We start from the raw sequence: 57671 nt of genomic DNA, 5'->3' as shown, positions 1-57671 counted from the left end.
GTAGGGCGGGAGCCGGAGGCCGCCCGAACGGCGTCGTCCCCATCGAGGGGCGGCGCCGTTCGCGACGCCGCGCCGTGGTCGCGGTGGGGCTCCTCCGCACGCCCTCGGCGGGCTCGCCGGGCCTCCGCGGGCGGGCGCGGGACGAGTTGTCAGGTCCCACTCGGCTGGTCCGCTGCGAAGAGGGGGGTGTAAAGTAGGTTGTAAGCCATCTCCCTCCCCATTTGAAGGACATCCCCATGAAACGATCCCGCATCACCACCGGTCTACTCGGCGCCGTGCTGAGTGCCGGTCTGCTCATCGCTCCCGTGGCGGCCGCGGACGATAGCTCGTCGAACTCGAACTCGGGGTCGATGAGCCAGGACGGGCCGTCCTCCACCGCCTCCCAGACGCCGACGCCCACGCCGACCCCCACGTCCGACGCGCCGACCACCGGCGCTCCCACGTCCCCGGCGGGGGACGGCGGGACCGGGAGCGGGACGCCCGGCGATAAGTCGGACGTCGGGCAGCCCGGAGCCGGCTCCGAGTCTCAGAAGACGACTCCCCCGACCACTCCCGGCCAGACGTCCTCCTCCGCTCCCGCGACCGAGGGCTCGGATGCGGGGACGGCGAGCACCTCTCCAAGCGCGGCCCCGACCATCGCGGGCGATGAGGGCATGACCGCCGACAACGTGCAGTACACCGACGAGGCCTCGGTCATCTCCATCCACCGCAGCGGCTGCGTCCTGACCTTCGAGGTTCGGATCAACACCGCGGGCTCCTACACCATCGCCGTCTGGGACGACGGCAAGCAGGTCGGCACCGTGGATGTCAGCGGTGAGGCCGGCGAGGTCGTCACCGGGACCTACACGATGGGTGCGAACGTCGGCACCGAGGCGTGGGGCTACGACTTCGTCCTGAAGGCCGGCGAGGCCATCGTTCAGATGATCGACTGGAACTTCGAGGGCTCGGAGGAGGTCATGACCCAGTGCGCCGCTGAGGCGGTCTCCGAGGCTCCTGCCGCCGTCACGGTCACCTCCAAGCCCGCTCCCGGACTGGCCAGGACCGGTCCTGCCGTCGGCGCGGGCGTGCTGATCGCCCTGTCCCTGGTGGGCGGGGGCGTCGCGCTGCGTCGTGCTCGCCGCAGCGCCTGATTCCGAGCAGTCGCTCGCCGCGTCGAGCATCCAGGCGTTATCGCCGCCGTGGCGCCGCGGCCCCGATGGGGCTGCGGCGCCATCGTGCTCAGTCGGGCGCGGCGCGCGAGGTGTCGCGCACGTCTCGGAACCCGAGCAGCGTCGACCATTGTGCGCCTCACGGGCCGGCGGCATAATCACCTCCGGCCTCCGGTTCACCCGCATCGCATTCGCGTGCGGGACCCGGCGCCCTCTGAATGCTAGGAGACACCATGAAGCAGGGGATTCACCCCGACTACGTGCCCACCACGGTCACGTGCACGTGCGGCAACACCTTCGAGACTCGCTCGACCGCCACCTCCGGTGAGATTCGTGTCGATGTCTGCTCGGCCTGCCACCCGTTCTACACGGGCAAGCAGAAGATCCTCGACACCGGTGGCCGCGTGGCCCGGTTCGAGGCTCGCTACGGCAAGCGCAAGAGGTAACCGGCTTGCACGACGCCGACGGGTGCTCCCCGCGAGCCCCGTCGGCGTCGTCGCGTCTCGCCGAGATCGGTCCGATTCCGCGCCGAGATCGGTTCCAAGCCCCGAACCGTTCCCCCCCCCGAAGGCTCCGAGGACACCATGAGCGAGGACTTCTCCGCCGTCGAGCCGTTGCTCGCCGAGTACGCCGACCTGGAGCGGGACATGGCCGACCCGGCCGTCGCCTCCGATCCCGGCGCCATGCGCCGCCTGGGGCGCCGCTACGCCGAGCTCGGACGGGTCGTGGCCGCTCACCGCGCCTGGCGGGCCGCCTCGGAGGACCTCGCCGATGCCCGCGAGCTGGTCGCCGAGGATGCCGATTTCGCCGCTGAGCTGCCGGGGCTCGCCGAGGCCGAGGCCTCGGCCGCCGGCCGTCTTCGGGAGGTCCTGGTGCCCCGCGATCCCGACGACGCCCGTGACGTCATTATCGAGGTCAAGGCCGGCGAGGGCGGTGAGGAGTCGGCTCTGTTCGCCTCCGACCTGGCCCGCATGTACACCCGCTACGCCGAGCGCATGGGGTGGGCCGTCGAGGTTCTGGGCGCCGTCGACTCCGAGCTCGGCGGCTACAAGGACGTGCGCCTGGCCGTCAAGGCCCGCGGATCCGCGGAGCCCCAGGACGGGGTGTGGGCGCACCTGAAGTACGAGGGCGGGGTTCACCGCGTCCAGCGCGTGCCCGTCACGGAGAGCCAGGGCCGCATCCACACCTCGGCCGTGGGCGTGCTCGTCATGCCCGAGGCCGACGACCCCGGGGAGCTCGAGATCGATGCCGCCGACCTGCGCATCGACGTCTTCCGCTCCTCCGGGCCGGGCGGGCAGTCCGTCAACACCACGGACTCCGCCGTGCGCATCACCCATCTGCCCACCGGCATCGTCGTGTCCATGCAGAACGAGAAATCCCAGCTGCAGAACAAGGAGGCGGCCATGCGCGTGCTGCGCGCACGCCTGCTCGCCGAGCGCGCCGCCGCCGCGGCCGCCGAGGAGGCGGACGCCCGCCGCTCGCAGGTGCGCACCGTCGATCGCTCCGAACGGATTCGCACCTACAACTTTCCCGAGAGCCGTATCGCCGATCACCGCACCGGGTACAAGGCCTACAACCTGGAGGCCGTGCTCGACGGCGACCTCGGGCCCGTCATCGCCTCGGCCGTCGCCATGGACGAGGCCGAGCGCCTGGCTGCGATCGGCCAGTCGTGACCCCCCCGCGTCGAGATCGGTCGGGTTCCGCGTCGAGATCGGTCCGGGCGACGCGCGCCGCATGAGCGCTCTCGACCGCTACGCGCTGCGTCGCGAGGTGCGGAATGCCGCGGCGCGTCTCGGGGCCGCTGGTGTCGCCTCGCCCGAGACCGACGCCCGGCTGCTCGCCGAGCACGTTCTCGGCCGTCCCATGCTCCTGGCCGATGGTGCCGGCTCCGACTTCCTGCCCGCCTACCTCCCTCTCGTCGCGCGCCGCGCCGCGCGCGAACCGCTGCAGCGCATTCTGGGCGTCATGTGGTTCCGCGGCCTGGAGCTGGTGAGTCGATCCGGCGTCTTCATCGTGCGTCCCGAGACCGAGGTGGTGGCGGGGGTCGCGATCGACGCCGCCAGGCGGAGGGCCGACGACGGCGCGATCCCACTCGCCGTCGATCTGTGCACGGGCTCGGGCGCCATCGCCGCCGCTTTGGCCGCAGAGGTCCCCGATGCGCGGGTGGTCGCCGTCGAGATCGATGACGCGACTGCCGCCGCGGCCCGTGAGAACTGCGAGAGGCTGGTCCCCGGACGCGTCGAGGTGATCCGCGCCGACGCCACCGATCCGCTGGTCCTCCACGGTCTCAACGGGCAGGTCGATGTCGTCGTCTCCAATCCTCCCTACGTTCCGGCAGGCGCCGTGGAGGACGCCGAGACGGCCCGGCACGAGCCCGCCGTGGCCCTCTACGGCGGGGGACCCGACGGGCTGGACATCCCCGTCGACGTCCTCGTGCGCTCGGTCGCCCTGCTGCGCACCGGCGGCGTGCTCGTCATGGAGCACGGCCACGAGCAGGGGGCGCTGCTACGCGCGGCCGCGCTCGGGGCCGGGTACAAGCAGGCCGAGACCGGCCAGGACCTCACCGGCCGCGACCGCTACCTGCGCGCCGTGCGATAAGACCCTGCTGGCAGCGCCGGCTGCGGCTGCCGGGGACTTTGCCCGCCTGCGATGCACCGTGCTCTGGTCATGGTTCCGCGGTTCATTTCGATCCCCACGCCAGCGATATCGATTTTCTTGTTGACTTTCAAGCTGATCGTGAGTGAGATGCTCCAGGATACTCATTGGCCTGAGTGACGGCGGTGACGACTGTCCCGAACTCCCCCGCGGCGGGTACTTGTCTCGGCTGCGTGATGCTCGCTCGCCTTCTACCGCCTGCTCGGAGCACCCGTCCCCGAAGGGAGCGACGAGCCGCATGTCGATACCAGGCTCGACGACGGCACCGTTCTGGCGTGGGGCGCCATCGACCTCATACGCCGCCTCGACCCCGGCTACGAGTCACCCTCGGGCGGCCATCGCATCGCACTGGCCCTATAACCCGCACTCGCTGAGACATCGGCCGGTGAGAGTCCTCGCTGGAGAAGCGAACGCGCCCGGCACGCTCGCTCGATGCGCACCAGAGTGGCGTATCCATAGTCGAAGGTCTCCAGCATTCCTCTGCGCAGCGTGCGCTCCGACCAGCCCAGGGCCAGGGCGGCCTCCCGGGCTGACGCTCCGGTCCGGGCGAGCCGGCGAGGTGCGCGTGCGCGCGTAGGGGAGCGTAGGAAGCGATGCGAGGTCAGAAGTCGTCGCCGTCCTTGGTCGATAGCTGCTCCGCCGACTCGTGGATCACCTCGGTGGCGTCCTCCAGGAACTCGATGAGCTGATCGACCCGGCTACCCGGCCAGTGCTCGACCAGAGCGGTCAGCTTCCGGTTGGCGGGCAGGAATATCTCGGCAAGACGATCAGCGCTTGTGGCGTGGATGGTGAAGGATCGCAGGTCCGTCTCACTGGGGCGACGCTCGACCCAGCCGTCGCGGGCGAGTCGCCGCAGCACGCCGGCCATTGTCGTGGTCCCCATCCGGGTGCGGCGGGCCAGGGAGGTGGGGGTCTGCGGACCGTCGCGGTGCAGGACGTCGAGCACAGCCAGATCGCTGTCGTTGAGTCCGGTTCGCGCTGCAACAGCACGGTTGCTGGCGGCGAGCTCGCTGTTCATGGCGCGCAGTGCCCGGATGAGACGCTGATCGTGAATCCGTCTGCTCAAGCGAGTCTCCTGATCCGGCTGAACGTGGATGGGCGTCAGGATAGGTCGACGACGAGCTTGCCGCGGACGTGGCCCTTTGCCAGCTCGGTGTAGGCGGCGCGAACCTGCTCAACCGTGAGGGAGTACGTGTGAGCGATCTCGACCTTGATGGCATCGTCCGCCACCAGCTGCGCCACTTCCTCGAGGTCGCCGCGTCCACCATGTCGTCCCCCGGTGAACTGCGCGCCCCTGAGGATCGCCGCGGGTGAGGGGACCAGGGTCCCGATGGAACGACCCGGCAGGCCGAGCTCGCGTCCCAGCGTCACGTAGCCACGCCCATAGCAGTCGAGGAGCTTGGTGACGGGCGCCGGGGCCGCTTCGCGAACCCGGCTCGTCAGGTTCTCGCCATAGGCGACCGGAATGGTGCCCAAGGAGCGGAGGTAGTCGGTATTGCGAGCGCCGGCGATTCCGATCACGGTGGCACTGCGGCTCAAGGCGAGCTGCGCGGCGATCGAGCCCACACCGCCCGCGGCGGCACTGATGACAATGACGTCGCCGTCGTGCAGGTCCAGCTGTCTGAATGCGCCGCACGCGGTTTGCGAGGCGACTCCCAGGCAGGCCGCCTGCGTGAACGACAGGGGAGCCGGCTTCCTGATGACGTCGGCGGCGGGTGCCACCAGCGCGGTGGTGAGTGCTCCGCGGGTGTCGGCCTGGCCGGGTGCGCTTCGCAAGGTGCCCAGCACGGCGTCGCCCACGGCGAGGCCCGTGACGCCTGCGCCGACTGCGTCGATGACTCCCGCGAAGTCCCGGGCCACGCCCCGGGGGAAGCGGGCGGATGCGCCCTCCAGCCAGCGCCGAGGATGAATGAGGCGCTGAACCCGCTCAACCGGCTGCAGGTCGCCCTCGAAGATCTTGAAGTCGATGGGGTTGAGTCCGACGGCGCGCACCGCGATGCGCACCTCTCCATCGTCGGGCGCCTGCTCCGGGCGGTCGACCTCCTCCAGGACCTCTGGGCCGCCGAATCTCCGGTACTCAATTGCTCGAATCACGGATCCCTCCCGGGGGCTCACTCGACAGCGAGGCGCTGTCGCCGTCGTGAACTACTACGTAAAACGAATAGTACGAGATTCGCGCTAGGTTGAGCAAGGATATGCTCCAGTGAGTTTCCGGAAATGACCGGGAGAAAGGCCGGGGCGCCTGGCCCTGGTAGGACCTGGTTGTCAGGCGCCCGGACGGACGGGATGGGCTATCGACCGGGAGGGCGCGTGCCGGCCCGGTGCTCGCCGGCCCGGCGGCGATCGCCTCTTGCGTCCAATATGTCCAACCGCAACGGAGAGACTGTTCGTGCCCACCGTTCTCGTCATCGGATCCACCGGCCAGGTCGGCCGCGTCGTCGTCGAGGAGGCGCTCGGTCGTGGCGTCACCGTCCGCGCCCAGAGCCGCAACGCGGCCCGAGCCCGGCGCTCACTGCCGGGCGGCGTCGAGGTCGTGGAGGCCTCGCCCTCCTGCGCCGACACCTGCGCCCCTTCGTGATCGACGTCGACGCGGTCGTCCTCACCCATGGTGGTGACATGGACGGCGACGGCGGAAGCAGCTTCTACGCAGCCATCCCCGCGCTTCTTGACGCCCTGGGCGACAACAACGCGCGCATCAGCCTCATGACCGCGATGAACGCGAGTCGCCCGGTGACCCTCTCGAGCCCCTACGGCTTCCCCCTGACCGATGATCCCGAGCGCGTCCGGGCCGACGTCGCCCGCGTCATTCGTTGACCGGGCGGGAGCTGATCATGACGGACAAGAACGTCTGGGACCGTCTGAGCAACGGCGACGACGTCAGCCTGTTCGAGCAGGACTACACCGACATCGTGCGGGTGGAGTTCTCCCGCTGCCGGGACCTCATCTTCGGCGAGGCCATGTCCACGGTGAAGACCGCCTACCACTTCAACGGCCAGCAGGTCATCACGATCGATGGCGACACCGCCACCGACGTCCACTACGGCAAGGCCATCCTCGTCCAGGAGCAGGACGGGAAGGATGCTCTGGTCGACAACTCGATCCGCTACACCGACACGCTCGTGCTGGTGGACGGCACCTGGCTCATCAGTCGCCGCGAGCAGCACGTCGTCATCACCGAGACCCGGCCGCTCTGATGTGCCCACTCTTTCGCGGCTGAGACTGCTCAAGGATGGGCGCCTTCGGTGAGCGGTCTCCTTCGCGGAATCCTTCTGCAGCGGTAACTGGCGCGGGATGCCCAGAATCATCCGGGCAATGTCCAAATCTGCCACAAAGGCCCCGACCGGGCTCGTCTCGACTGAGGAAAACCGCATGATTCCGCGGTTCTGCCAGCGGCCTGATCGGGCCCTTGGCTCCTTTGTGGCGGATTTGGACACACGTAGCCCCTCGGCGACCGGCCATCGCCCGGGGGCAGGAGGAGATGGTCGCCGGCTGACGCTAGCGCTCCTCGCTGGCGGACTGCCGATAGCGACGCGATGCGTCGGCCACCCGGCCGATCAAGGTCGCCAGGGTTTTCAGGTTCTTCTCTCCGATTCTCCGCCCGACGGCGTCGGCCCAGGCGTGCTGCTCCGCGGTCAGTGCCGCGACTGCTCGTCTTCCCCTGGCCGTCAGAACGAGCAGGTTCTGACCGCGTCGACGAGGATTGGGCTGCCAGCGCGCCCATTCCTGGGCGACGACGTCGTTGGCCACCCGCTGCACGCTTTGCCTGGTCAGGCCTATCCGGCGTGCGATCTCGGCGACCGGCAGCGACTCATCCAGGATAGCGCCCAGCACTTGCCACCGGGCCGGGGTCAGCTCATGCGGGGCCGTGATCGCCGCGGCCGCCTTGAGGAGTTCCCCGTTGAGCGCGAAAACGGGAAGAACCAGGGCTGTGAGGGCGTCTCCCTCAGGCGTTCTGCCAGGCACTGGTCGCTTCCATCAGTGCTGCGTAGTCCTTCTCGTCGCCGCCCAGGAACAGCCTCTCCCACGAGTCGGCCATTGAGCCGGGTAGCAGCCCGGTGATTCGCATGATCTCGGCGGTGAAGGGAACGGCGCGAAGGCCTGAGGCCGTGGTGATACCCCGATCGGTCACCACCGGTGCCTCCACGTACTGCGCGCCGCCGAGGTAGCCACTGCCCTCAAGGAACGAGGCGGCGTTCGAGGTGTGCCGGCGATCGTCCAGGAAGCCGCCGCGGGCCAGCAGGAGTGTGGCGCCGCAGATCCCCGCCACCGGAACCGCCTCGGCCACGAGGTGGCCGACCGTCTCAATGAGTCGTTCGTGCCCGGACGCGTAGTGGTTGCCTCCGGGGATGACCAGGGCTGAGAGCGAGTCGTCGCCGGTCAGCGCATCGAGAGCATCGAGGTCGGCCTCCGGTGCGAGCGGCAAGTTCCCGAGCGTGCGCACCGGCTCCAACCCGTCGCCCACGCGCAGCAGCCGGAAGCGTCCGGGCTTGAGCTGCTCCGCGCCGGCGATCTGGGTGGTGAGGTAGGAGTACTCCCAGTCCGCCATGGTCTCGGTCGTGTAGAGGGCGATGGTGCGCACTTTCGGCTCCTCCCGGTCCAGCGTCCTCGATCCGTTGACAGTACTCTGTCAATATTGACAGAGTACTGTCAACACCGGAATGGAGTTGATGAGTGCGGCCGGCATCGCTGGCCTGGCCTAGGCTTGGCCCTACGATGAACGCGATGAACCCCCTCTTCGGCGGCCTGTCCATGCCCGGCCGCGGCACCGGCCCCACGCCCCCGACCGACGCCGCCCTGCCCGCCCTCGCCCCCGCCGACGACGGCTGGGACGAGCCCTGGGACGACGACCCCGACGTCTACGTCCCCACGGACGCCGAGCGGGCCGAGGCCGAGGCCTGGGAGAACAGGCGGCACGAGGCGGCCGAGCTCGTCGCCCGCGCCCAGGCCGACGCCGCCGCTGCCCGCGCCCGAGCCGGCGGCGCTGCGCCGCCGGACCACTACTCCAGCCACTCCGGCCCCGCCTGGGGCGTGACGGTCGCGGACCCGGCCGATCTCATCCACGGACTCAACCCCGCCCAGGAGGCCGCCGTCACCCACTCCGGCTCCCCGCTGCTCATCATCGCCGGTGCCGGGTCCGGGAAGACCAGGGTGCTGACCCACCGCATCGCCCGCCTCATCGCCACCGGCCGCGCCCGTCCCGGGGAGATCCTGGCCATCACCTTCACCAACAAGGCCGCCGCCGAGATGCGCGAGCGCGTCACCGCCCTGGTGGGACCTGCCGGCGAGCGCATGTGGGTCTCCACCTTCCACTCCGCCTGCGTGCGCATCCTGCGCCGCGAGCACGAGGCCGCCGGCCTGCGCTCCACCTTCTCCATCTACGACGCCGCCGACTCCACCCGCCTCGTCACCCTCATCGTGCGCGAGCTCGGCATCGACCCCAAGCGCTTCACCCCCAAGACCTTCGCCCACCGCATCTCCGACCTCAAGAACGAGCTCGTCACCCCCGCCCAGTTCGCCGAGCAGGCCGTCGCCTCCAACCCGTTGGACCGTCACCTCGTCGAGGTCTACCGCGCCTACGCCGAGCGCCTGAGCGCCGCCAACGCTCTGGACTTCGACGACCTCATCATGCGCACGGTCCAGCTCCTCCGGACCCGGCCGGCCGTCGCCGAGATGTACCGGCGCCGCTTCCGGCACATCCTGGTCGACGAGTACCAGGACACCAACCACGCTCAGTACGCGCTCGTGCACGAGCTCGTCGGCGGCCCGGGCACCTCCGGCGCCGATGGCCCGGTGCCGCCCGGAGAGCTCACCGTCGTCGGCGACTCCGACCAGTCCATCTACGCCTTCCGCGGCGCCACCATCCGCAACATCGAGGAGTTCGAGAAGGACTACCCGACGGCGCGCACCATCCTGCTGGAGCAGAACTACCGCTCCACCCAGAACATCCTGTCGGCCGCCAACGCCGTCATCTCCCGCAACCCCGGTCGCCGGGAGAAGAACCTGTGGACCGACTCCGGCGACGGCCCCAGGATCATCGGCTACGTCGCCGACTCCGAGCACGACGAGGCCCGGTGGATCAGCACCGAGATCGACCGCCTCTGCGATGTCGAGGGCATGAGGCCCCGCGACGTCGCCGTCTTCTACCGCACCAACTCCCAGTCGCGCGCTCTGGAGGAGGCCTTCCTCCGCTCCGGACAGCCCTACAAGGTCGTCGGAGGCACCCGCTTCTACGAGCGGAGGGAGATCAAGGACGCCGTCGCCTACCTGCGCGCCGTCGACAACCCCGACGACGACGTCAACCTGCGCCGCATCCTCAATGTCCCCAAGCGAGGCCTGGGGGACAGGGCCGAGGCAGTTCTGGCCGAGCACGCCGCCCGTCACGGCGTCTCCTTCGGGACCGCCGTCGCCGACGCCGCCGGGGCCCTGCGGCCGGCCGACGACGGGGCCGTCGCCGGGAATCCGGACGAGTCGGGGGAGGAGCCTCCCGCGGTCGAGGGGCTGACCGCTCGCGCCCGCACCCAGGTGACCCGCTTCCACGAGCTGCTCGCCTCCCTGCGGAGCCGTGTCGCCGACGGCGACGGCGTCGCCGACCTCCTGGACTCCGCCCTGGACGCCTCGGGCTATCTCGCGGAGCTGCGTGCGAGCGACGATCCGCAGGACGCCACGCGCGTGGAGAACCTCGCGGAGCTCCACTCGGTGGCCTCGGACTTCCAGACGGCCAATCCCGACGGCACCCTGGCCGACTTCCTCGAGCGGATCAGTCTCGTCGCGGACTCCGACCAGCTTCCGCAGGCCGCCGACCTCGCCGCCATGTCCGAGTCCGAGCGCGCGGCCGCGGCCGCCGCCGAGGAGCAGGGGCAGGTCACCCTCATGACCGTCCACACCGCCAAGGGACTGGAGTTCCCGGTCGTCTTCGTCACCGGCATGGAGGACGGCACCTTCCCGCACTCCCGCGCCATGTCCGAGGAGACCGAGCTGGCCGAGGAGCGTCGGCTGGCCTACGTCGCCCTCACCCGCGCCCGGGAGCGCCTCTACGTCACCCGCTCCGCCGTGCGCTCGGCGTGGGGCGCCGCCAACGCGATGCCCGCCTCCCGGTTCCTGGACGACATCCCCGCCGAGACCATGGAGTGGAAGCGCATCGCCTCCTCCATGGATGCGCTGCGCGGCGGCGGCACCGGCTGGGGGAGCAGCTGGGGCGAGGGCGGCTTCGGATCCGGGCGCGGCTCCCGCGGCCGGGGCGGCCCGGGCCGGGGAGACGATACGGGAGGGCCGGACGATGACGACTTCGCCCCGGCCATCGGGTCGGGCGGACGAGGAGGCGGACGAACAGTGCGACTGGGACGAGTGGAGACCCCCAAGGATCGGGCGGAGGCGAGGCGCGCCGAGCGGCTGGCCAGGCGCGGCAAGCCGGTCAGGCTCGGAGGGGGCGGCGACGCGGCGGACTCCGACGCCCTGCCGGAGGCCGTCGCGGGGCTCGCGATCGGTGACCGGGTGCGCCACACGTCCTACGGGGTGGGCGTCGTCGTCGGCCTGGAGGGAACGGGGCGCTCCACGGTGGCGCGCGTCGAGTTCACGGTCGACGGGGCCACGACCACCAAGCGCCTCATGCTGCGCCTGGCCCCGATCACCAGGGCGTGAGGGGAGGGGCCGTCGTCGGGCCCCGCCGGGGCGCGGCGCGGTCGCCGGGTCCGGGTGACCCGGCACGATTCCGGGTGCCAGCACCCTGGAGGAGCGGGGCGGTCCGTGATCGGATGACGCCATGACACGCCTTCCCAGCCTTCTTCCCCCCGCTTCCCCGGACCGCCCCGCCCCGGGCTCGCGCGAGCGACGTCCCTGGCTCCAGGGCATCGCCGGGGCGGGGCTATTCATCCTCATCCAGGTCCTGGTCATCGTCGTGGCGCGGGGAGGCGAGCGTCTCCTGACATCCGTCATGCCGCGGCCCACGGCCGTCCTGACGGCCGCGCTCCTCGCATCGACGATGTGCGTGAGCATGGTCGTGACGGGGTACCGCCTCATCGTCCGTCGAATCGGCCGCCGTGAGGCACCCGAGATGGACGGTCCCGGCGCGCTGCGCGAGCTCGCCGCGGGGCTGGTGCTGGGAGGCGCGCTCATCTGCGCCGTCTTCGCAGTCCTCGCCCTGGCGGGGGCCTACCGCGTCACCGGGGTCGGCTGGTCGGAGGACATCGCCATCGGCCTGGTCTTCGGGGTCGTCGGAGGATCCAACGAGGAGACGATGTTCCGCGGATTCCTCCAGCGACTCATCGAGACCAGGCTGGGCAGCTGGTGGGCGCTCGGAACGATCTCCGTCATCTTCGGCCTGCTGCACCTGACCAACCCCGGAGCGACCCTGTCCGGCTGCCTCATCATCGCCCTCACGGCCGCGCCGCTGCTCGGGGCCTGCTACCTGCTCACCCGGCGCCTGTGGCTGGCCATCGGGGTGCACGCGTCCTGGAACTTCATCCAGGGCGGCGTCTTCGGCTCCGACGTCTCGGGGACCGGAATGATCAAACGGGGCCTGTTCGAGGCGACCTTCCACGGACCCGACTGGCTCACCGGCGGCAACATGGGCGTGGAGGGCTCCGTCGTCACCGTGGTCGTGTGCGCGACGGCGGCCGCGGTGATCCTCCTGGTGGCCCGGCGTCGGGGACTGCTGCTGCCGCCGCGGTGGCGGCGTCAGGCACCGGCGGACGACGGCGCCGCCGAGCGGCGGTGAGACGAGCGCAGGCGGACGACGGCGCCGCCGAGCGGCGGTGAGACGAGCGCAGGCGGACGACGGCGCCGCCGAGCGCTGCGGCGAGCGCGGTGGCCGGTGCCCGCCGCCCCGGTCGCGGATCCATCGGGGCCGCGAGCCGGGTCCGGTCGGGCCCGCCCGGCTCACGAGCGGGTCGGTACCAGTCGCACGGCCCTCCGCTCGGCGCGGAAGTCGTTGACCCGCTCGTCGGAGGCGTAGCCGAGCGCGAATCCCGTGATGAGCCGGTAGTCGGCGGGGGCCTCGAACTCGGCGTCGAAGGGGCGGCGCCAGGTGGCGAGAACCCCGAGGGGGCAGGAGTCGACGCCGTGCGCCTTGGCGGACAGGAACAGGGTCTGGAGCATGATCCCGGCGTCGAGCGCGGCGAAGGGCATGAATCTCTTGTGGATCAGGACGAAGCCGATGAGCGGCGCGCCGAAGGCCTCGCAGTTGCGTCGAGCGGCCGCGTCGCGGGCCTCGCGGTCCTGCCGGGCGATGCCCATGTGCGCGTACAGCCGGCCGCCGACGGCCTGGGAGTGGGGCAGCAGGTCCGCGGGATAGGGCGCCCAGGTCCGGTAGTCGCCGTTGGGCGCCCTGCCGCTCAGCAGCAGGCGGATCATGGCCCCCCGCTTCTTGTGCTGGACGGGCAGGGTGGCATCGAACTCGGCGACGTAGGCCGCGCGCAGTCGGTCGGCCCGCTCGCCGGTGGCCAGCGCCAGCATGAAGGGGCGCGTATTGGACCAGCTCGGCGCCTGCCGGGCATCGTTCAGGATCTCCTCGACGACCTCGGTCGGCACGGGATCCGGCCGGAAGTCCCGCACGGAGTGCCGGGAGATGGCGAGGCGCGAGAAGGACGTCGAGGCGGGCGGGACGGATGATGACGTGGCAGATGACGCAGATGACGCTGGTGACTCCATGGTGGTGTCGGCTCCCTTCGTACTGATGCCGTGCTGATGCTGGTGGTGTCGGGCCGCTCTCACCTCTCGCGGCGGATCGCGGCGGAGCTCGACCGATCCCGACTCGGAACCCGACCGATCCCGGCGCGCAGCCGCATCGGTCTCGGCGCTAGTGTCTCTCAGTGCCGCGGGGCGAAGGTCGAGTCGTCCAGCGCGCGGACGACCCGCGCCGGGCCGCCCATGGCCAGGGAGTTCGGCGGGATGCTCCGCGTCACCACCGAGCCGGCTCCGATCACGCAGTTATTGCCGATCGTCACGTCCGGGCACACGATGACCCCACCACCGAGCCAGACGTTGTCCCCGATCGCGATCGGGTCGGCCGACTCGAGCCCGGCTCTCCTCGGCGTCGGCTCCAGGGGGTGGACCGGCGTGAGCAACTGGACGTTCGGGCCGATCTGGCAGTGCGCGCCGATGGTGATGGGGGCGACGTCCAGGGCGACCAGGCCGTAGTTGGCGAACGTCCCCTCTCCGACGGTGATGTTCTCGCCGTAGTCCACCCGCACCGGCGGCAGCAGGCGCGCGCCCTCGCCCAGCCCCGGTATCGCCGAGCGGAGCAGCTCCCAGCAGTCCTCCTCGCCCTCGGCGAAGGCGCGCTCGAACCTGTGGAGCATCATGCGCGCGTGCGCGGCGATCCTGGCGTTGTCCGGATCGTCGGAGACGTACCAGTCGCCGGCGAGCATGCGCTCGCGGTTGGTGCGCGCGTCCCCGGCGAAGTAGGGCTGCGCCTGGGGGAACGGGGGGTTCATGGGTGTGTCCAGCGGGGTCTTCGTGGGGCTCTCCTCCGTCATGGGGCGAGCCTACCGGCCCTTGTCGGACCTTCTCAGGGCCGGGGTCGTCAGCGCCATTCGCAGGACGTTGCGGGCCGTGCGCTGGAGCTCGCCGAGTGTCAGGTGCTCGCCGGAGGCGTCCTCGGGGTCGTAGCATGCCAGGACGGCGTCATCATGGCCCTCGGCGCGGGTGCTCGTGTACGTGCGCCCGCCGGGCATGAGGACATCGACCTGGGCGCGCACGCGCGTGGCGGAGTCGGCCAACGCCTCGAAGAGCGGGTCGGGGGCGTAGCGCATCCACCAGTCGGTGATGACCAGCCCCTCGTAGCCCCACTCGCCGCGCAGGATCGTGGTGACCAGGTCGTAGTTGTAGTGGGCCCACTGCCCGTTGATCTTGTTGTAGCTGGTCATGATGGTGCGGGGGCGGGACTGCTCCACGCAGATGCGGAAGCCGCGCAGGTAGATCTCGCGCAGGGCGCGCTGCGAGACGCGCGAGTCGTTGACCCACCGCATGGTCTCCTGGTTGTTGCACGCCAGGTGCTTCGGGCAGGCGGACACGCCGCGCGACTGGACGCCGCGGACGTAGGCGGCCGCCGTCAGCCCCGTCAGCAGCGGGTCCTCGGAGTAGTACTCGAAGTTGCGCCCGCACAGGGGGTCGCGGTGGATGTTCATGCCGGGGGCCAGCAGGACGTCGGAGCCCTTGCGGAGCATCTCCTCGGCGTGAAGCCCCTCCAGCTCCTCGACCAGCGTCGGATCCCAGGTGGAGGCGAGAGCCGTGCCGCACGGCAGCAGGGAGGCGAAGGCCGACACCCGGATGCCCGACGGCCCGTCGGTGGTGATGACCGGCGGCACGCCCAGGGCCCGCAGGCCCTCGGTGAGGCCCCCGAAGGCACCCGCGTTGCCGGGCGCGCCCAGCGGGGAGTTCATCTCCACGTCGCCGTAGGACAGCTGGGCGAGGTCCTCCGCGCTCAGGCGGGCGACGAAGGCGTCCAGATCCGTCGCGCCGGCGGCCACGTCCGCGAGGGTGACGCCGTCCCGCCCGGTCGACTCGGCGTCCCCAGCGCCCGCGGTGCTCCCGACCGGCTCGGGCAGGCGCGAGATGATGCGCTCGCGCAGGTCGATGGTGGCCGTGGGGACGGGCTCCCAGCCGACGGCGGCGCCCCCGTCCTCACCGCGGATCGGGACCATGCGCTCGAAGGGGTGATCGGGTGATGGGGCGAGCGCCTCCTCGAGCTGTTCGAGGACCTCGACGGTCTCGACGGCGATGGCGTCCGCGGCTGCGGTCTCCCGGACGGACAGTCCCACGTGGAGCGGGTGCTCGCCCTCCTCCAGCACCCAGGCGTCGCGATGACCGGTGACTCCGGAGTCGTCGAAGGAGGCGAGACGGTCGACCGGGAAGGAGAGGTCCAGCTCCTGGGTCTCTCCGGGGGCGAGCTCCGCGGTGCGGGCGAAGGCGACGAGCTCGCGCGCGGGCGACGCGAGCCGCCGGCGCGGTGCCCCGTGCCCCGCGCGGGGCACCGCGCCGGCGTAGACCTGGACGACCGTGGAGCCGGCCCGCGCCCCGGTGTTGGCGACCGTCGCTCCCAGGCGGACGGCGCCGCCGTCGCGGACGGCGCCGCCGGGCGCGACCGTGAAGGTCGTGTAGCCCAGGCCGTGGCCGAAGGGGAACTGAACGGCTTGCGGGGCGAAGGTCTCGAAGTAGCGGTAGCCGACGAAGACGTCCTCGGCGTAGTCGTTGGCGTCGGGGTCCCCGAAGTTCGCCGCGGAGGGGTAGTCCTCGTAACGGCGGGCGATGGTGTCCGTCAGGCGCCCGCCGGGCTCGACGGCGCCCCGCAGCACCTCGGCGACGGCGCGAGCGCCCTCCATCCCGCCCGGCCAGGCGAGCAGGAGCGCGCTCACGCCCGGCCCCTCGGCCCAGGACAGGTCCATGACGTTGCCGGAGTCGACGACGACGATGGTGCGCTCGAAGCGGGAGGTCACCTGCTCCAGCAGCCGCCGTTCGGTCTCGGTGAGGTAGTAGGAGCCGGGCTCCAGCACGTTCTCCCGGTCCTCGCCGGCCGCTCGGCCGATGACGACGACGGCGATCTCGGCGCGGGTCGCGGCGGCCTCCACGGTCTCGTCGTCCAGCTCCATCTCGGGGTGGAAGCGCGGCCAGTCGCCCCACTGGGGAGTCGGGACGGCCTGGGCGGCGCACCAGTCGCGGTAGGTCCTCGCCAGCTCGGCATCGACGGCGACGCCCGCCTCGACGAGCGAGTCGAGCAGGTTGGTCGTGTAGGGGGCGTTGACGTCGCCGCCCGAGCCGTACCCGACGGCGAACCAGTCGATCTGGACGCGCCCGAAGACGGCGACCCGGGCCTGCGGGGCCAGCGGCAGAACGCCGTCGTTGGTGAGCAGGACCGTGCCGCGGGCGGCCGCTCCGGCGGCCGCGCGGACCAGACGGGGATCGACCCATCGGTCGTCGTCGGCATCGGCGCTGGTGAATCCCTGGGCGACCTCGCTGATGGTCATGTCCTGCCTCTTCCTCGAAGCGTGCGGCGGTGTCGCCCGTCAGCCTAATCGTCCGAGCGGTCGGCGACCAGGGGGTCGGTCGCGGCCAGCTCCTCCTCGATCTGCTCCAGCCCGGTCCTGGTCGACAGCGGCAGGGGGCGGAACAGGCTGCTGATACCGGCGGCCACGAGCAGGACCGGGGCCAGCCCCAGCAGGACCGGCGCCAGGGCGTCCGCGTAGGCCAGGTGCACGGCGTCGGCCGTGGTCGCATCCAGCGCCCGCACCGAGTCGGGGGTCACCGTGGACACGCTGCCCTGGTCGAAGCCGATGAGCGTCAGGGACGTCGTCAGCCGGTGGGTGAACAGGACCCCGATGATCGAGTTGCCCAGTGAGACGCCGATCTCGCGGAAGAAGTTGTTCGTGCTGGTGGCGGTGCCGAGCATGGAGGCGGGCAGGGCGTTCTGGATGATCAGGACGCTCAGCTGGAGGAACATCCCGATGCCGAGCTGGAGGACGAACATGCCCACGCCGATCCACCACACCGGCGCTGCGGGCGGCACGGAGCCGAGGACGACCATTCCGGCCGCGCCGAGCAGCGAGCCGAGGATCGGGAAGGCCTTGTAGCGCCCGGTGCGGGTGACCAGGGTGCCCGAGATCGTGGCGCCGATGAACATGCCGACGCTGCCGGGCACGAGCAGCAGGCCGGACGCCGTGGCCGAGACCCCGTAGACCATCTGCAGATAGGTCGGCAGGTAGCCGTTGATGCCGAACAGGCAGGCGCACATGAGCACCGCCACGACGGTGGCGACCACGAAGGTGTGGTTGGTGAGGATCCGCGGGGGCAGGACGGGGTCGGAAGCGCGTCGCTCGACCGGGACCAGGAGCGTCCAGGAGGCGGCGGTGAGGATCTCCAGGCCGATGATGACCGGGCTGGACCAGGCGTGGGTCGTGCCGCCCCAGGTGGCGATCAGCACGACGCCGGTCGAGCCGGCGGCGCTGAGCGCCAGCCCCGCCCAGTCGATGGTGAAGGCGCGGGTTCGTCGGGGAGAGCGCAGGGCGATGGCGACGGCGACCCAGGCGAACACCCCGAAGGGCAGGAAGAACCAGAAGATCCACCGCCAGCCGAAGGAGTCGGTGAGCCAGCCACCCAGCAGCGGGCCGAGGATCGCGGCGATGCCGAACATGGCTCCCATGGGCGCCATGTAGGTGCCGCGCACGCGCGGCGGGATGAGGTCGCCGGTGATCGCCTGGGAGGAGATCATGAGAGCGCCGCCCCCCAGGCCCTGGAGGAAGCGCGCGGCCGTGAAGAGCAGCATGGACGGCGCGAAGCCGCACAGCGCCGAGCCGCCGATGAACAGGATGATGCCGGTCAGGTACAGGTGTTTGCGGCCGATGACGTCGCCGAGCTTGCCGGTGACGGGCATGGCCAGAGTCTGGGCGATGGTGTAGAAGGTGATCGCCCAGGACATGCGGGACACCCCACCGAGGTCACCGATGATCACGGGCAGCGCGGTGGCGACGACCGTGTGGTACATGGCCGTGAGGAACATGACCATCATGAGGCACACGTAGATGACCCAGAACCGGCGATCGGGCCGGAAGGTCATGGTCTCGATCGGGGCGGTGCCGGACGCGGCGCCCTGCGGGGCGATCGAGTCCGCCGGCGGATCGGGCTCGGATACTGCGGTGCTCATCGACTCTCCTCGGAGCGCGGGACGACGGCCTCGTCGGCGGGGCCGGTCCACCGCGCTCCGCCCATTCTGCCAAACGGTTGGTTCGGGGGCGCGGGCGGATGGGAGCCGCGGAGCTCCCCGGAACGGGATCGGTGCGCCGGCTCCGCCGCTCGGAACCGATCTCGCGCCGGAACTGAACCGATCTCGCGCCGGAACTGAACCGATCTCGGTGCGGAACTCGACCGATCTCGGCGGGGTGGGGGCCCTCGGAGCGGGCGAGCGGACTCCGGAGCGGATGGTCGGGGAATGATGGAGCAGAAGATAACGAATTGATAACGGTCCAGCCGTTCGGGCATCGGCCGGGCGGGTTGCGTCCTAGCGTTGCCCACGCCACGTTGTCGACGCGCGTCGACAACGGATCTTCCCACGACACGTCCGCCATGCCCTGTCATGGCGTTTCAAGGAGGAAACTACAGATGGCTACCTCGCTCCCACGGCGTCGGTTCATCCAGGGCTCCGCCCTCGTCGCGGCCCTCGGTGCCGCGGCCTCCTGCTCCAAAGGCGACTCCGGTGGAGGCGGCGCGACCGCCGACTTCTCCGGCACGGGCCCGATCACCTGGGTTCAGGGCAAGGACTTCTCCGGGGGCATGGTGCAGGCCCACCTCGATGAGTGGAACGAGCAGAACCCGGATGAGCAGGTCACGCTCATCGAGCTCTCCGAGTCGGCGGACCAGCAGCGTCAGTCCCTCATCAACAACGCCCAGACCCAGTCCGACGCCTACGACGTCATCTCCGTGGACGTCGTGTGGGTCGCCGAGTTCGCCGCCAACCAGTGGATCCTCGAGCTGCCCATGGACGATCTCAGGAACGACGACATCATTCAGCCGGTCTGGGACGCCGGTTGCTACCGGGACAAGCTCTTCGCCATGCCCTACGTGACCGACGCCCCGCTCATGTACTACCGCAAGGATCTCCTCGCCGAGGCCGGCGTGGAGGTGCCCACCACCTGGGACGGGATCAAGTCCGCCGTCGATGCCGTGCGCGCGCTGCCCGGGCATGAGGACATCGGCGGCTTCGGCGGGCAGCTCTCCAAGTACGAGGGGCTGACGTGCTGCACCGCGGAGTTCATCCACACCGCCGGCGGCGACTTCTTGGACGACGAGGGCCAGGTCGTCGTCAACTCACCGGAGTCCATCAAGGGCCTGCAGAACCTCATGGACGGCTTCAAGGACGGTTACATTCCTTCCGAGGCCAGAGAGTGGAATGAGGAGAAGAGCCGTGCCGCCTTCGAGAGGGGGAGCCTGGTCTTCCAGCGCCAGTGGCCCTTCCAGTACGCCAACAACCTCCAGAACCTCGGCGCGGACAAGTTCGACGTGGCCGCCCTGCCCAGCATCGACGGCAAGAGCTTCGTGCCCACCCTGGGCGGGCACTACTGCGGCGTCTCGGCCTTCTCGAAGAACAAGGCGACCGCTCTGAAGTTCATCCAGTGGTGGACCACCAAGGAGTCCGAGCAGTACATGCTCGACAAGCAGTCGAACGCGCCCATCCTCGGCTCCCTGTACGAGGACTCCGAGATGCTTCAGAAGTACCCCTACCTGCCGACTCTGCGCGCCTCCCTCGACGCCGCCGAGGCCCGTCCCAAGGCCGTGGCCTACGGGGACGTGACGGCGGCGATCCAGGACGCCGTCTTCCCGACGATTCAGACGGACTCCACCACCACAGCCGAGCAGGCCATCACCGGCCTCGAGGAGGCCCTGAAGAAGCTCCAGGCCTGAGCGCCCGACCCTCACCGGTGGCGCCGCCTTGAAAGAGGCGGCGCCACCGGTGAGGGCGCGTCGAGGCCCTGGTCAAGAGCACTGGCACGAGAGAAGCACTCATGAGCACAACGTCGTCGTCCTCGCCGGCGGCCGTCAACCGCCGGTCCAAGTCCAGCAGGGCGCAATCGCGCCTCGCGTGGCTACTCATCTCCCCCACCGTCCTCGTCCTGACGGTCGTCATCATCATCCCCGTCCTCCAGTCCCTGCAGCAGTCGCTGTACGGCAAGGCGGGCCTGGACAAGGAGACCGGATTCGTCTCCAAGGTCGAACCCTTCGTCGGCCTGAAGAACTACACCGACATCGTCACCTCCGCGGGCGAGCGGTTCTGGACCGCCGCCTGGAACACGACGCTCTTCGGCGTCGTCACCGTCGTCCTGGAGACGGTTCTGGGCATCGCCATGGCGCTCATCATGCACAAGGCGATGCGGGGCCGCGGCTTCGTGCGCGCCGCCATCCTGGTGCCGTGGGCCATCCCCACCGCCGTCTCCGCCATCCTGTGGGGATGGATCTTCAACCAGGACGGCATCGCCAACGTGGTCCTCGGCCAGCACATCATGTGGGCCTCGGGAAACGCCTCGGCCAAGGCTGCGATCATCATCGCCGACGTGTGGAAGACGGCCCCCTACATCGGGCTGCTCACCCTCGCCGGGCTCCAGGTCATCCCGGACGAGGTGTACGAGGCCGCCAAGATCGACGGGGCGAACGCCTGGAGGCGCTTCACCAGCATCACCCTCCCGCTGGTCAAGCCCGCGCTCGCCGTCGCCGTCCTCTTCCGCGCCCTCGACGCCCTGCGCATGTTCGACCTGCCCTACATCCTCATCGGCGCGCGCAAGAGCTCGGTCGAGACGATCTCCATGCTCGTCCAGGACGAGGCCTCCAACCTCCGGTACGGGTCCGCGGCCGCGTACGCCCTCATCCTGTTCCTGTACGTCTTCATCTTCGCCTTCGCCTTCGTCAGGATCACCGGCGCCGACCTCGGGGCGAGCGTGGAGAGGAAGAGGAGGAGGGGCGGTAAGCTGCCGGCCTCCGTCTTCCTGCCCAAGCGGCGTCCGACGTCGGGGGCCGTCCCCGAGTCCGCCCAGTCCACTCCCTCCACCCCCTCCTCCGGCGTCAGGAGCTAGGCATGAGCACCGCAACCGCCACCACCTCGTCCCCAGCGGCGCAGGGCGTCGCGCAGAACAGGAAGAAGACCTCGTGGGCCGGGATCTGGTCCACCGTCGGCATCGGCTTCATCGTCATCTACTGCCTGGCGCCCTTCTACTGGATGGTCGTGTCGTCCCTGCGGACGGACAGCGAGATCTTCGAGAACAGCTGGTGGCCGCGCCACCCCTCCCTGGAGAACTACGAGGCGGTGTTCTCCTCCAAGAACAACTTCGGCCAGGGGCTGGTCAACTCCCTCATCGTGTCGATCGTCGTCACGATCGTGGCGCTGGCGGTCGCGACCTTCGCCTCCTACGCGCTGGCCCGGCTCGACTTCCGCGGCAAGGGCCTCCTGCTGCTCGTCGTGCTGGCCACCTCGATGTTCCCGCTCGTGGCGATCATCGTGCCGCTGCTGAAGAACTTCTCCGACTGGGGATGGATCAACACCTACCAGGCGATGATCATCCCCGACCTGTCCTTCTCCCTGCCGCTGGCGGTGTGGAACCTGACCAGCTTCTTCCGGCAGATGCCCCAGGAGCTCGAGCAGTCGGCCATGGTCGATGGCTGCACCCCGGGTCAGGCCTTCCGCAAGGTCATCCTCCCGATCGCCGCGCCCGGCATCTTCACCACGGCGATCATCATCTTCATCGGCGCCTGGAACGAGTTCCTCGTCGCCGTCACGATGATCAACAACCCCGCCATGCAGCCCGCCACCGTGCTGCTGTCGAAGTTCACCGGCGCCTCGCAGTTCAACACGCCCTTCGGCTCCCAGATGGCGGCGGGCGTCGTCATGACCCTGCCGCTGGTCGTCATGGTGCTGCTCTTCCAGCGCCGCATCGTCGCCGGTCTGGCCGCCGGTGGCATCAAGCAGTGAGATCCGTCGGGGGCGCGCCGGCCAGTGCGCCCCCGACGGCTTCCGCCGCTCGGGATCGGAGCGCCGACGGGGGAGCCGGCATGCCGGCCACGCGAGCTGACGTCGCTCGACTGGCCGGCGTCTCCCCGTCGACCGTCACCTACGTGCTCACCGGGAAGCGCACGACCAGCGAGCGCACCCGGGAACGGGTGCTTCGCGCCGTCCAGCAGCTGGGCTACCACCCCAACAGTCATGCCTCGGTGCTCGCGGCCCGTTCCGTGCGCAGCGTGGGCGTGCTGTTCCGCATGCAGCCCAGAGCCATCGACGTCGATGACTCGGGCTACGTCGGAGGCCTCAGGGCGCGTCTGGAGACCGAGGGGATCCGGGTCTTCACCCCCCTGGTGCGGGCGCGCGATACTCGCGAGGACCTGCGTGCGCTGGTGCACTCCCGGGCGCTGGACGCGGCCGTGCTCATGGACGTCACGCCCGGCGACGAGCGGGAGCGGTTCCTGCGCGATGAGGTCCCGGTGGTGCTCATCGGCGCCTCGGGCGCTGCCGGGGGCGACGGGGTGGACGCGGACTTCGAGCAGATGGTGGACCTGGCCGTCTCCCACCTGACGGCGCTGGGGCATCGACGCGTGCTGTACCTGGCCCGTCGCACCACTCGCGACCTCGCCAACGTCTACCGCGCCCAGTCCCGGGCCATGAGCGGGGTCGCGCGCGCCCGCGGTGTCGAGGTGCTGCGCCGTCCGGTGGAGGACAACGCCATCGCCGGGGCCGCCATGCTGAGGGACGGACGTCTCGGCGACGGCTGCACGGCCGTGGTGTCGAGCAACCCCGTGGCCCTGGAGGGCCTCCTGGCCGCGGCCTGGTCGTACGGCGTGGATGTGCCCGGGGACCTGTCGGTCGTCGCACTCGGGCTGGCCGTGCCCCGGGACCCCGGGGGAGCCCTGGTGACCGAGGTCTGCGTCGATCGGGCCGCCGTGGGACGCCGGGCCGGCGAGCTGCTCCTGCGGCGACTGGCCGAGCCGCGGGCGGCCCCCGAGCGCCTCACCATGGGCGCGGCGCTGATCGACCGCGGCTCGGTCGCCGCGCCCGGGCCGGCCGCCGCCATCAGCGACGGAAACCGCCCTCGGCGCTGATGACCTGGCCGGTCACCCAGGAGGCGTCATCGGTGAGCAGCCAGCAGATGAGGCGGGCCGGATCCTGTGGCCGGGCCGTGCGACCCGAGGGGAACATGGCGTCGACCGCGCGCAGTGTCGCGGCGTCCATGTAGCCGGTGTCCACCGGGCCGGGGTTGACGGTGTTGAGGCGGATCCCCCGCTCGGCCAGGCCCGCGGCGAGCGAGGGCGTGATCCCGGCCAGGGCCGCCTTGGCGGTGCAGTAGGCGATCTCCTCGGGCATGGGCCCCAGGCCCTGGCCGGAGGTCATGAGCACGACCGATCCCCGCAGGACTGCGCTTCCAGCGCCTCCGCCGCTCTCACGGCTCCCGCCGCCGGGCTCCGCCTCGTGGCGGTCGGCGGCGTGCTCGGCGTAGGCCTGCACGAGCAGCAGCGAGGCCCGCGCGTCCACGGCCCAGTGGTGGTCGAGGTCGGCCGCGGTGATCCGCTCCAGGGCGCCATCGCGACCGGATGACGCCTGGTTGCACACGAGGGCATCGACGGTGCCGAGGGATCGGACCGCGTACTCGATGACGGCCTGCGGCGCCCCGGGGTCGCGGACGTCGGCCTCGATGTCGATGAGCTGCGCCCCGGCCACCAGGTGACCTCGTACGGAGTCGAGCGTCGCCCCGACGGAGTCGGCGCCCCAGGGCTGCTCGGCGTCGTGGGGGGAGAAGTGGTGGCACAGCAGTGATGCGCCGAGATCGGCGGCCCGGCAGGCGACGGCGTGCCCGATGCCCGCGCGTCGGCTCACCCCGGTGACGACGACGGTGCGACCGGCCAGGGGAAGCCCGGGGCTCGGGGCGGGAGACGGGCCGGAGCTCACGGAGCCTCCTGTCCGTCGGCGCCGGCCCCGGAGGCCCCGGCGACCTCGGTGACGGCAGCCAGGACGTCGTCGGGGAGACCGGCCGCCCGCAGGCCGCCCAGGAGGGCTCCGCCCCTCGCCCCCGAGGCGACGACCCGCCAGGCCGCGTCCTTGGTCTCATAGGCGATCCGGACGGGTTCGAGGATGGAGAGGATCTCGTCGGCCGTGGACGGCGGCTCGGTGCGCACTCCGGCCAGGAGGAGCTCGACGCCGTCGGCGGGGCGAACGGCCCCCAGGACGATGTCGGTGCCAGCGCCCAGCGTGAAGCCGTCCGCCTCCCGGCGCGCGACGACCGGTTCCCGCTGCGCCCCGCCGGCCCCGCTCGAGCTCGCGCGCAGCCGAGCGCCGCTCGCGGACAGGAGGCGGATCGTGACCTCGCGCTCGGCGGGGACGATGCCGTCGGGCCCCTCCTGCACGATCGTCAGACGGGCCGTGGCGGCCCGCTCGTCCCAGGACAGCGAGAAGCGGGTGCGCACGACGGCGTCCGCTCCCGGCTCGGGGGAGCCGTCGTCCTCCTCCAGGACGAACTCGCCGTCGGCACCCGGCACCACCAGGACCGACAGGCTGCGGGGGTTGTCCCCGGCCGCCTCGCCGATGTCCCCGGCGGTGACGATGAGGCTCCCGGCCCGGGCGAGCACCGGGACGCGATCCAGGGGACGGGACAGGACGAGCGAGCGCCCGTCGTCGGTCGGCGCCTCGTAGCGTCGTCCGGTGGGCAGGTCGAACCAGGTGCCCCGGGGCAGCCACGCCCGCTCCTGGGCCAGGGCGCTGACCGGGTCGGCCCTGTGGACGACGGGCACGACGAGCAGGTCCCCGAAGAGGAACTCGGTGCGGTTGGAGTAGGCGCCCGGCGTCCGGGGCGCATCGTGGTAGACGGGGCGCACGGGCGCGGTGCCCTCGGCATGGGCGCGGCGCGCCCAGGTGTACAGGTAGGGCACGAGGCGGTGGCGCAGCCGCAGGTGGGCGCTCATGGTGGCGCGGGCGTCGCGGCTGTAGCGCCACGGCTCCTTGGAGTTGAACACCGAGTCCGTCGAGTGGAGGCGGTTGATGGGGGAGAAGCAGCCCAGCTGGACCCAGCGGGCCGCCATCTCGTCGTCGTGATGGCCGAACATGTGCCCGCCGATGTCGTTGGACCACCAGTAGTAGCCGATGTTCGCGGCGGTGGCCGTGAACTCGGGCTGGAAGCGCAGCGAGTCCCAGGTGGTGATGGTGTCCCCGGAGAAGCCGACGGGCGTGCGGTGGCTGGAGGCGTCGGCGAAGCGGGAGAAGGTGACGGGACGACGGCGGTAGTGCTCCGGCCGACCGTCCGCCCCGGAACGGGTGCGCAGGCGCCCGGAGTCCAGGTAGTGGATGTGGTTGAGCATCCACAGCGGGTCCAGGCCCGGGATGTCGGTGTCGCCGCCCTGCTGCCAGTCGAGCCACCAGAAGTCGACGCCCTCGTCCTCCAGAGGGTGGTGGACCTCCTCGAGGTAGGCGGCGGTGAAGTCCTTGTCACCGATGTTGAAGGCGATGGCCTCGCCCGAGGCCGGGTCCCCGCCGAGCCGGCGCATCATCGGTTCGTAGGCCCTCTCATGGCGCCGGATGCCGGCGGCGGGGTGAAGATTGAGGGTGACCTGCATGCCGCGGTCGTGCAGGGCGTCCAGGAAGCGCCCGGGATCGGGGAAGAGCTCGGGGTCCCAGGTGTAGCCGGTCCACCCGTTGCCGATCGCCGGGTCGATGTCCACCAGGTGCCAGTCCATGTCGAGCACGGCCACGGAGAAGGGGAGGCCCTCGGCCGCGAAGCGGTCCATGAGGGCGAGGTAGGACTCCTCGGTGTAGCGGTGGTAGCGGCTCCACCAGTTGCCCAGGAGGGCTCGCGGGATCAGCGGGGTGGGTCCGGTCAGGGCGAAGAGGTCGCGCAGGGCCCGCCCGTAGTCCTGTCCGTAGCCGAAGAGGTACAGGTCGTGGTCGCCGGTCGAGCCGTCGATGGGGCTCGCGCCCGGGCGCGGCCGGACCCACTGGTCCTCCTGGAGGAGCAGGGACGCGGAGTCGTCGATGACCGCCAGGCCCGTCAGGGAGAGGACGCCGGGGCCCAGACGCGCCCGGCCGTCGATGTCGTCGAGTGTGCGGCAGGTGCCGCCCAGGTTGGTCGGGAACATCTCGTCGGGGTCCCACTCGTCCCCGAACCGCCAGGTCCCGCCGTGCAGGTTGACGACCGCGGTGCGCATGGTCACGCTCAGCCCCGAGCGTGAGAAGCCCCGTGAGGGCTGGTAGGTCAGGTGGAGGTGCTCGGTGAGGATCTCGACGCGGTCCTCGCCGCGGCGCACGTCGAAGGCGGGCGCCTCCCCCAGGTCGCGGGAGACGACCAGCTGGGTGGCGGCGTCGGTGAACGCGCCGGATGCGGAGCGCTCCATGCGGATGAGCCGATCGGTCAGGACGGTGAAGCGGACGTCGTCGCCCACGCGGACGACGGCCTCCGGCCGGGCGGGAGCCGGGCGGGGCTCCGCAGGGGCGTCGGACAGGGGGGAGGACACTGATTTCAACCCTTCGCTGCTGGTGTCGCGACGCCCGCGACGAGGTGTCCGCGGGCGGTCGTGCGAGCGTTGCCGATGAGAGGAGACGCACATACCGTACCGGGCGATGCGCGGCGCGGGCGGACCGGGCGGCCGGGTGTCCTGGGTGTCCCGGATGCCCCGGATGCCCCGGATGCCCCGGATGCCCCGGATGCCCCGGATGCCACAGGACGTCGCCGGAGCGGATGCCTCGGACGCTCCGGGGTGCTACAGGCGGCCCTGGACCCGTGCCCTCAGCGCCAGCGCCGCCGCTCCCCGGGCCCAGCCGACGCGGTCGTGCTCGCGCACGACGATGTTGATGGGGGCCGCGTCGGGACGTCTGACCGACGCCACGCCGATCATCACCTGGTCCTCGAACAGGGCCGCCGCCTCGGCCCGCTCGCCCGCCACCACGACGACGTCGGGCAGCGTGAAAGCGGCCGCCATGGCGATGAGGCGGCCGATGCGCCGCGCGTAGGACGAGCAGATCGTCACCGCGCTCGCCTCGCCCCGCCTCGCCAGGTCCACGATCTGGGCGGCGGGCAGCGGGGAACGACTCCGCCGCCCCTGCCGCGCCCGCAGTCCCCGTTGCGCCCGCTCCGCCCACGCGCGCTCGATGGCCGGACTGGTCAGGCAGTCCATCGCCGGGAGAGAGGTCGCCGGCCGGCCGCCGTCGGGGACCGGGACCCCGCCTATGAGGCCGAGCTCGGCGTCCGGCGTCGTGACGACCTCGCCGTCCACGACCAGCCCGAGGCCGACGCCGGCGCCGACCGTGAGCAGGGCCAGGCGATCGTGCTCGCGTCCCGCGCCGAACCAGGCCTCCTGCAGGGTGAGCGCCACCAGGTCGTTGCCGACGGTTGTCGGCGCATGCAGCCGCTCCTCGACGAGCTCGGCCAGGGGCACCTGGTTCCATCCCAGGAACGCGGCGTCGGCGACCGTGCGCCCCGCGGTGGTGGCGCCGCCCAGGCTCACCCCGGCGCAGGACGGGGCGGGGGCGTCCGGCCCGGAGCGGGACAGCTCGGTCGCGGCGTCGGCCAGTGCCGTGACGGCGTCGGCGGGGGCGTGGCCGGGCAGGGCGCGGCGCGTCGTGGCCAGGACGTTCAGGTGCAGATCGGTGAGCACCGCGGTCAGGGCCTCACCGGACAGGTTCACCCCGATCATGGTCTCCGCCTCGGCGCGCACCTCCAGAGGGGACTGGGGACGCCCCATCCCGGTCGGACGCTCAGTGCGGGCGATGAGGAGTCCGCAGTCCACGAGTGGAGCGGTCAGACGCGTGATCGAGCCGGGCGAGATGCCCACGATCCTCATGATCTCGGGACGGGACAGGCGGCCGTGGCGCAGCAGGGCCAGGACGATCGCCCGCTGGGTGTCGCTGAGCCCCGCCCACGGACCGGGCTCGCGGGAACCGCGAGGGTCTGATCGTGCGTCCGCCATGGCGGCATTCTGCCCGACGGGGCATCGGCTCCGGACCATCGGCGCGTCACGTCGAGATCGGTCGAGTTCCGTGCCGAGATCGGTCGAGTTCCGCGTCGAGATCGGTCCGCTTCCGTACTGGCATCGGTCCTGAGGCGGCAGCGCGCCCGTCAGCGCCGAGTCGCCGTCGCCCTCGCGCTGTCCGAACCCGTAGGGTCTGCACCTATGAGCCACTCCTCCCTCGTTCCCCAGCCCCGCCACGTCGGCGACGACGCCGACTGGTGGCGCCGCGCCGTCGTCTACCAGGTCTACCCCCGCTCCTTCCAGGACACCGACGCCGACGGCGTCGGCGACATCCCCGGCATCACCCGCCGTCTCGACCACCTCGACGCGCTCGGCGTCGACGTCGTGTGGCTGAGCCCCGTCTACCGGTCGCCTCAGGACGACAACGGCTACGACATCTCCGACTACGAGGACATCGACCCGCTCTTCGGGACCCTCGACGACCTCGACGAGCTCATCGCGGGCCTCCACGCGCGCGGCATGCGTCTGATGATGGACCTGGTGGTCAACCACACCAGCGATGAGCATGACTGGTTCCGCGCCTCGCGCGCCTCGAAGGACGCCCCCGAGCGCGACTGGTACATCTGGCGGCCCGCCCGCGACGTCCCCGGCCTGGAGCCCGGCCAGCCCGGCACCGAGCCCACGAACTGGGGGTCCTTCTTCTCCGGATCCGCCTGGGCCTGGGACTCCGGCAGCGGCGAGTTCTACCTCCACCTGTTCTCCACCAAGCAGCCCGACCTGAACTGGGAGAACGAGGACGTCCGCCGCGCCGTCCACGAGATGATGCGCCGGTGGCTGGACCGGGGCGTCGACGGCTTCCGCATGGACGTCATCAACTTCATCTCCAAGACCTACCCGCTGGCCGACGGTGTCGAGCACGACGGCGACCTGTTCGGCGACGGCGCCTCCCTGGTGGTCAACGGGCCTCGCATTCACGAGTTCCTCCACGAGATGAACGAGGCGGTCCTCGCACCACGAGGCGGTCACGTCATCACCGTCGGGGAGATGCCGGGGGCCACCCTGGCCGAGGCGCCGCTCTACACCGACCCGTCGCGGGCCGAGGTCGACATGGTCTTCCAGTTCGAGCACGTGGACCTGGCGAACGGCCCGGGAGGCAAGTTCGACCCCCGGCCCGTGGATCGCGTCGTCCTGAAGAGGAACCTCGCCGACTGGCAGGCGGCGCTGGCCCCCGAGACGGACGAGTCGGGGCGCATCACCCGTGAGAGGGGATGGAACTCCACCTACTGGGACAACCACGACCAGCCCCGCGCCGTCTCCCGCTTCGGCGACGACGACCCCGCCTGGCGGGAGCTCAGCGCCAAGACCCTCGCCTCGATCCTCCACATGCACCGCGGCACGCCCTACGTCTACCAGGGCGAGGAGATCGGCCAGACCAACACGGTCCTCACCGGCATCGACTCCTATCGGGACCTGGAGTCCATCAACCACTACCACGAGCGGGTGAGCGCGGGCGACGACCCGGAGGCGGTCCTGGCGAGTCTGCTGGTCAACTCGCGCGACAACGCCCGCACTCCCGTCCAGTGGGACGCCGGTGCGCAGGCGGGCTTCACCGAGGGGACGCCGTGGATCGACGTGACCCCGAACCACACCGAGGTCAACGCCGCGAGCCAGGTGGGGGTGTCGGGAAGCGTCTTCGAGCACTACCGGGCGCTCATCGCCCTGCGGCACGACGACGACGCCGCGGCGCTGGGCACCTTCCGCCTGCTCGACGCCGATGACGCCGGGTCCTGGACGATCCTGCGCGAGTTCGTGGGCGATGACGGCCAGCGCGAGCAGCTCCTGCTGCTGGCCTCCTGCGCGCGCGAGGGGCTGGAGACGGGGGAGGGCTCCGCGCTGCGACGGCGGCTGTCGGCCGAGGGGCTGGACCTGGGGGAGTGGAGCGGCGCCGAGCGGGTGCTCCTCGCCTCGCTGCCGGCCGAGGAGGCCACCACCTCCGGCACGGGTGCGCCCGCGCGCCTGGGCGGCTGGGACTCGGTCATCCTGCGCCGTACCGTGTGACGGGCTCGGGCGGCCGGGGCCGCTCGGGCGCTCGTCGTCCGGCGCGGGGGCCGGACCGATCTCGACGCGGATCACGACCGATCTCGGTGCGGAACCGAACCGATCTCGGCGAAGGAGAAGAAGGAGGTCGACCACCAGCAGGCGGTCCCGACCACGACCATGAGCGCCAGCACCCATGGTTCGGGGCGCGCGAGCTCCCACACGAAGAGCGTGCCGAACACGGGGGCGCGCTGGGTGATGGCCAGCACCGCTCCCGCCCCCACCAGCGCGAGTACCGGCGCACTCGCCTCCCAGCCCGCCAGGCGCGCCAGCCCCGCGATCACGGCCCCCGCGCTGCCGCCCAGGGCGAAGGACGGCGCCAGCAGTCCGCCCGTGGCCCCGGCCCCCAGCGTCGCTCCGGTGAGCAGCGGCTTGAGCAGCACCACGCCGCTCAGCGCCACCAGCGCCGTCGGCGTCGCGGGGGACAGCAGCGCCGCCTCCAGGGCGTCCCTGCCGTTCCCCGGCAGGACGGGCAGCCACAGCGAGGCCGCGCCCGTGAGCAGGCCCGCCGCGCCGATGCCCGCCGGCAGCGCCCAGGTATTCGGAACCCGGTGCGCCTTGAACCAGTCCCATAGTCGGCGCGCCCCCGCGCCGAGCACCATGAGCGCCGGAGCCGCCGCCAGGGCCGTCAGGATCGTGGCGGTCGTCGGCCCGCCGACGGCGATGTCGAAGGTCGGGCGGCCGTGGGAGTGCAGCCACGAGACGGCCGTCGCGATCAGACTCACCGGCAGTGCCAGTCGCATCCCGCGACGCCGGGTCCCCGCCGCCATGGTGATCTCGACCGCGAAGGCCGTCCCGCCCAGGGGCACGTCGTACATGGCCGCCAGTCCGGCGCCCGCCGCCGCGGCGACGAGCAGGGTCGTGGCGGGCGGCTCCAGGCCCAGCCGCCGCGCGAGCCGGGCGGCTGCGGCGCCCGCCATGAGGCGCGGCGCCCCCTCGCGGCCCACGGAGTTGCCGGCGCCCACGGTGAGCACCTGCAGCACGCCGTCGGCGAAGGGGCGCACGAGCCCCATCCGCCGAGCGGTGGTCCCCGAGCCGTCCCTCACGGCCGTCTCGACTCCGACGACGCCGCCGGTGGCGCGCTCCCACCACCACAGTGCCCCCGCCAGGGCCCCGCCGACGGCGGGCGCGAGCACGCGCCGCCACACCGGGGCGGCCTCGACGCGCTCGGGCAACGCCCCCTCGCGAACCCCGTAGAAGAGCCACTCGAAGCCCTCGAGCAGCCGGGCCATGGCGATGCCGATGAGACCTGCCGCCGCACCCGCCAGCACGACGGCGACCAGGAGGCGCGCCGTCCGGTTCGCACGGCTGCGCGGCGGGGGAGGAGCGGGGGACGACGTCATCGGGGAGACGATATGACGACTCCGACGACTTCATGAGGGCTCCGGCCCGCGGAGCCCCGACTCGGCCCGCGAGCGCCGTCACCGGGCCCGCACGCCCGCACGCCCGACTCGCCGGTGCCGACCGCCGGGCGGATGACACTGCTAGCCTGAGCCCGCCCGTTCGCCGGCGGGACCCGGAGGCCCCGCGCTGCGCCTCCCGCGCCTCCCGGTCCCCGATCAAGACTCCGCATGACCTTCACCACCACGCGTCGCGCCGCCTACGCCAGCTTCGTCGTCCAGGCGATCGTCAACAACCTGGCGCCGCTGCTCTTCGTCGTCTTCCACGCCCGGCTCGGCATCGATGTCGCTCGGCTCGGCCTGCTCGCCGGCCTCAACTTCCTCGTCCAGCTGCTCACGGATCTGGCCGCGGTCAAGGTCGTCGACCGCGTCGGCTACCGCGCCCCGATGGTGCTGGCGCATGCCCTGGCCGCACTCGGCCTGGTGCTCATGGCGCTGCTCCCGCAGCTGCTCGCCTCGCCATTCGCGGGACTGTGCCTGGCCGCCGTCGTCTACGCCATCGGCGGCGGACTCATCGAGGTCCTCGCGAGCCCGGTCGTCGAGCACCTGCCCGCCGAGCCCGGGCGGTCCAAGGAGTCGGGCATGGCCCTGCTCCACTCCTTCTACTGCTGGGGGCAGCTGAGCGTGGTCGTGGCCTCCACCGCTCTGCTGACCGTCCTCGGCATGGGCGCCTGGTGGGCGCTGCCACTGGTGTGGGCGGCCGTTCCCGCCGTCAACGCGGTGCTCATGACGCGCGTGCCCGTGCCGGCCACCGTGCCCGATCACGAGCGGACGTCTCTGATCGGCCTCGTGGGCTCCCCGGTCTTCCTCCTGGTTCTGCTGCTCATGGCCGCGGGCGGCGCCTCCGAGCTCACCATGAGCCAGTGGTCGAGCTTCTTCGCCCAGCAGGCCACCGGGGTGCCCAAGGCGGTCGGGGACCTGCTGGGCCCCGGTCTGTTCGCCCTGCTCATGGCGCTGGGGCGCACGGCCTACGGGCTGCTGGGCGAGCGCGTCCCCCTGCGCGGCGCGCTCATCGCCAGCGGTGCGGGCGCGGCCGCCTGCTACGTGGTGACGGCGTCGTCCCCCGCTCCCGCGGCCAGCCTGGTCGCCTGCGCGCTCACGGGACTGTGCGTGGCCCTCATGTGGCCCGGCGCGACCTCCCTGGCGGCCGCCCGCTTCCCGGCGGGGGGCGGTGCCATGTTCGCCATGCTGGCGCTCGCCGGCGACGTCGGCGCCGCCGCCGGGCCCTCGGCCGCCGGAGCGATCGCGGACGCCGCTGGCACGGCCTCCGCCGGCGCACCGGGACGGCTCGCGGCTCTCCTGCCGCCCGACGCCGGAACGGGACTGCGCCCCGCCCTGCTCGTGTGCTGCCTCGTCCCGGTCGTCTTCGCGGTATCCGTGTGGACTGTCGGGCGCTTGTCGGACACCGCCTGCTCGCCTGCTTCAGACTGATTCTTCCAGGTCGCCGAGCTCGGTTCTTCGTGCTTCGAGGTGTGGTGGGCGGGGGCGCGTTGCGACGGCACGTGCAGCGGCGGGCGCATTGGCCGTAGCCTGCGGGCATGGAGTGCTCGCCTCAGCCGGTGCCGGTCTCGCCGGTCCCGCGGACGGTCGCCGAGCCGTGGCCGCAGCGCTGGTTGGCGCGGCACCGCTCGGCCGTCGATCTGGTGGTTCTCTCCCTCGTCCTGGCCTACAACCAGATTGTTATGCCCACCGTCGTGACAACCGCCTCGGGTCTGTGGATGGCGGAGGGTCTCTGCGCGGGCCTCGGGCTTTGCTGGCTGCTCCGGCGCCGCTCCGCTCGGGTCGCTTTCACGGTGATGATCTGCTTCGCCTGGATTCAGCCCGTCGTGGATCCGGGTGCCGGCGTCCTTCCCATCGATATCCTGCTGGTGCTCGAGGTCCACCATCTGGCGAGCACCCAGCGATGGACGTGGTCCCTGCCCGCTGCGGCGCTCGTCGTCGTCTGGGTCCTGGTGGCATTCGTCCCCGTCGTCACGACGGGGTACAGCCGGCTGAGCCTGCCCGCGCTGTGCGCTGTCACGGTGGTGTGGGCCTGGACCGCCGGCGCACTCCAGCGCATGCGCCGCGCCCACCTGATCGCACTGACGCGCAACACCGAGTATCGGCTGCGCGAGGCCGAGATGCGCCGCGAGCAGGTGGAGCGGGAGGAGCGCTCCCGGATCGCCCGCGAGATCCACGACATCGTCTCCCACAGCCTGGGAATCATGACCGTCGTCGCCGACGGCGCAGCGGCGACCGCGCCCTCGGACCCCAGCCGGGCGGCCGAGGCCATGCTCCGCGTTCGTGACACCGGGCGGGAGGCGCTGGCGCAGATGCGCCGGATGCTGACCGCCCTGCGTGGTGAGGACCGGCCCCGACTCGCCCCTCAGCCCGGCCTGCAGGATCTCGAGGACCTGGTCGCCGAGGCCGGCGAGACCGGGATCCCGGTCCGCCTCGAGGTCTCCGACTCCCTGGACCTGCCGGAGGAGCTCGGCCCGACCGTCTACCGCCTGGTCCAGGAGGGGCTGAGCAACGTACGCCGGCACGCGGGCGCCGTCACTCGCGTGGAGGCCCGTGTGCACCGCGCGGACACGACGCCGGAGAGTCTGGTCATCGAGGTGCTCGACGACGGCGCAAGCTCGCCGGCTCCGTCGTCGGGCGGCCCTGCCGGGTACGGCCTGGTGGGGATTCGGGAGCGCGTCGCCTCCCACGGAGGCAGCCTCGAGGCGGGAGCTCGGCCGGATGGAGGCTTCCGTTTGCGCGCCGTCCTGCCGCTGGGCGCTCAAGAGGATGCATGATCCTGCGAATCGCACTCGTCGATGACCAGGAGATGTACCGGCTCGGCTTCCGCATGCTTCTGGAGACCCGGGAGGAGGTGGAGGTCGTCGGCGAGGCCGACGACGGGCGATCGGCCCTCGACCTGCTCGCCCGGGTGAAGGCCGACGTCGTCCTCATGGATGTGCGCATGCCGGGCATGAACGGCATCGAGGCGACTCGCCGAATCGTGGAGAGCGGCACCGACGGGCCCAAGGTGATTGTTCTGACCACCTTCGACCTCGATGAGTACGCCTACGAGGCGATCCGGGCCGGTGCTGGCGGCTTCCTTCTCAAGGATGCCTCCTTGGACGAGCTCATGGCCGCGATTCGCCACGTGCATGCCGGGGACGCGGTGATGGCTCCCTCCACCACCCGGCGACTCATGGAGCGCTTCATGTCCCCGCCTCCGGCCTTCGACGGTGGTGCGCACGGGGCTCGGACATTGGAGAACCTGACCGCGCGCGAGCGCGAGGTCCTCGCCCTGCTCGCCCGCGGGCTGTCCAACGAAGGCATCGGCCGGGACCTGTCGGTGGCTGAGGGGACGGTGCGCGTCCACGTCAGTCGGATCCTGGGCAAGCTGGGGCTGCGGGATCGGGCGCAGGCGGTTGTGCTCGCCTACGAGTCGGGGCTGGTCCTCCCAGGGGGTCGGCAAGGTCGGTTTTAAGCGGGTCGGTCGGTGGGGGATGGTTCGTGCGGGGCCTTGGCCAGTGCCGGGGTGTATGACGCACCGATTTCGCCGAGGCCCTGCTGGTCCTCCCCTCGGAGGAGCGTGGTGCCGGGCCGTAAGCACAGCGCATAGACGGGTCTGAGTCCCGGGGTGGAGGCGGATCCGCGGTCGTGCGGGAAGGCTCGACCCATGAGCGATCTCGTGCAGACCACTGATCTCATCAAGCGTTACGGACGGCGGACCGTCGTCGATCACCTCAACCTGCGCGTGCCCGAGGGCGCCGTCTACGGCTTCCTCGGGCCCAACGGCTCGGGCAAGTCCACGACCATGAAGATGCTGCTGTCCCTCGTGCAACCCACCGCGGGCAGGGTCCTCATCGGTGGCGAGCCCATGACCCGTCGTACCCGACGGCGCCACCTGGCCCGCATCGGTTCCCTCATCGAATCCCCACCGGGTTACGGGCACCTCACCGGTGCCCAGAACATGCGAATCATCCAGCGTCTGCTGGGAATCCCCGACCAGCACGTGGAGCGAGCTGTGAGCGCCGTTCGACTGGGCGGGCAGATGAACAAGCGGGTTCGCGACTACTCCCTGGGCATGAAACAACGCCTGGGAATCGCCATGGCGCTTGTTCGCTGGCCCTCGCTGCTCATTCTCGACGAGCCGACCAATGGGCTTGATCCTGCCGGAATCAAGGAGATCCGCCGACTCCTGGCATCATTGGCGTCCAGCGGAATCACGGTCATGGTCTCCTCCCACAGCCTGGGGGAGATCGATCGCATTGCGACTGTTCTGGGTATCATGTCGCACGGCAGGCTCCTCTTCCAGGGCACGCGTGCGGAGCTCATGAGCGCTTCCGCACCGGATACGCTCCTCGACTGCTCGGACCCGTATGCTGCCGCTCGTCTTCTGACCGCCCAGGGGCGCGCGCCCATTCGCGAGCACACGCTCCTGCGCGTCCCGAATCTCACCCGTGAAACCACAGCCGACGTCGTGGCCCTTCTGGTTCGTGAGGGCATCGGCGTGCACGGAGTGCGCCAGGAGGAGCAGAGCCTGGAGGACGTCTTCATGGCTCTTACTCGAGGAGGTGGACTGTGACCACCTCCATGACTGTTCGCACTCTGCGCAACGAGTACGCCAAGATGCGTCACCTGCGCATTGGCCTCGTAGCCGCTCTCCTCCTGCTCGGGGTCGCCGCACTCACCGTTCTGACGGCGATGAACTCGGGGCTGATCGACCACCGGGCCGATGCCGATGGCTATGGGTGGAAGCTCCTCATGGTCAGTCTCCACGGCGCTGTCACGCTCGCCGCACCACTCCTTCTCGCCGTCATGGCGAGCCGCCAGGTGGAGATTGAGCACTCGGGACACGGATGGGTGTCGACCTCGATGGCGGGCGCTACTCCAGGTCGACTCTGCCGGGCGAAGCTCCTCGCCCTCGGGGTCCTCATCTCACCGATGCCGGTGGCCTGGGGTGCACTCGTGCTCATTATTGGACGCGGCATCGGCATCACGGCGCCGGCGCCCGCGGAGCGACTGTGCTGTCAGCTCATCTGCCTCGCAATCATCAATCTCGCCGTGCTGGGCGCGCAGCTACTCGCCTCGGCCCGGACGGAGAATCAGCTCGGGCCGCTGGCGCTGGGGCTCGCCGGTATCCTTCTGAGCACCTTCTCCCAGGTCATGCCACTGTGGGCGCGGTTCTTGAGCCCGTGGACCGCCTACGGGCTCATCGTCCCCGCTGACTTCGTCGGCCCGACCCTCGTCGACCTCGATTGTCACCCGGTGAAGCTGATTGTTCTTGCTGGTATCGGCGGCGCGGTCTTCCTGGCCATCACCGCGCGCTTCGACCGTCGGGAGATCTGACATGGAACCTGTCATCATCGAGATCCTCAAGCTGCGACGCTCAGCGAGCTGGGGCGTGGTTCTGGTGCTGCCGGTGGCATCTGTCCTCAGCGCGTGCGTCATCGTCCGGCCCACCGACTGGCAGCTCTTGTGGATACGCTCCGTCGGCTTCTACGGCATGGCCCTCCTCCCAGTGTCCCTCGCCGTTCTCGCATCCCTCGTCTGGCGCGTCGATCACCAGGGCTCCAACTGGAATGCCCTCATGAGCTCCTCCGTGCCCACATGGAGAACGGTCGCGGCCAAGGCCATCGCTGCCTGGCTTCCTGCAGCTGTCATGCAGCTCGTTCTGGTTCTGGCTTCAGCCGCCGTCGGTTCACTCGTCCTCGGCCTCCCGGGCGTCCTGCCGGTACGGTGCCTGGCCGCGGGAGCGCTTATCGCCGTGGCCTGTGCGCCGGCGTGCGCCCTCCAGACGGGCCTGTCAGCCTTCACTCGTTCCTTCGCCCTGCCCGTTGCGGTCGGTCTGGTACTGACGGGAGCTGGTACCACGATGCTGCTCGTGCACGTCCCGGTGGCCTGGTTGCTGCCCCAAGCACTGGTGACCAGGACGACGCAGATCGGGGCGGTCGATGAGGGGGCGGCGACCTCCTTCGCAGTCCAGGACCTCACCTGGGTCAGCGCCATCTCCACAATCGGGGCGTGCGCCGCCCTGAGCGTCGTCATCGTCATCATCACCTCCATGGTGCTCGATCGCACCGACGCTCGGGGGTGAGGAGGAGAGGACGCCTCTGCGCGACTTTCTGCGATGCCGTTCGGTGCCACGGTCTCATCTCACGGCCCGAGGCCCGGGAACCGGTTCCCGGACCTCGGGCCTCGGGCCTCGGGCCGTGACGGTATCGCCGGCGTGGAGGAGGCGCCGAGGCCGCGCGCCCTCGGGCGCGGAACGGTCCGGGCGGCGGGCGCTTGTACCCTCACACGGCGTCAAGGGCTAGAGTGCGGGGCGTCCCTGCGGCACCGCCGCCGTGATCGGTCCCTCCTCCCTCGCCGGAGCCCGGTCGCACCGGTCCGCTCGCGGCACCACCGTCGCCTCACCGACCCCGGAGGTCCCATGCTCATCAGCCTCCTGCGCATTCGCCTGCGCCCCTACCGGACCCTGCTGGCGGGGGTGCTCGTCCTGCAAGTCGTGCAGGTCATGTCCTCGCTCTACCTGCCCAATCTCAACGCCGACATCATCGACATCGGCGTCGCGCAGGGCGATACCGGCTACATCTGGCGCACCGGCGGCCTCATGCTCGGCGTGTCCGTGCTCCAGGGGGCCTGCACCGTCGCCGCGACCTGGCTGGCCGCCCGCTCGGCGCTGGGCATGGGGCGCGACCTGCGCGCCCTCGTCTTCCGCCGGGTCGGGGGCTTCTCGGAGCGGGAGGTCTCCTCCTTCGGGGCCGGCTCCCTGATCACCCGCGCCACCAATGACGTCCAGCAGATCCAGATGCTCGTGCTCATGAGCTGCACCATGCTGGTCACCGCGCCGCTGCTGGCCGTCGGCGGCGTCGTCATGGCGGTCACCCACGCCCCCTCGCTGTCGTGGCTCATCGGTGCGGCCGTGCCGGTGCTCATCGTCGTGGTGGGACTGACCGTGCGCCGCATGGTGCCCCTGTTCCGCGCCTTCCAGGAGCGCCTGGACTCCATCAACCGCGTCCTGCGCGAGCAGCTGACCGGGATCCGCGTCGTGCGCGCCTTCGTGCGCGAGGAGGCCGAGACCGAGCGCTTCGAGACCGCCAACCGGGACATCTCACGGGTCGGGGAGAGGGTCGGCCGGCTGTTCGTCTTCCTGTTCCCGGCCGCCATGCTGGTGCTGGACGTCACCATGGTCGGCGTCATCTGGTTCGGCGGGCACCAGGTCGGCACGGGGGACGTGGAGGTCGGCACGCTCGTGGCCTTCATGACCTACCTCATGCAGATCCTCATGGGCATCGTCATGGCCAGCTTCATGATGATGATGATCCCGCGCGCCGCCGTGTGCGCCGAGCGCATCAGCGAGGTCCTGGCCACGGATCCCGCCCTGGTCGTGGACGCCGACGCCACCCCCGACTTCCCCGAGCCGGGAGCCGTCGAGATGCGCGACGTCTCCTTCACCTATCCCGGCGCGGAGGAGCCCGTCCTGGAGGGGATCACCTTCGTCGCCCGCCCCGGTCAGACCGTCGCCGTCGTCGGCTCGACCGGCTCGGGCAAGACAACCCTGATCAACCTCATCCCGCGGCTCCTGGACGTCTCCGACGGCCAGGTGCTGGTCGGCGGCACGGATGTGCGCCGTGCCGAGCCCGAGGCGCTGTGGTCCCAGCTGGGCCTGGTGCCCCAGAAGCCCTTCCTCTTCGCGGGCACCGTCGCCTCGAACCTGCGTCTGGGACGGGAGGAGGCCACCGACGACGAGCTGTGGGAGGCCCTGGAGCTCGCCCAGGCGCGCGACTTCGTGACCGAGATGGACGGCGGGCTCCAGGCGCCCATCGCCCAGGGTGGCACGAACGTCTCCGGCGGGCAGCGCCAGCGCCTGGCCATCGCTCGCGCCATCGTGCGACGTCCGGCGGTGCTCGTCTTCGACGATTCCTTCTCCGCCCTGGACGTGGCCACCGACGCCGACCTGCGCGCGGCCCTGTGGCCGGCGACCGTCGGGGTCACCAAGATCGTCGTCGCCCAGCGCGTCTCGACGATCACCGAGGCCGACCTCATCCTCGTCCTGGACGAGGGCCGGCTCACGGCCTCCGGCGCGCACGAGACGCTGCTGGCCGACAGCGAGACCTATCGCGAGATCGTCATCTCCCAGTTCGGAAACGAGGTCGCCGCATGAGCACCACCGACCGCACCGGCCCCGCCGCCGACGACCTCAGCGAGGAGGACCTCGCGCTGGCGTCCACCGCTCGGGCCTCCTCGGACGACTGGGGCGCCGGCCCGCCGCCGGGCAGGGCCAACGCCTTCTGGCCCTCCTTCACCCGGATGCTCGCGCTCCTGACGCCCTTCAAGGTCTCACTCGCGGTGGCCGGCCTGGCCTCCGTCGTCTCCGTCGTGCTGGCGGTGGTCGCCCCCAAGGTTCTGGGGCGGGCCACCAACATCGTCTTCGAGGGCGCCATCGGCTCCCTCCTGCCGGAGGGCCTGACCAAGGAGCAGGCGATCGAGGGCCTGATCGCCTCCGGGCGCGGCGACATGGCGGACATGCTCCGCGCCATGGACCTCGTGCCCGGCGTGGGCATCGACTACGCCGCTCTGGGACGCGTCCTGCTTCTCGCCCTGCTGATCTACGTGGGTTCGGCCTTCCTGTCCTGGCTCGAGGGATTCGTCCTCAATCGCATGTCCATCGAGGCGATGTACCGGCTGCGTGCGGAGGTCGAGGCCAAGATCCACCGGCTGCCCCTGTCCTACTTCGACCGCGTTCAGCGCGGCGAGATGCTCAGCCGCGTCACCAATGACATCGACAACGTCACCAACACGCTCCAGCAGTCGCTGTCCGGCGCGCTGAGGGCCGTTCTGACACTGCTCGGGGTGCTGGGCATGATGCTGTCGATCTCGTGGCGGCTGACCCTGGCGGCGCTGATCGTCCTGCCGCTCATGGGCGTCCTGTTCGGCGTTATCGGGCCGCGCTCCCAGAAGGCCTTCACCGCGCAGTGGGCCAAGACCGGTCGTCTGAACGTGCGCGTCGAGGAGTCCTTCTCCGGCCACGCCCTGGTGCGCACCTACGGCCGCACCGCCGACTCGCGCGAGAAGTTCGACGCCGAGAACGAGGAGCTCTACCGCGCGAGCCTGCGGGCGCAGTTCCTGTCCGGCATCATGATGCCGATCCTGCAGGTCATCGGGAACCTGGGGTATGTCGCGATCGCGGTGGTCGGCGGGTTCATGGTCGCCGGGGGCGGCCTGCGCCTGGGCGACGTGCAGGCCTTCATCCAGTACTCCCAGCAGTTCTCCCAGCCCCTGGCCGAGCTCGGTGGCATGACCATCGCCGTCCAGTCCGGCACCGCCAGCGCCGAGCGGGTCTTCGAGCTGCTCGACGCCGAGGAGGAGAGCCCCGACGAGTCCGACGAGAGCGACGCGGACGGCACGGACGGCACGGCCCCCGCCGAGGCCCCGGGGGCGCCGGCCGCCCCGGCGGGCTCGGAGGTCTCCACGGCGCCGGCGACGGGGCGCGGCGCCGGCGTCATCGAGATGGAGCACGTCCGCTTCTCCTACGATCCCGATGCCGAGCTCATCCGCGACCTGTCGCTGCGCGTCGAGCCCGGTCAGACCGTCGCCATCGTGGGACCCACGGGGGCGGGCAAGACCACCCTGGTCAATCTCCTCATGCGCTTCTACGAGATCGACGACGGCCGCATCACCCTCGACGGCGCCGATACCTCCACCATGCGCAGGCGCGATGTGCGCGCGCGCACCGGAATGGTGCTGCAGGACCCGTGGCTCTTCCAGGGCACGATCCGGGAGAACATCCGCTACGGGCGCCCCGGCGCCTCCGACGAGGCCGTCGAGGACGCCGCGCGCGCCTGCTACGTCGACCACATCGTGCGGGCCCTGCCCGACGGGTACGAGACGGTCCTGGAGGAGGACGCCGCCAACGTCTCGGCCGGCGAGCGCCAGCTGCTCACCATCGCCCGGGCCTTCATCGCCGATCCCGCCGTCCTCATCCTGGACGAGGCCACCAGCTCGGTGGACACCCGCACCGAGCTGCTGGTGCAGCGGGCCATGGCGGCGTTGCGGTACGGGCGCACGAGCTTCGTGATCGCCCATCGCCTGTCCACCATCCGTGACGCGGACACGATCCTGGTCATGGAGCACGGCGACATCGTCGAGCAGGGCGGCCACGCCGAGCTGCTGGAGCGCGGCGGCGCCTACGCGCGCCTCCACGCCGCCCAGTTCGCCCGTGCCCTGACCGAGCGCGCCGAGGGCGTCGGCGCCCCCACCATCACGGAGAGCGCGTAGGCCCCGGACGCAGGACGGGCCGGCGCGTCGGCCCCGAGACCGATCGCGTGGCCAGTCGCGCGGTCAATCGCCCGGCCGGTCGCCGTCGGTCGTAGCCGGTCGTGGTCGGTGCAGTCAGTCCGAGGCCGTGGCCGCGGCGCTCACCGACGCGCCGAAGTCGGGAACGCCCTCCAGGGGGAGGACGCCCGTGTTCTGACTGACCAGGCCGATGGCGTCGCGCAGGCCCATCCACCACTGATGGAGGGGCCTGCGCGCGGCCAGGTCCAGCTCATCGTTCATGCGCTCCAGGCGGTGGTGGGAGATCCGCCCCTCCATCAGGCCCACGTAGCTGGAGTGGTGGGTCCCGGCCTCCAGCTGGTCCGCCAGCAGGCCGAGGGCGTGCGCCACGAGCTTGGTGGCCATGATGCGGTCGAAGGAGGACGGGTCCCCGCCCTGCTGCAGGTGGCCGATCGCCGCGTGGCGCACGTCGTAGAGGCCGCGGCCCTCCTGGGCGAAGATCTTGGCGAGCACGTCCAGGGTGTAGTTCCTGCTCGCCCGCTCGTTGCGGATCACCAGGTAGAGCTGGCGGCCCGAGCGGAACGACTCCACCATGCGCGCCGAGTCCTGGGCGAGCTGGGCCAGCGTGAGGCCGTCCTCGTTGAGGTAGACGCGCTCGGCTCCGGTGGCGATGCCGCTCATGAGGGCGAGGTAGCCGCACTTGCGCCCCATCGACTCGGCCACGAAGCAGCGGTGGGAGGCGGCAGCCGACTGCTTGATCGAGTCCAGCGCGCCGACGGCGTTGTTCAGGGCGGTGTCCGCGCCGATGCTCAGCTCGCTGCCCGGCAGGTTGTTGTCGATCGAGGCGGGCACGCAGATGATCGGGATCTTGAAGGCGGGGTAGCGGTCCCGCTCGCTGACCAGCTCGTGCGCGGACAGGTAGGCGTTGAACCCGCCGATGATGAGCAGGGCATCGATCCTGTGGGACTCGATGGCGCGTCCCAGCGCGTAGAGCTGCTCGATGGTGGGGATCTCGCGCCGCGTGCCGAGCTCGGCGCCGCCGTCCCCGACCCAGCCCTCGACATCGTCCCAGCTCAGCTCGCGCACATCGCCGTCGAGGAGCCCGGGGAAGCCCCCGTAGACCCCGAGCATGGTGAAGCTGTGGTCCAGGCCGAGGCGCACCGCGGCGCGCGCCGCCGTGTTCATGCCGGGGGCGAGGCCGCCCGCGTGGATGATGGCGACCCGCTTGGAGGGGGCGCCCGTCTCCTGGGGCGGGGCGACGACCTCGGGGTCGAGCTCAGGGGGAGTGGACATGGTCTCGAAGATCTGCAGCATCTCCCCGAAGCTCGCGCCGCGGGCGGCCACCGCCCCCTCGTAGTCCTCGTCGGCCACGAGCTCCTTGACCGCGCGCGTGGCGCGGACCTGCTCCATCATGGGCAGGCGACTGATGCGGTTGTGGCGCTCGGCGATGATGACGGGCTCCGTCTCGGCCGTGGCGACGAGCACCTCGCGGGCGGCCGCGCAGCCCAGCAGGGTCGACATCCACCGGTCGTAGGCGCTCGGCTTACCACCGCGCTGGACGTGCCCCAGGATCGTGACGCGGGCGTCCTCGCCCAGCCGTTCGGCCAGCACGCGCTTGACGTCGTCGGCGGAGATGCGGTTCCCGGCCCGGTCGGTCGCGCCCTCGGCGACGACGACCATGGACTCGCGGCGCCCGGCCTCGCGGCCCTTGGCGAGCTTGCGGCACATGTCCTCCTCCCAGCCGCCGGGCGGCGGGAGCTCGGGCACCAGGACGTAGTCGCATCCGCCGGCGACCGCGGCCATGAGCGCCAGGTAGCCGCAGTGACGCCCCATGACCTCGATGATGAAGGTGCGCTGGTGGGAGGCGGCGGTGGAGGAGATGTCGTCGATCGCCTCGAGGATGCGGTGCAGGGCGGAGTCGGTGCCGATGGTCATGTCCGCGCCGACGAGGTCGTTGTCGATGCTCCCGACGATGCCGGTCACCATGAGCGCCGGGTGGGCCGCGGCCGTCTCGGGGGTGATCTCGCCGCGCTCGACCAGCTCGGCGAGCAGCCCGGGCCAGTTCGTGCGGAACACATCGGTACCGGTGAGCGAGCCGTCGCCGCCGATGACGACGAGACGGTCGATGTCGTGCTCCAGGAGGTTGCGGGCGGCGGCCAGCTGCCCGGCGCGCTCGCGGAACTCCGCCGAGCGGGCGGTGCCGATGATCGTGCCGCCGCGGTGGAGGATCGAGCCGACCGAGTCCCACTCGAGCGGGCGGATGCCGTCGCCCCCGGCGACGGCGCCGGCCCAGCCCTCCATAACCGCGTAGGGCCGGGCGCCCATGCGCAGGGCGGTGCGGACGACGGCGCGCACGGCGGCATTCATGCCCTGCGCGTCGCCGCCGGAGGTCAGGACGCCGATCTTCACCGGTCCTGGTGCGGCGGTCGTGGTGCTGGCAAGCGCGGCGGTCATCGGTGTCCCTCTTTCACGTGATCTCCTAGCGGTGTCCGGCTGGTCCGATGGCCCCCTATTGTCTCCCGTCGATGGGGCCCGCGTCACGCGGACGAGGCGCTTCTTCCCCCTCGTCCGTCACCCGGCGCGCCCGTCCGATCCCTCCGGTGCCGCCCGGAGGCGCCCCCGGCGCTCGTGCTCGCCGGGCTCGGCCCGCCCGTACCGGCGTCGGAGCGGTCCTCGACCCGATGCGGACGTTGGTCCCGACTCGCGCGCGGATTCATCGGCTCCCGACCTTCCCGGCGCGCTACCCTTGTCGCCTGGCCCGCACGTGCGGCGCGCGAGGATCGACCGCGGATCCGCGGTGCGCGGGCCCGGAAGGATGGACTGGATGGATCTGTACGAGTACCAGGCGCGAGACCTGTTCCGAGCGCACGGCGTGCCGGTGCTCGACGGCGCGATCGCCACGACTCCCGAGGGCGCGCGAGAGGCCGCCGCGGAGCTGTTCGGGGCCGGCTCGTCCCTGGTCGTCGTCAAGGCCCAGGTCAAGACCGGCGGCCGTGGCAAGGCCGGCGGCGTCAGGCTCGCCCGCACCGCCCAGGAGGCCGAGGACCGCGCCCGCGACATCCTGGGCATGGACATCAAGGGGCACGTGGTGCGCACCGTCCTCATCTCCGAGGGCGCCGATATCGACTCCGAGTTCTACTTCTCCGTCCTCCTGGACCGGGCGGAGCGGCGCTACCTGGCCATGTGCTCGCGCGAGGGCGGCATGGACATCGAGGCCCTCGCCGCCGAGCGCCCGGAGGCGCTCGCACGGGTCGCCGTCGATCCCCTGGCCGGCCTCACCGACGACGTCGCCGCGGAGATCGTCGGGACGGCGGGCTTCGAGCCCGGCCCCACGGCCACCCGGGTCGCCGAGGTCATCGTGCGCCTGTGGGAGGTCGTCACCGCCGAGGACGCCACCCTCGTGGAGGTCAACCCCCTCGCGCTCACCTCGGACGGCGCCGTCCTGGCCCTGGACGGCAAGGTCACGCTCGACGACAACGCGTCCTTCCGGCACCCCGAGCACGCGGCCCTCCATGACGCCTCCGGCGCCGACCCGCTCGAGACCCGCGCCGAGGAGGCCGGCCTGAGCTATGTCCGCCTGAGCGGCGAGATCGGGGTGCTCGGCAACGGGGCCGGACTGGTCATGTCCACTCTCGACGCGGTCGCGGGGGCCGGCGAGCACCACGGCGGCATGCGCCCGGCCAACTTCCTGGACCTGGGCGGCGGATCCTCGGCCGAGGTCATGGCCACCGGCCTGGAGGTGGTGGCCTCGGACCCGCAGGTGCGCGCCGTCCTCGTCAACGTCTTCGGCGGCATCACCTCCTGCGACACCGTCGCCCGGGGCATCGTGGCCGCCGTCGGCTCCCTGGAGGACGTCGACAAGCCCATCGTCGTGCGCCTGGACGGCAACAACGCGGATCTCGCCCACCGGATCCTCGCCGAGGCCGCCCTGCCGGGCGTCACCGTCGTCGGGACCATGGACGGCGCGGCCGACGCCGTCGCCCGGATCGCCTGCGACATCTCCCACAGCACCGCCACCGAGCGGGAGGTCTGAGCCATGAGCATCTTCCTCACCGAGAGCGACCGCGTCATCGTCCAGGGCATGACCGGCTCCGAGGGCCGCAAGCACACCCGCCGCATGCTCTGCGCCGGCACGAAAGTCGTCGCCGGAGTCAATCCGCGCAAGGCCGGCGCCACGGTCGCCTTCGACGTGGCTCCTCTCGGCCCCGGCGCCGAAGCGCTCGGCGTGCGCCCCGGCACCGTCGAGGTGCCGGTCCACGGCGCCGTCGCCGAGGCCGGGCGGGCCACCGGCGCCGCCGTCTCGGCGATCTTCGTCCCCCCGGCCTTCGCCAGGGAGGCGATCATCGAGGCCGTCGACGCCGGCATGCGCCTCATCGTCGTCATCACCGAGGGCATCCCCGTGGCCGACGCGGTCTACGCCCATGCCTACGCCGCCGAGCGCGGGGCGCGGATCATCGGCCCGAACTGCCCGGGCATCATCTCCCCGACCCGCTCCAACGTCGGCATCACCCCGCCCGATATCACCGGCTCCGGCCCTGTCGGCCTGGTCTCGAAGTCGGGAACGCTGACCTACCAGCTCATGCACGAGCTGCGCGACCTCGGCTTCACCACCTGCGTCGGCATCGGCGGCGACCCCGTCGTCGGCACGAGCCACATCGACGCCCTGGCCGCCTTCGAGGCGGATCCCGATACCGAGCTGGTCGTCATGATCGGGGAGATCGGGGGGGACGCCGAGGAACGCGCCGCCGCCTACATCCGATCCTCCATGACCAAGCCCGTCGTCGCCTACGTCGCCGGCTTCACCGCTCCGGAGGGCCGGACCATGGGGCACGCCGGCGCCATCGTCTCCGGATCCTCCGGCACCGCCCGTGCCAAGAAGGCGGCGCTGGAGGCCGCGGGCGCGCACGTGGGACGCACTCCCAGCGAGACCGCCGCCCTCGCTCGCGATGCGCATCGGAAGGTCGTCGGCGCGGCGGAGCGGGCGTGAGCGCGGGGGAGGCCCGGGCGCGACGCGGTCGGGTGGTCTCGGACGCCGACGAGACCACCCGCGCCGGGCGGCTGCGCCTGGTGGTGCCCGCCGACTGGCCCTTCGCCGTGCGTGCGGGTCTGGAGCCGGTGCTGGCGGGCTGGCTGCTCATCGTGGTGCCGACGCTCGCCGTCTTCGCCGCCACCTCCTCCATGGACGCCGCGGCGGCCCTGTCCGTGGGGACCGCCCTGCGCACCGGCACCGGCCTGTGGGGCCTGGGCCTGGGCGGTGCGTGGGGGAGCCCCGCGAGTCCCGACGGCGTCATCGGCCTGCCGCTGATGGGAGCCACTATCCTCCAGGCGCTCATCATCCGGTGGTCCGTGCATCGCTCGCACCTCATCCGCTCGCTCTCGGGACTGTGGACGGTTCTGACCGCGATGGCGACCGGGGCCCTCATCATCATCGCCTCGAGCCCGGAGGAGTCCCGCATGTGGACGGCGGTGCCGGGACTCGGCGCCCTGACGGCGCTCCTCGTCTTCGGTCATCTTCAGCGCTCCGGGCGGGGCCTGCCCGGAGCGGATCGATGGTGGTCGCGCCGCCCCCGTTGGGCGGATCCCGCCCTCGGCCTCGTGCGCGGCACGGCCGTGGCCATGGCCATGCTGGTCGCCGTTGTCGCAGCGGTGGCCGTCGTCCAGGGAGCCGGACGCGTCGGACGTCTTCACGACGCCCTGTCCGCCGGGGGGATCACGGCCTCTCTCGGACTCATCGCGCTGCAGGCGGGCTGGGTGCCGACCATGCTCGTGTGGGCGCTCGCCTGGCTTGCGGGCCCGGGCTTCACAGTGGGGACCGGCAGCCTGTTCTCGCCCGACGTCGTCATCGCCGACACGGTTCCGGCCATGCCGATACTGGGGCTGCTGCCCGACGCGCCGCTCGGCGCCGCGGGCGTCTACCTGCCCATGGTCATCACGATCGCCGCCATGGGCGCGGCCTGGCGACGACGTCGGGAGCTCCTCGGGCTCGAGCTCGGCGAGTCCCTCCTGGCCGCCGTGACCGCGACCCTCGTCGTGACACTCGGCTGCCTGGTCCTGGCCCTGGCGGCCTCCGGACCGATCGGTCCCGGCCGGATGGCCCGGGTCGGCCCGCACCTCGGCCACCTATGCCTCTTCATCGCCCTGGAGGTCGGGGTCGGGCTCGTCGCCGTCGCGGCGCTCACCCATCCCACCACCCGCCGACTGACCGCACGAGGGATGGCGGCGACCGCCGATGCCGCCGACACCTCTCTGCACAGCACGCGCGAGCGCATGGATGCCGGCGTCGAGGCGGTCCGGGAGCGACGCGCCGCCGCCCGCGAGTCCCGCCGCGCTCGCGCCGACGGAGCCGACGACGGGCCCGCCGCCGAGCGGGACTGATGCCGCCCGCCGCAGCGCCGGGGGACCGCGATGAGCTCTGCGGGACCGGTCGGACCGGCCTCTCCGCCCGCTCCGGCTCTCCGGCCCGACGCACCGCCCGGAGCGAATGGCGGCGCATGGCGATGGCGGGGGGTGAGTCCGCGGGGTGATCCGCACGGACACGGAGGAGACGGAATGGGCGGGGGGACGGGCGGGGGCGGCTAGACTGGCGCTGGCCGTGACTGGCGAGGGTGGGGCACCACCGGGGAACGGCCGCCGATCATGAGCAGGGGACGTCGCCCGCCTGGGCGTCCCCGCAGCCGATCGCACCAGGAGCGCCCGTGGCCACTCAGTCCAAGTCCGCCGTCCCCGACCAGCACACCCGGAGGCCGACCGGCCCGGATCCGGATGATCCGGACAGGGTCCCCGTGCGCCGGGCCCTGATCTCCGTCCACGACAAGACGGGCCTGATCGGGCTGGCGACCGCCCTCATCGACGCCGACGTCGAGATCCTCTCCACTGGTTCCACCGCCGCCACCATCGCGGGCGCGGGCCTGCCCGTGACGCCGGTCGAGGACGTCACCGGCTTCCCCGAGTGCCTTCAGGGGCGCGTCAAGACACTGCACCCGGCCATCCACGCCGGGATCCTCGCCGACCGTCGCAGGACCGAGCACATGAACCGGCTCGCGGAGCTGGACGTGTCCCCGATCGACCTCGTCGTGGTCAACCTCTACCCCTTCGCCGATACCGTCGCCTCGGGCGCCGGCTTCGACGCCTGCATCGAGCAGATCGACATCGGCGGGCCCGCCATGGTTCGGGCCGCCGCCAAGAACCACTCCGGCGTCGCCGTCGTCGTCGAGCCCTCCGCCTACGACGAGGCGGCCGCCGCCGTGCGCGCCGGGGGCTTCACCCTCGCCCAGCGCCGGCTCCTGGCGGCCCGGGCCCTCGCGCGCACGGCCGCCTACGACGCCGCCGTCGCCACCTGGCTGGCCGAGCAGACCGAGCACGACGCCGCGCAGGCCGGAACTGGTACCGGGGTCATGACTGCGACCGGTGACGAGGCCTCCGGGTCAGGGGCCCCCGCTCCCATTCCGCCCGCGTATGTCGGCGCCGGCTACGAGCGCCTCGCCGGTCTGCGCTACGGGGAGAACCCGCACCAGGCCGCCGCCGTCTACCGCGCTCCGGGCGCCGCCGGGGGAGTGGCGGGAGCCCGCCGGCTGCACGGCAAGGCCATGAGCTACAACAACTACACCGACACCGACGCCGCGCTCCGGGCCGTGCACGATCATGGCGACGCCGTCGCGGTCGCGGTCGTCAAGCACGCCAACCCCTGCGGCATCGCCGTGTCGGCCACCGGCGACGTCGCCGAGGCCCACCGCAGGGCCCACGCCTGCGACCCCGTCTCCGCCTACGGCGGGGTCATCGCCACCAATGCCGCCGTGAGCGCCGAGATGGCCCGGCAGATCAGGCCGATCTTCACCGAGGTCGTCGCCGCGCCCGCGTTCGCCGACGAGGCCGTGGAGATCCTGTCCGCCAAGAAGAACCTGCGTCTGCTCGTCGTCGAGCCCCCGGGACGGGAGGGCTATGAGATCAGGCCGATCTCGGGGGGCGCCGTCATCCAGGAGCGCGACACCTATCAGTCCGGGGACGCCGATCCGACGACCTGGCGGCTCGTCGCCGGTGAGGCGGCGGACGGGAGGACGCTCGCCGACCTGCGCTTCGCGTGGCTGTCCGTGCGCTCCGTCCGCTCGAACGCGATCCTCCTGGCGAGGGACGGCGCAACCGTGGGCGTGGGCATGGGTCAGGTCAATCGAGTCGACTCCTGCAGGCTGGCCGTCGAGCGCGCCAATACCCTGGGCGCTCGAGCGACCGGTGACGCGTCCGCTCCCGAGGCCCTTCGAAGCGGGCCGCCCGAGCGCGCCCGCGGTGCGGTCGCCGCGTCCGACGCCTTCTTCCCCTTCGCCGACGGCCTCCAGGTCCTCATCGACGCCGGCGTCACCGCCGTCGTCCAGCCCGGCGGCTCCATTCGCGATGACGAGGTCATCGCCGCCGCCCGGGCGGCCGGCGTCACCATGTACGTCACCGGCTCCCGTCACTTCGCCCACTGATGATCCGTCGGCGGGCACCGGTACGATGACGGCCGTGAGCCAGGACCAGAGCACTCCGGGCACCGCCGATGCGGAGCCGCCGGCGGATCGACCGCGAGCCCCGCACTCTCCGCGGCCCTCGGCCGAGGACGCGTGGGCGCAGGCGGGGCTTCCCGTGGCCCGGCCGCCGGCCGAGCACAAGGAGCCCTACCGGACGCTGGCAGTGCTCGCGGTGGCGCTCGGCCTGACGGCGATGCCCGTGATCTCCCTGCTGGGGCACCGTCGCCTGGCGATCGTGTGGCTCGGCACGGGCGTGCTGCTGTTCGCGCTCCTGCGTCTCCAACGGCCCGACGGCACCTGGATGGCCGCGCGCGGGCGCCTCTTCGACGTCCTCTTCGGGATCCTCCTCGCGGCGGCCCTGTTCATCCTGACGTACTACGCGGACCTGCCGCGAGTCGTCTGACGGCCGTCCCGCGCGGAGGGATGCGAGGGATCCGCGCCCGCCGCTCGCCCGCCGCCGGGATCAGTCCGCGAGATACGACCCCCGGTCATCATCCTTCCTGTGGCATGCTGCGGCGCAGTGAGGCGGCTCCCGACCGCCCGCCCCGGCCGAAAGGGCAGTTTCTCCGTGTCATATCTTCGCAAGGCGCTCTCAGCCGGCGGCATCCTCGTGTGGGTGCTCGCCGCCATCGCACTCTCCCTCGCCCTGGGCGCTATCAGGATCGGCGGGGAGCCGTTCCTCCCGCAGGCCGTGGGCCGGGTCTTCGCGACCTTCTCCGCCCTGTTCAGCCAGTTCCTGACCTTCGCCATCCCGCTGATCATCATCGGGCTGGTGACTCCGGCGATCGCCGACCTCGGCCGCGGCGCCGGCAGGTGGCTCGGCATCACGACGGCCATCGCCTACGCCTCCACCCTCTTCTCGGGCTTTCTCACCTACGTCGTGTGCGCCGCGCTGTTCCCCCGGCTGCTGGCCAGCACATCGCTGTCCGGCGTCGAGGAGCCCGGCAGCGCGCTGGAGACGTACTTCAGCATCGAGATGCCGGCCGCGGTCCCGGTCATGACCGCTCTCCTGCTCTCCTTCGTCGTCGGCATCGGCCTGTCGCTCATCCCGCGCGGCGTCCTCCGCAAGGGCTTCATCGAGTTCCGCGCCATCATCACCAGGCTCATCGAGCGGATCATCATCCCGCTGCTGCCCCTGCACATCTTCGGCATCTTCCTCAACCTCACCTACACCGGCGAGGCGTGGTCCGTCATGCGCACGCTCCTGCGGGTCGTCGTCGTGGTCCTCATCCTGGAGGTCGTCATCCTCGGCGTCCAGTACGTCGTGGCCGGCATCATCGGCGGCAGGAATCCCGTGCGGGCGCTGGCGACCATGATGCCCGCCTACCTGACCGCCCTGGGCACCTCCTCCTCGGCGGCGACGATCCCCGTGACGCTGGCCCAGACCAGGAGGAACGGCGTGTCGGACGCCGTCGCCTCCTTCACCATCCCGCTGTGCGCCACCATCCACCTGGCCGGCTCGACCTCGAAGATCTTCTCCTTCGCCTTCGCGATCGTGCTCACCCAGGGATTGAGCGTCTCGACGGCGCAATGGGTCGGCTTCATCTTCATGCTCGGCATCACCATGGTCGCCGCCCCGGGCGTTCCCGGCGGGGCCATCATGGCGGCCACGGGACTGCTGTCCTCCATGCTCGGCTTCGACGACGCGCAGGTCGCCCTCATGATCGCCACGTACATCGCCATGGACTCCTTCGGCACCGCCACCAATGTCACCGGTGACGGCGCCATCGCCATCGTCGTCGACCGTCTCGCGGGCGGTCGGATCGGCGCCGACGGCGACCCGGAGAACGCCCGGGAGCTCTCCTTCGACGGCATGAAGTACCTCGACCGCGTCAGCGTCGAGGGCCTCGTCAGTCCCGAGGAGCTGACCGCCTCCGCCGAGGCGGCCGGGGCCGATGCCGTGAGCTGAGCCGGGCACTGGACCTCGCCCTCCGCCACCCCCTCATCGCCCGGCACCGCCGGATGCTCGTCCGGTGCCGGCCGGGACCGGGCCGCTGGGCGAGCCACGGCCCGTATGATCGGGATTACATGGGCGACGAACCCATCGTCCCGGGTCGGCGCCGAGTCCTCGCCGTAGGCTCGGGCCGTGGGCTGCGTCGCTCGCGGCCCGAGTGACACGTCATTCCGAAGGAGTCTTCATGGCCAACGCCCCCGTCAACGTCACCGTCACCGGTGCCGCAGGCAATATCGGTTACGCGCTGCTCTTCCGCATCGCCTCCGGTGCCCTGCTCGGTCCCGACCAGCGCGTCAACCTGCGCCTGCTCGAGATTCCGCAGGCCGTCAAGGCAGCCGAGGGCACCGCGATGGAGCTGTTCGACTCCGCCTTCCCGACTCTGGGCGACGTCGATATCTTCGACGACCCCGAGCAGGCCTTCGAGGGCGCCAACATCGCCTTCCTCGTCGGCTCCATGCCGCGCAAGGCCGGTATGGAGCGCAGCGATCTGCTGTCCGCCAACGGCGGCATCTTCGGTCCTCAGGGCGAGGCCCTGAACGCGGGCGCCGCGGACGACATCAAGGTGCTCGTCGTCGGCAACCCCGCCAACACCAACGCGCTGATCGCGGCCTCGCACGCGGGGGACATCCCGACCTCCCGCTTCACCGCGATGACCCGCCTGGATCACAACCGCGCGCTGGCTCAGCTGGCCGCCAAGGCCGGTTGCCACGTCACCGACATCGACAAGGTCACCGTCTGGGGCAACCACTCCTCGACCCAGTACCCCGACCTCACCCAGGCCACGGTCAAGGGCGCCCCGATCACCGACATCCTCGCCGATCGAGCCTGGGTCGAGGAGGACTTCATCCCCACCGTCGCGGGACGCGGTGCCGCCATCATCGCCGCCCGCGGCGCGTCCTCGGCCGCGTCCGCCGCCTCCGCCGCCATCGATCACGTCCACGACTGGTGCATGGGAGTCGACGGCTACTCCTGGACCTCGGCCTCGATCATGTCGGACGGCTCCTACGGAGTGCCCGAGGGAATCATCTCCTCCTTCCCCTGCACCTCCGAGGACGGGGAGTGGAGGATCGTTCAGGGGCTGGAGATCGACGAGTTCTCTCGCGGCAGGATCGACGCCTCCGCGGCCGAGCTCCTTGACGAGAAGAAGGCCGTGACCGAGATGGGTCTCGTCTGACGGCCCGGACACCGGGCGCCGATGGGCGCGCTCCGACGCGGGCCGTCCCATCGCGCTGACACGCGCATCGGGGCTCCCTCGGGAATGACTCTCCCGGGAGAGCCCCGCGTCGTCCATCCCAGCGCGCCATCGCATGACTCCGACCGGCACTCGGCTGATTCGGTGCTCGTTCTGTGCTCGTTCTGTGCTCGTTCTGTGCTCGTTCAGTGCCCGTCGGGCTCAGGGTCCCGGACGACGTCCGGGCGGCGCGGCGATATGGTCGGGTCCATGGCACGACGCAGCTCCAAACGTCCTTACGGCGCTGGACACCGTCCCCTCGACGTGGAGCGGCTGAACTCGATGCCGCGCACTCAGACCGGCCCGGGGGAGCCGATTTCACCGTGCGTCACCTGCGCGGAGGCGACAAGCCCTACACCTGCCCCGGCTGCAACCGGAGCATCGCGCCGGGAACGCCGCATGTCGTCGCCTGGTCGAACGAGTCCCTCTTCGGAGCGGATCGCGGTCTGGAGGAGCGCCGCCACTGGCACACCGCCTGCTGGAAGCGCCGTTTATGGTAGCCGTGGATGGCGGCGACGCGTCCTGAGAGGCGAGTGCGACGGCGGGTGATCGACTGACAATCCGGAGTCTGTCTCAAGATGCGGAAGCGAGTGATAAGGCGCACACTAGAAACATGGCCGCCTCTATCCGCCTGCGCATCACATTGGATCCGGACTCCTCGGAGCCGGTCTTCGCGCAGATCTGCTCTGCGATCCGTGTCGATGTCACCTCGGGTCGCCTGGCCGCCGGTGTGCGCCTGCCGACCACACGTGCGCTGGCGGCCGAGCTCGATGTCGCCGTCAACACGGTCGCCAAGGCCTATCGGGAACTGGAGCTCGAGGGGGTTGTCGAGGGGCGCGGTCGCCACGGCACCTATGTCATGGACCTCGCCGACACCGCGGCCGAACGGGAGACCATGTGCTTCGTGACGACCATGCGCAACTTGGGCATGACCCGTGAGGAGACGCTCGCCCTCGTGCGCCGCGCCTGGTCGTGAGATCACCGGGAGGGCCGGTTCGAGTTCAGCGGCGCTTGCGGCCGCCCATGCTCAGCAGGTCCTCCTGGAGCGACCGGTCCTCATCGGTGTCGGCGACCGTCTCGGGAGAGCCGGCGCTCTGCGACGCAGCCTCGGGAGAGCCTGCGGAATCGGCGCTGGCGCCACTGCCGGCCACATCGGACAGGCCCGCGGCCTGCGGAACGCCGGTCGCCAGTGCGGCGCTGATGACGTCGGAGAACTCCGGAGCCTGCGGCATGACGTTGCCGAGCACGCTGCGCATCTCCTCGAGGTAGCTGGCGACCGAGTCGCGCTGGCGCTCGAGTTCCTTGATCTGACGCATCATGGTGGTCTTCTCGACCTCGGCGTCGGCACGGGCGTCCTCAAGGAGGGCCGTCGCCTCAAGACGGGCCTGGTTCAGGGTGTCCTCGGCCAGGCGCGTCGCCTCCTCCTGGCGGGAGCGGAGGGTGTCGTCCACCTCGGAGCGCACGGCCTCCGCGCGGGTGAGGGCCTCCTCGAGGCGGGCCTCGGCCTGGGCCGCCTGCTCCTGCGCCTGACGGTTCATCTCCTCGATGTGCTGGCGCGCGGCCTCGTGAGCGGTGGAGTCCTCCTCGGCCGCCGCCTCGTGCGCCGCGGCGATCTCGAGAAGCGCCTGCTGGCGCAGTTCCGTGGCCTCCGCTCGCGCGGCCTCGGCCTCGGCCGTGCTCGTGCGCCTCAACGCCTCCGCCTCGCTGCGAGCGGCCGACAGCAGGGAGTCGGCCTCGGCGCGAGCCTTGTCCACGGTGATACGGGCCTCCTCGGCGGCGGTCGCCGTCACCGAGTCCGCCTGGTCCTGAGAGGAGCGCCTCAGGGCGTCGGCCTCCGATTCCGCCGCTTCCCGGGTCTCTCCTGCCTCGCGCTCGGCGGTCACGGTGAGCTCGGCAGCGGACTTCTTGGCCGCGGCCACCGTCAGCTGCGCCTCGCGATCGGCCGAGGACCGGGCCTCGGCCGCGCTCGCCTTGGCCTCGGAGGTGATCTGCTCCGCCTTGCGCTGCGCCGAGGCGATGAGCTCGTCCGCCCGGGCCTGGGCGTTGGCCAGGATGGTGGAGGACTCGGCCTCGCTGTGGGATCGCAGCTCGGCGGCCTCCCGCCGGGCGTCGGCGACCATGGTTGCCGCCTCGGAGGAGCTGCGCTCGGACAGGTGCGCGGCATTGGCGCGCGTGCGAGCCAGGAGCGCGTCGGCCTCGGCGTTCGCCTTGGACAGCACGGAGGTGCTCTGCTCCTCGGCGCTGCGCAGGAGCTGCTCGATGCGCGAACCGAGTCCGGCATAGGTGGGCTTGTCCGCCTCGCGCAGACGACGCTGGGCGTCGGCGAGCTCGCCGGCGAGCGTCATCGCCCGCTGGTCGAGGCTGGCGACCTCGCGGCGGGCATCTCCAAGTTGACGGGACAGCGCCTTGATGCGTTGATCGACCTGGGTGCGGTCGTACCCCCGCATGGTGATGGCGAATTCCTCAGAAGACCCCTCGGCCACGTCACTCCTCCTTCTGGCGGGCCGCCGCGGCCCGCTGTGACCCAATCGTAGCCATGAGAGCGCCCTTCGCGCCTAGGCCCTGAGGGCCTGATCATGATCGGATTGTGCTCCGACGTCGAGCGGAATCGGGGAGACACGCCGATTCAGGTGGCTTTCAGGTGTCTTTAGGCGCCTGCGGGCCGCTCGTCCGCTGAGGGCGCAGGCTCTGTGATCTTCGGCGGGGCTCCTCGCACGGATGGAATGAACGTGCGATTCTGGGCGATGTCTGCAACCGGGCTCTGTGGGAGCAGCGTTCGGCGCAGGGGCCGGTGACAGCGGTGCCATGTCCACGACTTCGAGGAGAGTCACGCCGTGAACCGACGGATCCTGAGCGCGATCATCGCCGTCCTCGGCCTGATCGCCATCATCCTGGCCGTCTGCTCCGCCACTGTTTGGCGACCCGGTGCGACCGCCGAGGCGACTCTCGCCTCGGCCCCCGCCCAGAACTACGTCGTCACGCAGCCGGGCGTCCTCAACCGAATCGACTCCAAGGTCACCGTCACCGCCACGGCCGCCTCGGGCGACGACCAGGTCTTCCTCGCAGTGGGGCACTCGGCCGATGTCAATGCCTGGCTCGCCAACGACCCGTACGTCTCCGTCACGGGCATGGACAGCTGGGACAGATTGTCCGCGACCGATGTCACAACTAGGTGCGGTGATGAGACTGCTCCGGCAGCGACTCCCGGTGCGACGGCCGAGGCGACCGCCTCCGATGCGCCGACGGCCGCCCCGAGCACCGATGCGAACGGCTGCACCGTCCTGGAGGCCTCCGGGGCGGATCCGAGCAATTCCGATCTGTGGCTGACCACCGCCTCGGACAAGGGCTCGGTCGCACTCGACCTGGACGCCGCCGACACCGACCTGGTCGTGCTGGCGGCCACCGACGGGGCCTCGCCCGCCCCCAGCATCTCACTGTCCTGGCCCCGCAGGGTCTCGACGCCCTGGCTCGTTCCGGGACTCGTCCTCGGCGGGCTCCTCCTGCTCGTCGGCGTGTTCCTCCTTCTCATCGACATCCAGATGCGTCGTGCGGATGAGCAGCGGCGCGCCCGCTCCGCCGAGCGTGCCGCTCGGCTCGCTCAGGCCGATGGAGTCACCACTGCCGGGATCCCGCAGATCGGCGACCCGAACAGGCCGCTGTCGCGCAGAGAGCTTCGGGACAAGGAACGGGCGGAGGCCGCCGGGGAGGAGTGGATCGACCCGCGCACCGGTCGCGTCTACCTCGGCGGTGTCGAGGCTTCTGAGGACCCTCAGGCCTTCGAGCAGCACATGTATGACGGCGAATCGCCCGATGGGATCGGCGGCGCGTACGGCGCGGTTCCCGAATCGGACGCCGGCGGGGCGGCCGCCTACCAGACCACTCAGTGGGACTACCGCCAGACCGCCCAGTGGGAGTCCGGGGGCGAGGCTCCCCTCGAGGGCGCCGGTGGATCCGAGGCGCAGGGGCAGGGCTTCTCCGGTCCCGCCTACCCCGACTACGGCGACCAGCCCGGCTACG

Annotated in this window: 46 protein-coding genes, 1 pseudogene and 1 riboswitch (1 of these 48 running past the window's edge); of the genes and pseudogenes, 33 read left to right on the top strand and 14 right to left on the bottom strand. The window is 71.3% G+C overall.

Annotated elements, in window-relative coordinates; translation table 11 throughout:
* From rho to prmC, 5 genes are all read left to right on the top strand, one after another.
* On the top strand, positions 1-4 hold the 3' end of the coding sequence (gene rho, locus G448_RS0110015; RefSeq protein ID WP_026407860.1) for a transcription termination factor Rho. It extends 2084 nt beyond the left edge of the window; 4 of the gene's 2088 nt are visible here — the last part of the coding sequence; its start codon lies beyond the left edge, outside the window; it ends in the stop codon at positions 2-4.
* Positions 5-236: 232 nt separating this feature from the next.
* Positions 237-1130: a hypothetical protein gene (locus tag G448_RS0110010; protein ID WP_026407859.1), complete on the top strand. Its 894-nt coding sequence runs from the start codon at positions 237-239 to the stop codon at positions 1128-1130.
* Positions 1131-1381: 251 nt separating this feature from the next.
* Positions 1382-1594: a 50S ribosomal protein L31 gene (gene rpmE, locus G448_RS0110005; protein WP_026407858.1), complete on the top strand. Its 213-nt coding sequence runs from the start codon at positions 1382-1384 to the stop codon at positions 1592-1594.
* A 138-nt stretch (positions 1595-1732) separates the two neighbouring features.
* A complete protein-coding gene (prfA, locus tag G448_RS0110000) occupies positions 1733-2821 on the top strand; it encodes a peptide chain release factor 1 (protein ID WP_026407857.1) in 1089 nt (362 codons plus the stop codon).
* Positions 2822-2882: 61 nt separating this feature from the next.
* Positions 2883-3746, top strand: a complete 864-nt coding sequence (prmC, locus tag G448_RS0109995; RefSeq protein WP_026407856.1) for a peptide chain release factor N(5)-glutamine methyltransferase — start codon at positions 2883-2885, stop codon at positions 3744-3746.
* 658 nt (positions 3747-4404) lie between these two features.
* Here prmC and G448_RS0109985 read toward each other — a convergent pair.
* A complete protein-coding gene (locus G448_RS0109985; RefSeq protein WP_026407855.1) occupies positions 4405-4869 on the bottom strand; it encodes a MarR family winged helix-turn-helix transcriptional regulator in 465 nt (154 codons plus the stop codon).
* 35 nt (positions 4870-4904) lie between these two features.
* Positions 4905-5897 (bottom strand): NADP-dependent oxidoreductase, encoded by a 993-nt coding sequence (locus G448_RS0109980; protein WP_026407854.1) that lies wholly within the window; start codon positions 5895-5897, stop codon positions 4905-4907.
* A 295-nt stretch (positions 5898-6192) separates the two neighbouring features.
* Here G448_RS0109980 and G448_RS0109975 point away from each other — a divergent pair, with 295 nt between their 5' ends.
* From G448_RS0109975 to G448_RS17100, 3 genes are read left to right on the top strand one after another with little or no spacing between them, the layout of a single operon-like run.
* Positions 6193-6381 carry an NmrA family NAD(P)-binding protein gene (locus G448_RS0109975; protein ID WP_026407853.1) on the top strand — a complete coding sequence of 63 codons (189 nt, stop codon included), beginning with the start codon at positions 6193-6195 and terminating at the stop codon, positions 6379-6381.
* Positions 6378-6617 (top strand): hypothetical protein, encoded by a 240-nt coding sequence (locus tag G448_RS0109970; protein WP_026407852.1) that lies wholly within the window; start codon positions 6378-6380, stop codon positions 6615-6617. Before G448_RS0109975 ends, G448_RS0109970 begins: the two co-directional genes overlap by 4 nt.
* A gap of 17 nt (positions 6618-6634) precedes the next feature.
* Positions 6635-6997: a nuclear transport factor 2 family protein gene (locus G448_RS17100; protein WP_051268898.1), complete on the top strand. Its 363-nt coding sequence runs from the start codon at positions 6635-6637 to the stop codon at positions 6995-6997.
* A 301-nt stretch (positions 6998-7298) separates the two neighbouring features.
* On the opposite strand, the gene G448_RS0109960 is transcribed toward G448_RS17100, so the two are convergent.
* Positions 7299-7766 (bottom strand): MarR family winged helix-turn-helix transcriptional regulator, encoded by a 468-nt coding sequence (locus G448_RS0109960; RefSeq protein ID WP_026407851.1) that lies wholly within the window; start codon positions 7764-7766, stop codon positions 7299-7301.
* Complete coding sequence (locus tag G448_RS0109955) at positions 7747-8382, bottom strand: DJ-1/PfpI family protein (RefSeq protein WP_026407850.1); 636 nt, start codon at positions 8380-8382, stop codon at positions 7747-7749. The genes G448_RS0109960 and G448_RS0109955 overlap by 20 nt, the downstream gene beginning before the upstream one ends.
* Positions 8383-8516: 134 nt before the next feature.
* Between G448_RS0109955 and G448_RS0109950 the strand changes: the two genes are divergently transcribed.
* Both G448_RS0109950 and G448_RS16150 read left to right on the top strand, forming a co-directional pair.
* Positions 8517-11441, top strand: coding sequence for an ATP-dependent helicase (locus G448_RS0109950; RefSeq protein ID WP_026407849.1), 2925 nt, complete (start codon positions 8517-8519; stop codon positions 11439-11441).
* A gap of 121 nt (positions 11442-11562) precedes the next feature.
* A complete protein-coding gene (locus G448_RS16150) occupies positions 11563-12516 on the top strand; it encodes a CPBP family intramembrane glutamic endopeptidase (RefSeq protein WP_051268897.1) in 954 nt (317 codons plus the stop codon).
* 161 nt (positions 12517-12677) lie between these two features.
* On the opposite strand, the gene G448_RS0109940 is transcribed toward G448_RS16150, so the two are convergent.
* The 4 genes from G448_RS0109940 to G448_RS16140 form a co-directional block, all read right to left on the bottom strand.
* Positions 12678-13448, bottom strand: a complete 771-nt coding sequence (locus G448_RS0109940; RefSeq protein WP_084436632.1) for a nitroreductase family protein — start codon at positions 13446-13448, stop codon at positions 12678-12680.
* A 158-nt stretch (positions 13449-13606) separates the two neighbouring features.
* The gene (locus tag G448_RS0109935; protein WP_390882902.1) at positions 13607-14275 is read right to left on the bottom strand and encodes a sugar O-acetyltransferase; all 669 of its coding nucleotides are present in this window, start codon (positions 14273-14275) and stop codon (positions 13607-13609) included.
* A gap of 9 nt (positions 14276-14284) precedes the next feature.
* A complete protein-coding gene (locus G448_RS16145) occupies positions 14285-16762 on the bottom strand; it encodes a glycoside hydrolase family 3 protein (RefSeq protein WP_051268895.1) in 2478 nt (825 codons plus the stop codon).
* A gap of 44 nt (positions 16763-16806) precedes the next feature.
* Positions 16807-18435, bottom strand: a complete 1629-nt coding sequence (locus G448_RS16140) for an MDR family MFS transporter (protein WP_084436630.1) — start codon at positions 18433-18435, stop codon at positions 16807-16809.
* Between the two features lie 455 nt (positions 18436-18890).
* Between G448_RS16140 and G448_RS0109920 the strand changes: the two genes are divergently transcribed.
* From G448_RS0109920 to G448_RS0109905, 4 genes are all read left to right on the top strand, one after another.
* Positions 18891-20189, top strand: coding sequence for an ABC transporter substrate-binding protein (locus tag G448_RS0109920; RefSeq protein WP_026407846.1), 1299 nt, complete (start codon positions 18891-18893; stop codon positions 20187-20189).
* 101 nt (positions 20190-20290) lie between these two features.
* On the top strand, positions 20291-21352 hold the full coding sequence (locus G448_RS0109915; protein ID WP_026407845.1) for a carbohydrate ABC transporter permease: 1062 nt from the start codon (positions 20291-20293) through the stop codon (positions 21350-21352).
* Between the two features lie 2 nt (positions 21353-21354).
* A complete protein-coding gene (locus tag G448_RS0109910) occupies positions 21355-22245 on the top strand; it encodes a carbohydrate ABC transporter permease (protein WP_026407844.1) in 891 nt (296 codons plus the stop codon).
* A gap of 80 nt (positions 22246-22325) precedes the next feature.
* Positions 22326-23366 (top strand): LacI family DNA-binding transcriptional regulator, encoded by a 1041-nt coding sequence (locus G448_RS0109905; protein ID WP_026407843.1) that lies wholly within the window; start codon positions 22326-22328, stop codon positions 23364-23366.
* Here the strand turns inward: G448_RS0109905 and G448_RS0109900 are convergent.
* The 3 genes from G448_RS0109900 to G448_RS0109890 form a co-directional block, all read right to left on the bottom strand.
* Complete coding sequence (locus G448_RS0109900; RefSeq protein ID WP_026407842.1) at positions 23338-24210, bottom strand: SDR family oxidoreductase; 873 nt, start codon at positions 24208-24210, stop codon at positions 23338-23340. The genes G448_RS0109905 and G448_RS0109900 overlap by 29 nt on opposite strands.
* Positions 24207-26762, bottom strand: coding sequence for a glycoside hydrolase family 31 protein (locus G448_RS16135; protein ID WP_034495028.1), 2556 nt, complete (start codon positions 26760-26762; stop codon positions 24207-24209). The genes G448_RS0109900 and G448_RS16135 overlap by 4 nt, the downstream gene beginning before the upstream one ends.
* Before the next feature lie 246 nt (positions 26763-27008).
* Positions 27009-28214 carry an ROK family transcriptional regulator gene (locus G448_RS0109890; protein ID WP_084436694.1) on the bottom strand — a complete coding sequence of 402 codons (1206 nt, stop codon included), beginning with the start codon at positions 28212-28214 and terminating at the stop codon, positions 27009-27011.
* Between the two features lie 204 nt (positions 28215-28418).
* On the opposite strand from G448_RS0109890, the gene G448_RS0109885 reads away from it, so the two are divergent.
* The gene (locus G448_RS0109885) at positions 28419-30275 is read left to right on the top strand and encodes an alpha-glucosidase (protein WP_026407840.1); all 1857 of its coding nucleotides are present in this window, start codon (positions 28419-28421) and stop codon (positions 30273-30275) included.
* A 71-nt stretch (positions 30276-30346) separates the two neighbouring features.
* Here G448_RS0109885 and G448_RS16130 read toward each other — a convergent pair whose 3' ends face one another.
* Positions 30347-31657: a chloride channel protein gene (locus tag G448_RS16130; protein WP_051268894.1), complete on the bottom strand. Its 1311-nt coding sequence runs from the start codon at positions 31655-31657 to the stop codon at positions 30347-30349.
* Between the two features lie 228 nt (positions 31658-31885).
* Here G448_RS16130 and G448_RS19025 point away from each other — a divergent pair, with 228 nt between their 5' ends.
* The 8 genes from G448_RS19025 (at position 31886) to G448_RS0109840 (ending at position 41971) form a co-directional block, all read left to right on the top strand.
* The gene (locus G448_RS19025) at positions 31886-33145 is read left to right on the top strand and encodes an MFS transporter (RefSeq protein WP_051268893.1); all 1260 of its coding nucleotides are present in this window, start codon (positions 31886-31888) and stop codon (positions 33143-33145) included.
* 107 nt (positions 33146-33252) lie between these two features.
* Positions 33253-34491: a sensor histidine kinase gene (locus tag G448_RS0109870; protein WP_026407839.1), complete on the top strand. Its 1239-nt coding sequence runs from the start codon at positions 33253-33255 to the stop codon at positions 34489-34491.
* Positions 34488-35174, top strand: coding sequence for a response regulator (locus tag G448_RS0109865; protein WP_026407838.1), 687 nt, complete (start codon positions 34488-34490; stop codon positions 35172-35174). Before G448_RS0109870 ends, G448_RS0109865 begins: the two co-directional genes overlap by 4 nt.
* A 192-nt stretch (positions 35175-35366) precedes the next feature.
* Positions 35367-36275: an ATP-binding cassette domain-containing protein gene (locus G448_RS0109860; protein WP_026407837.1), complete on the top strand. Its 909-nt coding sequence runs from the start codon at positions 35367-35369 to the stop codon at positions 36273-36275.
* Positions 36272-37039 carry an ABC transporter permease gene (locus G448_RS0109855; protein WP_026407836.1) on the top strand — a complete coding sequence of 256 codons (768 nt, stop codon included), beginning with the start codon at positions 36272-36274 and terminating at the stop codon, positions 37037-37039. Before G448_RS0109860 ends, G448_RS0109855 begins: the two co-directional genes overlap by 4 nt.
* A gap of 1 nt (position 37040) precedes the next feature.
* Positions 37041-37787 carry an ABC transporter permease gene (locus G448_RS0109850; protein ID WP_026407835.1) on the top strand — a complete coding sequence of 249 codons (747 nt, stop codon included), beginning with the start codon at positions 37041-37043 and terminating at the stop codon, positions 37785-37787.
* 336 nt (positions 37788-38123) lie between these two features.
* The gene (locus G448_RS0109845; protein WP_026407834.1) at positions 38124-39857 is read left to right on the top strand and encodes an ABC transporter ATP-binding protein; all 1734 of its coding nucleotides are present in this window, start codon (positions 38124-38126) and stop codon (positions 39855-39857) included.
* Entirely contained in the window at positions 39854-41971 is a 2118-nt protein-coding gene (locus G448_RS0109840; RefSeq protein ID WP_026407833.1) for an ABC transporter ATP-binding protein, read from the top strand. Before G448_RS0109845 ends, G448_RS0109840 begins: the two co-directional genes overlap by 4 nt.
* Before the next feature lie 114 nt (positions 41972-42085).
* Here the strand turns inward: G448_RS0109840 and G448_RS0109835 are convergent, their stop codons facing one another.
* Entirely contained in the window at positions 42086-44422 is a 2337-nt protein-coding gene (locus tag G448_RS0109835; RefSeq protein WP_026407832.1) for a 6-phosphofructokinase, read from the bottom strand.
* Positions 44423-44792: 370 nt separating this feature from the next.
* On the opposite strand from G448_RS0109835, the gene sucC reads away from it, so the two are divergent.
* From sucC to G448_RS0109790, 9 genes and pseudogenes are all read left to right on the top strand, one after another.
* The gene (gene sucC, locus G448_RS0109830) at positions 44793-46001 is read left to right on the top strand and encodes an ADP-forming succinate--CoA ligase subunit beta (RefSeq protein ID WP_026407831.1); all 1209 of its coding nucleotides are present in this window, start codon (positions 44793-44795) and stop codon (positions 45999-46001) included.
* Positions 46002-46004: 3 nt separating this feature from the next.
* On the top strand, positions 46005-46955 hold the full coding sequence (gene sucD / locus G448_RS0109825) for a succinate--CoA ligase subunit alpha (protein ID WP_026407830.1): 951 nt from the start codon (positions 46005-46007) through the stop codon (positions 46953-46955).
* Positions 46952-48343, top strand: a complete 1392-nt coding sequence (locus G448_RS16120) for a cell division protein PerM (RefSeq protein ID WP_245572283.1) — start codon at positions 46952-46954, stop codon at positions 48341-48343. The genes sucD and G448_RS16120 overlap by 4 nt, the downstream gene beginning before the upstream one ends.
* Before the next feature lie 207 nt (positions 48344-48550).
* Positions 48551-48639: riboswitch (ZMP/ZTP riboswitch) on the top strand.
* A gap of 24 nt (positions 48640-48663) precedes the next feature.
* Positions 48664-50430, top strand: coding sequence for a bifunctional phosphoribosylaminoimidazolecarboxamide formyltransferase/IMP cyclohydrolase (purH, locus tag G448_RS0109815; RefSeq protein ID WP_026407829.1), 1767 nt, complete (start codon positions 48664-48666; stop codon positions 50428-50430).
* 25 nt (positions 50431-50455) lie between these two features.
* The gene (locus G448_RS16115; protein ID WP_026407828.1) at positions 50456-50872 is read left to right on the top strand and encodes a DUF3017 domain-containing protein; all 417 of its coding nucleotides are present in this window, start codon (positions 50456-50458) and stop codon (positions 50870-50872) included.
* Between the two features lie 165 nt (positions 50873-51037).
* Positions 51038-52378, top strand: a complete 1341-nt coding sequence (locus G448_RS0109805; protein WP_026407827.1) for a dicarboxylate/amino acid:cation symporter — start codon at positions 51038-51040, stop codon at positions 52376-52378.
* 229 nt (positions 52379-52607) lie between these two features.
* Positions 52608-53597: a malate dehydrogenase gene (locus G448_RS0109800; RefSeq protein ID WP_026407826.1), complete on the top strand. Its 990-nt coding sequence runs from the start codon at positions 52608-52610 to the stop codon at positions 53595-53597.
* Positions 53598-53864: 267 nt separating this feature from the next.
* Positions 53865-54154, top strand: a pseudogene (locus G448_RS16110) (hypothetical protein).
* Positions 54155-54267: 113 nt separating this feature from the next.
* Positions 54268-54630: a GntR family transcriptional regulator gene (locus tag G448_RS0109790; protein WP_026407825.1), complete on the top strand. Its 363-nt coding sequence runs from the start codon at positions 54268-54270 to the stop codon at positions 54628-54630.
* Positions 54631-54655: 25 nt separating this feature from the next.
* Here the strand turns inward: G448_RS0109790 and G448_RS0109785 are convergent, their stop codons facing one another.
* Positions 54656-56137, bottom strand: a complete 1482-nt coding sequence (locus G448_RS0109785) for a hypothetical protein (RefSeq protein WP_026407824.1) — start codon at positions 56135-56137, stop codon at positions 54656-54658.
* Between the two features lie 351 nt (positions 56138-56488).
* Here G448_RS0109785 and G448_RS18430 point away from each other — a divergent pair.
* On the top strand, positions 56489-57671 hold a 1183-nt coding region (locus tag G448_RS18430), incomplete at its 3' end, for a hypothetical protein (RefSeq protein ID WP_211227997.1).

The sequence above is a fragment of the Actinomyces gerencseriae DSM 6844 genome (assembly GCF_000429265.1).
In the GTDB taxonomy this organism is placed as follows: Bacteria; Actinomycetota; Actinomycetes; order Actinomycetales; family Actinomycetaceae; genus Actinomyces; species Actinomyces gerencseriae.
Note: the sequence above shows the minus strand (reverse complement) of the source record. Positions and strands in the feature narration are given on the sequence as shown.

Excerpts from the sequence above, each read along its gene's own strand:
- G448_RS0110010 (WP_026407859.1), top strand. The coding sequence starts at position 237 with ATGAAACGATCCCGCATCACCACCGGTCTACTCGGCGCCGTGCTGAGT.
- rpmE (WP_026407858.1), top strand. The coding sequence starts at position 1,382 with ATGAAGCAGGGGATTCACCCCGACTACGTGCCCACCACGGTCACGTGC.
- prfA (WP_026407857.1), top strand. The coding sequence starts at position 1,733 with ATGAGCGAGGACTTCTCCGCCGTCGAGCCGTTGCTCGCCGAGTACGCC.
- prmC (WP_026407856.1), top strand. The coding sequence starts at position 2,883 with ATGAGCGCTCTCGACCGCTACGCGCTGCGTCGCGAGGTGCGGAATGCC.
- G448_RS17100 (WP_051268898.1), top strand. The coding sequence starts at position 6,635 with ATGACGGACAAGAACGTCTGGGACCGTCTGAGCAACGGCGACGACGTC.
- G448_RS0109950 (WP_026407849.1), top strand. The coding sequence starts at position 8,517 with ATGAACGCGATGAACCCCCTCTTCGGCGGCCTGTCCATGCCCGGCCGC.
- G448_RS16150 (WP_051268897.1), top strand. The coding sequence starts at position 11,563 with ATGACACGCCTTCCCAGCCTTCTTCCCCCCGCTTCCCCGGACCGCCCC.
- G448_RS0109940 (WP_084436632.1), bottom strand. The coding sequence starts at position 13,448 with ATGGAGTCACCAGCGTCATCTGCGTCATCTGCCACGTCATCATCCGTC.
- G448_RS0109935 (WP_390882902.1), bottom strand. The coding sequence starts at position 14,275 with ATGACGGAGGAGAGCCCCACGAAGACCCCGCTGGACACACCCATGAAC.
- G448_RS16145 (WP_051268895.1), bottom strand. The coding sequence starts at position 16,762 with ATGACCATCAGCGAGGTCGCCCAGGGATTCACCAGCGCCGATGCCGAC.
- G448_RS16140 (WP_084436630.1), bottom strand. The coding sequence starts at position 18,435 with ATGAGCACCGCAGTATCCGAGCCCGATCCGCCGGCGGACTCGATCGCC.
- G448_RS0109920 (WP_026407846.1), top strand. The coding sequence starts at position 18,891 with ATGGCTACCTCGCTCCCACGGCGTCGGTTCATCCAGGGCTCCGCCCTC.
- G448_RS0109915 (WP_026407845.1), top strand. The coding sequence starts at position 20,291 with ATGAGCACAACGTCGTCGTCCTCGCCGGCGGCCGTCAACCGCCGGTCC.
- G448_RS0109910 (WP_026407844.1), top strand. The coding sequence starts at position 21,355 with ATGAGCACCGCAACCGCCACCACCTCGTCCCCAGCGGCGCAGGGCGTC.
- G448_RS0109905 (WP_026407843.1), top strand. The coding sequence starts at position 22,326 with ATGCCGGCCACGCGAGCTGACGTCGCTCGACTGGCCGGCGTCTCCCCG.
- G448_RS0109890 (WP_084436694.1), bottom strand. The coding sequence starts at position 28,214 with ATGGCGGACGCACGATCAGACCCTCGCGGTTCCCGCGAGCCCGGTCCG.
- G448_RS0109885 (WP_026407840.1), top strand. The coding sequence starts at position 28,419 with ATGAGCCACTCCTCCCTCGTTCCCCAGCCCCGCCACGTCGGCGACGAC.
- G448_RS16130 (WP_051268894.1), bottom strand. The coding sequence starts at position 31,657 with ATGACGTCGTCCCCCGCTCCTCCCCCGCCGCGCAGCCGTGCGAACCGG.
- G448_RS19025 (WP_051268893.1), top strand. The coding sequence starts at position 31,886 with ATGACCTTCACCACCACGCGTCGCGCCGCCTACGCCAGCTTCGTCGTC.
- G448_RS0109870 (WP_026407839.1), top strand. The coding sequence starts at position 33,253 with ATGGAGTGCTCGCCTCAGCCGGTGCCGGTCTCGCCGGTCCCGCGGACG.
- G448_RS0109865 (WP_026407838.1), top strand. The coding sequence starts at position 34,488 with ATGATCCTGCGAATCGCACTCGTCGATGACCAGGAGATGTACCGGCTC.
- G448_RS0109860 (WP_026407837.1), top strand. The coding sequence starts at position 35,367 with ATGAGCGATCTCGTGCAGACCACTGATCTCATCAAGCGTTACGGACGG.
- G448_RS0109850 (WP_026407835.1), top strand. The coding sequence starts at position 37,041 with ATGGAACCTGTCATCATCGAGATCCTCAAGCTGCGACGCTCAGCGAGC.
- G448_RS0109845 (WP_026407834.1), top strand. The coding sequence starts at position 38,124 with ATGCTCATCAGCCTCCTGCGCATTCGCCTGCGCCCCTACCGGACCCTG.
- G448_RS0109840 (WP_026407833.1), top strand. The coding sequence starts at position 39,854 with ATGAGCACCACCGACCGCACCGGCCCCGCCGCCGACGACCTCAGCGAG.
- G448_RS0109835 (WP_026407832.1), bottom strand. The coding sequence starts at position 44,422 with ATGACCGCCGCGCTTGCCAGCACCACGACCGCCGCACCAGGACCGGTG.
- sucC (WP_026407831.1), top strand. The coding sequence starts at position 44,793 with ATGGATCTGTACGAGTACCAGGCGCGAGACCTGTTCCGAGCGCACGGC.
- sucD (WP_026407830.1), top strand. The coding sequence starts at position 46,005 with ATGAGCATCTTCCTCACCGAGAGCGACCGCGTCATCGTCCAGGGCATG.
- G448_RS16115 (WP_026407828.1), top strand. The coding sequence starts at position 50,456 with ATGACGGCCGTGAGCCAGGACCAGAGCACTCCGGGCACCGCCGATGCG.
- G448_RS0109800 (WP_026407826.1), top strand. The coding sequence starts at position 52,608 with ATGGCCAACGCCCCCGTCAACGTCACCGTCACCGGTGCCGCAGGCAAT.
- G448_RS0109790 (WP_026407825.1), top strand. The coding sequence starts at position 54,268 with ATGGCCGCCTCTATCCGCCTGCGCATCACATTGGATCCGGACTCCTCG.